This is a genomic window from Lactobacillus sp. ESL0263 (genome assembly GCF_003692845.1).
GTDB lineage: Bacteria > Bacillota > Bacilli > Lactobacillales > Lactobacillaceae > Lactobacillus > Lactobacillus apis.
This window is the reverse complement of record NZ_REHL01000005.1, coordinates 1-56,895: the sequence shown is the minus strand read 5'-3', so window position 1 is coordinate 56,895 and position 56,895 is coordinate 1. Positions and strand designations below refer to the sequence as shown.

Genomic DNA, 56,895 nt, shown 5'->3' with positions numbered 1-56,895 from the left:
AGACACTGGATGGGATAAAAATGGCCAAATTGGTGTTGTTGAGGCATGGGGAAAGCACAGCCAACTATGCTAATGTTTATACCGGTTGGAATGATGTTGAACTAACTGAAAAAGGACGCAAACAGGCTGAAAATGCTGGTCAGTTAATTAAGCAAATTCCTAATTTTAATCCAACCCACTTGCATACGTCAGTTTTATTGCGGGCAATTGTTACTGCTAATATCGTCGCAGAAGTTTGCGATTGGCTCTACTTACCAATTACCAAGACTTGGCGTTTGAACGAACGGCACTACGGGAAATTGCGTGGCATAAATAAGGATCAATCACGCGAGATTTTTGGGGATGAACAAATCAATGAATGGCGGCGTGGTTTTTATGCAGTTCCACCAGAAGGTGGTGAGGTCACTGCCGCTTGTTACGCATCGTGTGATCGGCAACGTTTGCCGAGGTCTGAAAGTCTTTATCAGACTCAAAAACGTTTAATGCCTTATTATTATGATCAAATTGCGAGTAGACTGCAGCTAGGCGAGGACCAATTGGTTGTAGCCCATGGCTCAAGTTTGCGTGCTTTAATTAAAAAACTTGAAGAAATTGACGATTATGACATTGTTAAGCTTGAAGTTCCCAATGCGGAGCCAATTATTTATACTTTGGATGATCAATTAAATATCATTAAGAAAGAAATATTACATTAAATTTTCAGCGCTTTTCAGTTAAGTGTAAGTATTCTCCTTGATATATGTTAAAATCTAATACGATACTAAATAGATTTTTTTACATTCTTAGTTTGGAGAATTGGTATGCGTAAAATATTTTTATTACGAGGCGCACCCGGCTCCGGTAAATCTTCATTTATTGCTCGTCATCACTTACAGCCTTATGCGATTAGCCGTGATCAAATAAGGCTATTATTGGCGAATTTGACTTACTATTATGAAGAAGATTCCGATTGCTTACATCAAGTAATTCCGCGATATGCAAATGAGCAAACGGAAAAAATGGTGGATTACCTCGTAGAAGAGAAGATGAAGCGTGGCGAAACCGTAATTGTCGATAGTACCCACATTGTTCAAGAAAGCATCGAGCACTATAAAAAGTGGGTTGAGTGCTATCGCTATGAGTTGTTTGTCGTTGACTTAATGCATCATAAGAACTTGCGAGGGTTGCTTAATCGCAACGAGGTTCGCAGGCAATATGACTGGGTTAAGCCAGAAGTAGTTAAAGAGATGTATTTGACCTATCAGGATAATTTACATGTCCCTGAGTGGGCACACGTTATTAGTCCAACGCAGATGCCTAAGGCCTTATCACAAAAAGAGAGTAATTTAGATCACTTCTCTCATGTGGTTGCAGTTCCTGATCAGGTCGCTGAGGAAGATTTTCCTCATGTTCACATCTCTAATTTTTATTTTTCATTTAATGATCAATTTACAAAGAAATATGGCACATATCGAAATGTGATTACCATTGGTAAAACAAGAGATGAAATTATTAATGATTTCCGCTTGCCATATTTTGTGTTTAAATTTCATCACAAGCACTTTTTAATTTCTGCTGTTCCCATTAGAAATGAAATGCTTGATCCGATTAAAAAGAATAAGGGAACCTGGACTTATTCAACTGGCCTAGTTAACTTGGCTGACTTTGTTGAAGAATATCCGGAAAGTGAACCTGAGCATGTGCACCAATTTAATTTGAGTAAATTGCGTCATGATAAGTTATTACATATTTGGTAAATGAATTAAAAATACGATTTTGCGTTATAGCAGAATCGTATTTTTTTGCTAGTAAAGAACCCTGATGGAAAGATTGCCGTCCAACTTAAAAGCAGTATAATTAACTTGTTAGAATTATTGATAGCGCTTTATTTAAAGGAAGAAAAATGAAAGTTGAAGCATTAAAACAAGCATTTTCAAAAGTTTATCATGAGAAGCCAACGGGATGTTACTTTTCACCTGGTCGGATTAATTTAATTGGCGAGCACACTGATTATAATGGTGGTCACGTTTTTCCTTGTGCCATTTCTTTGGGCATTTATGGTGCTGCGAGTCCGCGTACGGATCAAAAATTCTGTTTTTATTCGGCTAATTTTGAAAAACAAGGCATAATTGAAGCAGATTTAAAGGAGCTTAGTTTTGTTGCGGAAGATTCCTGGGCAAATTACGCTAAGGGAATGCTCCTTTTTTTACTAAAAAGTGGGGCAAAAATCACACATGGCTTAAATATCTATATAAATGGCAATATTCCTGATGGAGCAGGATTATCTTCTTCGGCGGCTTTGGAAATGCTGATTGGAGTGATTGTGCAAGATCAATTTAAATTAACAATAGATCAACTCGAATTAGTAAAAATGGGCGTAAAAACGGAAAATGATTTTATTGGCGTAAATTCAGGAATAATGGATCAGTTTGCGGTTGCAATGAGCAAGCAAAACTATGCGATTTTACTGGATACGGAAAAGATAAAATATGAATATGTACCGCTTGATTTAAAAGACAATGTAATCGTAATTATGAATACGAATAAGAAGCGCACCTTAGCTGACTCCAAATATAATGAGCGTAGGAGTGAGTGCGAGAAGGGTCTAAAAATATTACAAGAAAAACTTGCAATTAACTCACTAGGTGAATTAAATAGTTTAACCTTTGATGAATATAGTTATCTTTTTACTGATGAAAAATTGCTGAAGCGTTGCCGACACGCTGTTTGGGAAAATGAACGTACCTTGAATGCAAAAACAGCTCTTGGAAAAGGCGATTTGAATGAATTTGGCCGTTTAATGAATGCTTCTCATGTTTCGCTTGAAAATGATTATGAAGTTACTGGCAAGGAACTTGATACTTTAGTACATACCGCGTGGCAACAGCCAGGTGTTCTAGGTGCAAGGATGACTGGCGCTGGTTTTGGTGGTTGTGCAATAGCTTTGGTCGCTAAGAAGCATGTAGAAGACTTTCAAGAAAAGGTCGCAGCCGCATATGAACAAGTGATTGGGTATCAACCGTCATTTTACTTGGCAGCAACCGCTGATGGTACAAAGATTATAGAATGACAGGATTATTGAGATGAATAAAACTAATTTAGTCGATAAGTTTGTTACTCAAGTAATTGCTGAAAGTGATTTTACTGAACTTGATCGTATCTATTTATACAATCGGGTCTTAGCATTGGTTGGCGATGCCGCAATGACGGCAGAATCTCAAAGTACCAACTTATTAGATTTAAAAAATGAGTTAGTTGCACTTGCTCAACAAAATGGTAAATGTGCTCGGAATAATTCTGCCCAAGATATTTTGGGAGCAGAACTTATGAGTTTAATTTTGCCTGCACCTAGTATCGTTAATCAACGCTTTTGGCAATCCTATGAAACCTCTCCAACAGCTGCGATTAGTAGTTTTTATCATATGAGTAAAACCAGTGACTATATAAAAACTAGGGCAATTGCAAAAAATATTTATTTCATTGCCAAAAGTAATTATGGCAATTTAGAAATAACGATTAATTTGTCGAAACCGGAAAAAGACCCCAAAGAAATAGCTGCCGCTAAAGATGCAGTCGCAAGTGATTATCCGAAGTGCCAATTATGCATGGAGAACGAGGGCTATCAAGGACGTCTAAATTATCCTGCTCGTAGCAATCATCGCATCATCCGCTTTAGTTTGGGTCAAGAAGAATGGGGCTTTCAATATTCACCTTATGCTTATTTTAATGAGCATTGTATTTTTTTATCTTCCAAGCATGAGAAAATGAAAATAGATGTTCAGACGTTTTCTAATTTACTGACAATTGTTGATAAATTTCCTGGCTATTTTGTAGGAAGTAATGCGGATTTACCAATTGTTGGTGGTTCGATTTTAACCCATGAGCATTATCAAGGTGGGCGCCATCAGTTTCCGATGGAGAAGGCACCACTGATTCATAAGTTTCGCTTTGCTGGTTTTCCTGATGTGGAAGCAGGAATTGTTAAATGGCCGATGTCGGTTATTCGTTTACGTAGTTCGAATAGTGCTCATTTGGTTGGGCTGGCGGGGAAAATTCTAGCCAAATGGCAAAATTATAGTGATGAGCAAGTAAGTATTCGTGCTTTTTCAAACAATACGCAGCATCATACCATTACACCGATTGCGCGCATGTATGATAATGAATATGAACTTGACCTAGTTTTACGAGATAACCAGACTTCAGAAGAATATCCAGATGGTATTTTTCACCCTCATCCTGATGTTCAGCACATTAAAAAGGAGAATATTGGCTTGATTGAAGTTATGGGGTTGGCAATTCTGCCACCACGATTGGTAGGTGAAATGACAGAAGTTAAAAAGTTTTTGCTTAAGCAGCCAAATCAAATTTCCAAAATCCACTTAGAGTGGGCATCTGCGATAAAAGAAAAACACAACATAACCGCTGAAAATGTTAATCAGGTTTTGCAAGAGGAATTAGGGTTAGTTTTTGAGCGCGTTCTTGAAGATGCAGGAGTGTTTAAGCAAACTGCTGCTGGTAAAGCAGCTTTTATGAGATTTATTGCTGAAGTTGGATTGGCTTAAGAAATTGCCACATCTTTTGAATTAATTGAAAATACAAAAAAACGCTACTTTTGTAAGTAGCGTTTTTCATTTTTAAACTTTGTTTTTATTTAAAAGCAAGAGCTCCCATTGGATCCCATGGAAGTAACTCGATTGGGTCCTTAGCACCTTCGTCGAATTCTTTCTTCACGTCATCTGACAAGAATTTCTTGTTAATAACTGCTTGGTAAACAAATGAATCAAACCAAGCATCACTCATAATGAAGTAACCCTTAAAGCCAGGCTTATCACCCCATGAGTTTTCGATCTTCCACTTAGTTGGTTTGCCGTTTACTAGATCAACACCAGTAATAACCATAGCGTGGTCCATCATACTTTCGCCTGAATCAAGCTTTTCAGCTTTTGACATTGATAAATCAACGTCAAATAATTCATCGCGCTTGTAAATATTGGTATCAAGAAGACCAAGTTGTCTTTCAGAATCTTTGCTGACGTTAGAACCAAACCAAACAACTTCTCCTGATTCAAGTTGCTTAATGATTAAGTCTTTCATTTCGTCAATTTCTAAGTTAAGGTGCCGAACTTGACGACCGCCAACAACGTTACCAAGGTATTCAACTGAAAATACTTTGTGGTAAGGTTTGTCATCAGTAGGTGAGTTGATAATTGAAACGTGATCTTCTAAGTTCATGCCAACGTACTTGTCAAAGAATGCCTTAGGAGTAAGATCAGCATCACGGTGGTAATTACCATCATCATCTTTGTATTCGAAATCAAATTTCTTTGGTGGAACGCCAAGAGAAACAGCCAAAACGCGGAAAACATCATTTAAGAATTCGTTCTTACGTTGTTGTACTTCATCTTCTGATTTACCACTGTTGACTAATTCACGTAATTCCAAACCATCTTTACGTAGTAAAGTGTTTAAAGTGTCGTTTAAAGCACTTGAGTTAGTTGCATTAGCAGTTTCTGGGTAAACAGATTTTGGTACGATACCATACTTTTCAATTAAGCCGCAAAGCATATCCCATTGACCACCATCTTGTTGTGGTGTTGCGAATAAGAAGCTTACCTTACGGTCACCAAGTGGCTTATCTGCTGAAGCAATTACATTTTCGAAGAACCAGTTTGATTTTTCAAACTTGTCCCAGAAGTTAGTGTAATTTTGTGATAATTCAAAATCCTTAACCTTGTATTCCTTTTGCAATGGGTGACGCATGGTGTTCAATGCTGAGAACATCCAGCAGCGACCTGATTGCTTTTGATCAGCTGGCTTACCAGTATCAATTTCAACTGAAAATGTAGGGGTAAGGTCAATTTGAGATTGTAAATTTTGACTAGCCTTGAAAATGCCATTTTGTTGTGCAGCATGGCTAGCAATGTTAATACCAGGGTGCTTTGCTAGATCATCAGTATAATTGGCAATAGCATCATTTGTAATTTCTTTTGTCATTAATGTTATCCTCCTTAAGTTAATAACTACCATTTTATCCCATCTAGATTAACTAGTCTATTATAGGCTAAATGATTTTATGAATAAATTGTTAATTAATTGCTGCTGAGTGTTAAATTTTGAAAAACAAAAAGAAGCAATTATACTAATTATTTGCTTGGATAGGACGATGATACCAAATTTTATGAAACTCAGGGTGACGCTGGAAATAGTCAATTACTAGCGGATCAAGAGGCCAAATTGGTAATTTGGTATTTTTGGCAAATTCCATTACTAAGGCCATATTTTTGTCCAGAACTGCTTCTTTATTTTGGTTTGGAGCAATAAACATGTGGTTAATTACCCAAACTTTTCCGTCATTTCGCTCAATCTCGTCCATTGACCAGTGATAGATTAATTGCTCGTTATCATCGTATTCTTTTAAAAAATGGTGTGGATTATCGAAGGTAAACATTACTTTTTCTCCTGCTAAAAAATGGACTGCTTTTTACGAATTTAATTATAGAACTAGTTTTGCAATGTGAAGCTAGAGGAACATATTTCTTTTAGCCAATAATATAAATTAGCGCTACAATTTTTTCCTACTTACAAGTTATAATGTTTATGATACTTTAACTGAAACAAAAAGTCTTTACCAGCCAAAGGAGAAAAAATGAACAGAACACGCGGCTTTGAAATCGTATCTAAATACCAGGATGAAGATATTACGCTACCGAGACGACAGACAACTGCTAGCGCAGGATATGACATTGAAGCGGCTCAAGACATGGTGATTCCAAGCATTTGGCGGTTAAACTTTGTCCGTATTTTCCGCCTGATTAGAAATGGGCATCAACTCTATGAACCTGATTACGAAATGGCAGATAAAATAATTAAGCCATTTTTAATTCCTACTGGGGTCAAGGTCTATATGCCAGAAGATGAAGTGCTGATTTTGGCTAACCGGTCGTCAAATACTTTTAAAAGAAACTTGAGCTTACCCAACGGGATTGGTGTTATTGATGCAGACTACTATAATAATGATGCTAATGAGGGTGAGATTTTTGTTCAGGTACTTAATTATGGTGTTCGACCAATAAAGATTAAAAAGGGTGAGCGAATTGCTCAAGGAATTTTTATTCATTATTTGAGAACAGATGATGATGAGCCAGTCAGCCGCCAACGCGCTAATGGCTTTGGCTCAACTAACAAGGAGGAGTAAATGGCCAAAATTAAAACGAAATATAAGTGCCACTCCTGTGGCTATATTTCGGCTAGCTACTTAGGAAGGTGTCCTAATTGCGGTGCCTGGAATCAGTTTGAAAAAGAAACCGAAACTGTCCAAGCACATTCTGCAAAAGGTAGTCCAAGTAGACTAATTAAAAAAACTGGAATTAATGAACCAGTTAAAATTGAAGCCGTAAAGGCTGAAAAAGAGGAACGAATCCAAACAAGCATGGGTGAACTTAACCGTGTTCTTGGTGGTGGAATAGTTCCTGGCTCGCTTGTGTTAATCGGTGGAGACCCTGGAATTGGTAAGTCTACTTTAATGTTACAAATCATGAGTGAGCTATCCCAAAAGTTCAAAGTCCTATACGTTTCGGGAGAAGAATCGGCTAATCAAATCAAGTTGCGCGCAGATCGTCTAGGACTCGCTGCGAATGATATGTTGCTTTATCCAGAAACGGACATGGAAGACATTCGCCAGCAGATTGACACAATCAAGCCTGATTTTGTCGTAATTGACTCAATTCAAACAATGAATGAACCTAGTCTTGATTCAATGACAGGTTCCGCATCACAGGTTCGTGAAGTAACCAGCGAATTAATGAAAATTGCTAAGATGGATGCAATTACGGTTTTCGTGATCGGTCATGTTACCAAGGAAGGTGCAATTGCTGGGCCTAAGATTTTGGAACACATGGTGGATACAGTTCTTTATTTTGAAGGTGATGAACACCATGCATACCGAATTTTGCATTCCGTAAAAAATCGGTTTGGTGCTGCTAACGAAATCGGTATGTTTGAAATGGTCAACAAAGGGTTGCAGGAAGTCACCAATCCATCTGCAATTTTTCTTGATGAGCGATTACCTAACTCAACGGGGTCTGCGATTGTCGTCTCGCTTGAAGGAACAAGGCCGATTTTAGCGGAAATTCAGGCATTAGTTACACCGACCGCATTTGGCTATGCCAAAAGAACTACTGCCGGTATTGATTTCAACCGAGCAGGATTATTGTTAGCAGTTTTAGAAAAGCGTGGCAACTTGATGCTACAAAATCAAGATGTTTATTTAACTGCTACCGGTGGTATTCGCTTGAATGAACCTGCAGTTGATTTGGCGGTAGTGATGGCGATTGCTTCAAGCTATAAGAACCAAGAAATTTTACCAACTGATTGCTTCGTGGGTGAGGTTGGTTTAACTGGTGAAGTTAGACGAGTTAACCAAATTGATGCACGGATTAAAGAAGCAGCTAAAACAGGTTTTAAGCGAATTTTTATTCCTAAGCATAATATGCGTTCAAGCTTGCAAAATATGGGAATAGAAGTAATTCCTGTTTCAAGCATCCCGCAAGCGTTAAAATTGGTTTTGGCTTAAGGAAAGATTGAACTTTTCTGTTATTACGGGTAAACTAAAAATGTTTATATTTACTTTTTGAAAGAGGCATGAATTTTGGCAAAACAAAAAATTCGGGTAAGATATGCCCCAAGTCCAACAGGGCACTTACATATAGGTAATGCGCGAACTGCACTATTCAACTACTTGTTTGCGCGTCATAATAAAGGTACTTTTGTTTTAAGAATTGAAGATACTGACCAAAAACGTAATGTCGAAGGTGGTTCTAAATCACAAATGGAAAACTTACGTTGGTTAGGTATTGACTGGGATGAAGGTCCTGACAAGGGCGGCGATTTTGGTCCATATCGTCAATCTGAACGTAAAGATATCTATAATAAGTATATTCAACAACTGTTAGATGAAGGTAAAGCTTACTATTCATACAAAACAGAAGAAGAGCTTGAAGAACAACGTGAAGAGCAACGGGCAATGGGAATTGCGCCACACTATACTTACGAGTATGAAGGCCTGACTGCCGATGAAATTGCGCAAAAGCAAGAAGAGGCAAAGGCAAAGGGCTTAAAGCCAGTTGTTCGAATTCACATTCCCGAAATGGAAACATATTCTTGGGAAGATATCGTTAAGGGTCATTTAAGCTTTGAGTCTGACACAATTGGTGGCGATTTTGTTATCCAAAAACGTGATGGTATGCCAACTTACAACTTTGCAGTTGTTGTCGATGATCATTTAATGGAAATAACTCACGTTTTACGTGGGGATGATCACGTCTCTAACACTCCTAAGCAGCTAGCTGTTTATGAAGCATTAGGCTGGGAGCCACCTAAGTTTGGTCACATGACTTTAATTATCAATGCGGAAACTGGTAAGAAGTTATCTAAGCGTGAAGAAGACAAGTCAGTATTGCAGTTTATTGAGCAATACCGTGATTTAGGATACCTACCAGATGCAATGTTTAACTTCATTACACTTCTTGGTTGGTCACCTGTTGGTGAAAACGAAATCTTTACTCAACGCGAATTGATTAAGCAATTTGATCCTGCTCGTTTATCAAATTCACCTGCAGCTTTTGACAGAAGAAAGTTAGAGTGGATTAACAACCAATACATCAAGAAGGCAGATCGTGATACTTTACTAGACTTAGCACTTAACAATTTACAAGAAGCTGGTTTAGTTGAAAAAGATCCAAACCCTGAAAAGATGGAATGGGTACGTCAATTAGTTAACATTTACTCTGTGCAAATGTCATATACTAAGCAAATTGTTGATTTAGCTAAGATTTTCTTTGACGCACCAAAAGATTTGAGTGATGAAGAAATTGACGAAATCCGCAAGGATGAAGCAAGACCAGTTATTGAAGAATTCAAGAAGCAAATTGATTTAATTCCTCGGTTTACTTCACCGCAAATTATGAAGGCAGTTCAGGCAACTCGTCAGGAAACTGGCATTAAGGGTAGACGCCTATTCATGCCAATCAGAATCGCAACTACTAGATCAATGGTTGGCCCTGGAATTGGCGAAGCAATGGAACTTTTGGGTAAAGAAAAAGTTCATGAGCACCTTGACTTAACCTTGAAACAAATGAGCGAAAACGGCTTATAATTTAATGCAATAAAAGAGCACCTATTTTTGATTGATAGGCGCTCTTTTGTTTTGCCGTTTTCCGATAAATTATTTTTTAAAAGCTAGAAACTACTATTGTTTCTGTTAGAATGGAGATAAAGTTTTAGAAAGGCAAGTTAGCCGTCGTGAAAATATATAATACTCTGACGAAAACTAAAGAAAAATTTCAACCAATTATCCCTGGACAGATTACGATGTATGTCTGTGGCCCAACGGTTTACAATTACATTCACATCGGTAATGCACGAAGTGCAATCGCTTTTGACACCATTAGACGCTATTTTGAATACTGCGGGTATAAAGTTAATTATGTGTCTAACTTTACTGACGTTGACGATAAAATGATTAATGAAGCACGTGCCGAAGGCATTACTGTGCCCGAATTAGCGGATCGCTACATTGAAGCTTATGAAGAGGATACGGCCGCTTTAAATATCGAGCCCGCAACTAAGAATCCCCGTGCAACTAGTGAAATTGCCTCAATTATCAGTTTTATTGAAAAGCTAATTAAAAAAGGTTATGCTTATGAATCTGCCGGTGATGTTTATTATCGAGCAAAGAAATTTGTGCACTATGGTGAATTAAGCAGTAAGAACATTGCTGAATTAGAAGAGGGCGCTTCGGAACACGTTAACGAGGAAGAACAGAATCGTAAAGAAGATCCAATTGATTTTGCCCTTTGGAAAAAGCAAAAACAGCCTGATGAAATTGCCTGGGAGTCTCCTTGGGGCAAGGGGCGACCTGGCTGGCATATCGAATGTTCCGTCATGTCAACCAAATACTTGGGCGATACAATTGACATTCATGGTGGTGGACAAGATCTTGAATTTCCACATCATGAAAATGAAATTGCTCAGAGTGAAGCCGCTACAGGTAAAAAATTTGTTCATTATTGGATGCATAACGGTTTTGTTACTGTAGGGGCTGATCAAGAAAAAATGTCGAAGTCGTTACATAATTTTGTAACGGTCCATGAAATTTTAAAGGAAGTTGATCCACAGGTTCTTCGCTTCTTCATGGCCAGTGTTCAGTATCGGCGTCAAATCAACTATTCAGAAGAAAACCTCAAGCAAGCACAGACTATTTTGCAGCGTTTTAAGAACACATTGATCAACTTAAATTATCGTTTAAAAGATGAAACTTCTAGTGTTGAAGACGCTAATTTACGTGAAATTTTGGCTAAAACGGAAGCAGATTTTGTTACCGCAATGGATGATGACTTTAACGTTCAAAACGCGTTAACAGCAATTTATGATTTATTACCAGTGTTAAATGCCAATATTGCGGCTGAAAGTGTCGATAAAGAAGCATTAACAAAAGCGCAAGCTTTATTAACAGGATGGTTGAGTATCTTTGGTATTGATACTGCTGAGTTGATTAAGCAAAATGAGACACAAGGTGATGATGAAATTGTTGCCTTGGTTGAGCAGCGTGATGAAGCAAGAAAGAACAAGGACTGGGCTAAAAGTGATCAGTTGCGTGATCAATTAAAAGAAATGGGAGTAATCATTGAAGATACTCCACAAGGAACAAGGTGGATTCGTGAGTAATAGTAAAAAGTTGGTCGAAAACGAAATTAATCCAGATACATTAAACGGGCAGACGTTAGCCTATTTAGGGGATGCTGTTTATGAAGTTGATATTCGGCGGCATTTAGTTAAATGTGGCATTGTTAAGCCACAAGCCTTGCAGCTAAGAGCAACACATTATGTGTCAGCCAAGGCTCAAGCGGCTTTGATTACTAAAATGCAGGAAGATGGCTTATTGAGTGAGGATGAACTAGCAACTTTTCGTCGCGGTCGTAATTCTAAAACTTATAGCAAGGCCAAGAATACTAGTTTAGCCACATACCAATTGTCGACAGGATTTGAAGCAGTTTGGGGCTATTTGGAATTACTTGGTAAAAAAGAGCGGCTTCAAGAATTAACTTCTTGGTGCATTGAAACAGTGGAGAATGGTGGCATTGATGAATATGACTTCAAGTGATAGTGATTTTGTTTTCGGTAGACATGCTGGAATTGATTTTTTAAAAACGCAGGATGCTGGGAGAATCAATAAGGTTTTTTTGCAACAAGGTGTGCAGGAAAGCTTTGCAGATGAAGTGTTCGGTTTAGCAAGGGAAAAAGGAATTGTTGTCCAAACTGTTCCTAAAAATAAGCTTGATCGCCTAGTTCAAGGCGGCAATCATCAGGGACTTGTTCTGACTGTTGCCAGTTTCGAATATGCGGATTTGGATGATTTACTTGATCAATTTGATCAAGAGGAGAAACAACCATTTTTGTTAATGCTTGATTCAATTGAAGATCCACACAACCTGGGCTCGATTTTGAGAACAGCCGATGCAACTGGGGTCGATGCAATCATTATCCCGAAAAGACACGCAACGGGTTTGACGTCTGTTGTGGCTAAAACCTCAACTGGTGCGATTGATTACGTTCCGGTTGCCCGCGTTAATAACCTTGTACAAACTAGTCAAATGTTGAAAAAACGTGGTTACTGGCTTTTTGGTACAGATATGGACGGAACAGACTATCGTCAGTGGGATAGCAATGGTAAAACTGTTCTTGTAATTGGAAATGAGGGTAAAGGCATTTCTCGCTTACTAAAAGAACAAATGGATCAAATGATTACTTTGCCAATGGTTGGCCATGTGCAATCTCTCAATGCAAGTGTTGCAACCGGTGTATTGCTATATCAAATGCTGGATACTAGAAATCATCATAAATAAAAAAGTTAAATGAGTGCCCATATAAAATGTGCGCTCATTTTTTTTGCAAATTTTGTTCTGACAACCTAAAGTGAATTTTGCTGTTATTAACCGTTACATTTACCTGTTAGTGAAAAGTTTGAACATTGGTTCGTTTAAATTAAATTTTGCTTCTCAGTATTCTTTAGTTCAGATATTAACTAAAGGAGAATAGCAATATGGTTAAAATAGAAGTAGCAAGGGAAGAAACAGAGTTAATTATGCAAATCAAAAGTGGGCAGACTGATGCATTACGCAAGCTTTGCTTTTTGTATCGTCCACTAATTGCGAATATTAAGAAAAAATATCATCTTCGCTCTTACGATAATCAGGATTGGGATCAGGATGCGATGATCATTTGCTATTTAGCTGTGAAAGATTTTGATCCAAAAAAGGGTAATTTCGCTAGCTATTACAAAGTTCGGCTGGTAAATCATGCCAATACGCTTCTTAGACGTGAAATGGCATATCGCAGAAAGGCTTGGGCCAAAGCAATTTCTTTTGAAGCAGCAGCTACTAAAGGAATGAATCCTATTCGGCGGCCAGAAACTTTTTTACCAGAAGTGCCGCTGAGCATAAAACTAGCTGAATTAGTCAACAAGCTATCGATTTTAGAAGTTACGGCTTTATTAATTATTCTCGGACTTTGTCAATCAGAGCAAATAATTAAAGACTGGCAAATTTTGCCAATGACCTTAGTAAGGGCACGCTCGCGTCTGCTGCAAAAAGCACGGTTAATTTTATTAGACTCTGTTTAATAGAAAATGATGAGAATTTAGCGTATAATTAATAACTGTAGAATTATTTTATAGGAGGTAGATTAAGATGGCAGAAGATGTTATCAAGACTGCATTGTTAGATCGTCACATGAAAGAGGTTTTTGACTGGAGTGATTCAGACATGCCAGTTAGGGATGCTCTTTGGGACTATTTCATGGAAAAGAATGGTAGAGATACCATGAAGACGGAAGAAGATATGCTTCCGTTCCTTGATTATTCTGACGATAAAATCGAATCCTTCGTAAATGAAAATCTTAAGAAGTAAATCCGACTATTACAATGTTCTACGCCCGGTGGTTACGCTTTTGTTTGACCACCAAAAACAGCTGCTTAATAAGTAGCTGCTTTTTATTTAAAGAGAAAAATTGACTTGAATTTTAGGGCAATTATTAAATGAATTGCTTATACCTGTATTTTTTGCTAAAATACAATAGTTTGGAAGTGAGATTATGGCAGTGAAAAAAGCATCATTAGCTTGCAGCGTATGCGGCTCGCGTAACTACTCAATCACCGCAGGCAAGAATCGCACGAAGCGGCTTGAATTGAATAAATTTTGTAAACATTGTGGCAAAATGACATTACACAAGGAAACGAGGTAAATTGAATGATTAAGTTTTTTAAGAGCGTAGCACACGAAATGCACTTGGTAACATGGCCAACAGCTAAACAAAACCGTCATGATACTGGAACAGTCATTACTACTTCAGTTTTATTCGCCTTGTTTCTAGGAGTGTTAGACTACTTATTCAGCGTTTTAACACAAATGTTCATGTAAATAGAAATGAAATTCTATTCGTGATATAATAAATAAAGTTAAAGAAAAAACCTCTGAGTGGAGGTTTTTTTGTTTGCCAAAATAAAAGGAGAAATTTGTAATGGTTGAAACAACAAAGAAGCAATGGTACGTGCTTCATACTTATTCAGGATACGAAGATAAGGTTAGATCTGACTTATTATCGCGTGCACAAAGCATGGGGATGCAAGATTATATCTTTCGGGTAATGGTTCCTGAACAAGAAAAAATCGAGAAGGTCAACGACAAGAAAAAAGAAGTTGAAGAAAAAATCTTCCCTGGTTACGTATTAGTTGAAATGGTCATGACTGACGAAAGTTGGTTTGTTGTTCGAAATACACCTAACGTAACTGGATTTGTTGGTTCACACGGTGGTGGTTCTAAGCCATCGCCACTTCTTGAAGAAGAAGTTAATCGTCTGTTGCGTCAACAAGGGGAACCTGCAAAACGTCCTCAAGTTGATTACGAAGTTGGAGAAACTGTCACTATTATTGATGGTGCATTTAACGGCGTTGAAGGTAAGATTACTGAAATTCAACCTGATAAATACAAGTTATTTGTTTCAGTTGATATGTTTGGCCGTGCAACTACAACCGAGCTTGACTACGATCAAGTAGAAAAAATTAGCTAAACTTTTACGAGAGATTGCAAATTTAAAAAAACGATGGTACCATATTAAAGTACTTTTATTATTGTGGGAGGAAAAGTAGGTAACTTTTCCATTTTAACCACGCACGGAATCAAGGAGGTTTTGACCGTGGCAAAAAAAGTTATTAACGTTGTCAAATTACAAATACCAGCTGGTGCTGCAACACCCGCTCCTCCAGTTGGTCCTGCTTTAGGTCAAGCAGGAATTAACATTGTAGGTTTTACTAAGGACTTCAATGCTAGAACTGCTGACCAAAAAGGCATGATTATTCCTGTAGTCATCACAGTTTATGAAGACCGTTCATTCGAATTCATAACTAAGACTCCACCAGCTCCAGTTCTTTTGAAGCAAGCTGCTAAGATCGACAAGGCATCCGGTGAACCTAACACCAAGAAAGTTGGTAAGGTAACTAAGGATCAAGTTAAGGAAATCGCTGAAACAAAGATGAAGGACCTTAACGCTGCAGATGTTGAAGCTGCTATGCGAATGATCGAAGGTACTGCTAGAAGCATGGGTATCGAAGTCGAAGACTAATCCTGTTATTTATAACAATTTAGGTGGGAGAGTTTGAGGCTCGTTTGACCACATATTAAGGAGGAAATCACATGCCAAAGCATGGTAAAAAATATTTAGAAGCTGCTAAAAAAGTAGATTCAAAGAAATTATATTCAGTTGCTGAAGCAATTAAGTTAGTTAAAGAAACTTCATATGCTGGTTTCGATGCATCAGTTGAAGTTTCATACAACTTAGGCGTTGACCCTAAACAAGCTGACCAACAAATTCGTGGTTCACTTGTTTTGCCAAACGGTACTGGTAAGACCCAAAAGGTTATTGTCTTTGCTGAAGGTGCTCAAGCTGAACAAGCTAAGGCTGCAGGTGCTGACGAAGTTGGTTCTGACGACTTAGTAGAAAAAGTTCAAAACGGTTACTTAGACTTTGACGTTGTTGTTGCAACACCAACAATGATGGCTAAAGTTGGTCGTTTGGGTCGTGTACTTGGACCTAAAGGTTTAATGCCAAACCCTAAGACCGGCACTGTAACAATGGATATCGAAAAAGCCGTTAAGAACGTTAAGGCTGGTCAAGTTGAATACCGTGTTGACCGTCAAGCAGCTATTCATACTGCTATCGGTAAGGTATCATTTACTGATGAACAATTAGTTGAGAACTTTGATGCTCTCCGTGACGTTATTTTACGTGCACGTCCATCAGCTGCTAAGGGCCAATACATCAAGAGCGTTGCAGTTGCTGCAACCTTTGGTCCTGGGATCAAGCTTGATCCATTAAACTTGGATTAATTCAAAGAAAATAAGGAAGCAACTCTGCCACATGAGCGAGTTGCTTTTTTTATCGACTTTTTAACCTTTAATATTTATCAATTGCAAGATATTTGATAAACTAAGCTTAATCCTATTGTCAAATTGAGGAAAGTATAATGCGTAAAGAGAATGTGGGCAAATTGCTGGCAGTCCTTTTGATTGTGCCACTTTTTTTAGTGGGTTGCAGTCAAAGTAAGGAAAAGATCACGATTGTTGGATCCAGTGCTTTGCAGCCATTAATTGAGCAAGCTGGTAATGATTACCATTTGGCTCATCTTGATAGTAATATTGTTGTTCAAGGTGGTGGTTCTGGAACAGGACTTAGCCAGGTTCAAGCAGGTGCGGTGCAAGTAGGAACATCCGATGTTTTTGCTGAAACCCAAAAAGGAATTGATGAAAAGAAGCTGCAGGACTATCCTGTTGCAATTGTTGGAATTGTTCCAATTGCCAATAAAGGTGTCGGTGTCAAAAACTTATCCAAGAAGCAACTAGCTGCCATTTTTACGGGGAAAATAACTAATTGGCGTCAAGTTGGTGGTAAAAACTTGCCAATCATTGTGATTAACCGTTCTCGTGGTAGTGGTACAAGAACAACTTTTGAAGATCTGATTTTAAATGGTAAGGATGCTGTCAATTCGCAGGAACAGGATTCTAACGGAACGGTTAAAAAGATTGTTAATTCTACACCAGGAACAATTTCATATATTTCATTTCCGTATGCAAATGATGAGAACATTCAAAAAATCAGTATAGATCATGTTCAACCAATCAATAAGAACATACCAACTAATAAGTGGTCACTTTGGTCATATGAACACATGTACACTAAAGGTAAGCCTAACAAGGCAACTGCTAAGTTTATTAACTATGTCTTAAGTAAAAAGGTACAAAGAGATTTAGTACCTAAAATTGGCTATCTAAGTATTCATGAAATGAAAGTTTCGCGCGATAGTGAAAATAAAGTTACGAAAATAGGTAATTAGTATGTCTAAAAAAGAACAAGACTTGCAGGAAGTTGTTGAACAAGCAATTGCTCAACAAAAAGTTCCTCACGTCAAAATTAAGGGGATTGATCCGCATAGTATTGATATTGCGCGGTTAACCAAACCTTCTAAGGAAACCAGACAAGAACGCTGGGGCAAAGGTCTAACTGCTTTAGCAATTTTACTAATCGGTATTTTGATTGTCTCCATTATTGGTTTTGTTGGTAGTCATGGCTTAGCAACCTTTTTTACTGATAAAGTTAATATCTTTCATTTTCTGTTCTCAACTGACTGGAATCCAAGTGCTGGTCCTAATCACGTTGGTGCTGCGGCAATGATTGTTACTTCTTTTGCAGTTACGTTGCTTGCAGCCCTTATTGCTACTCCATTTGCAATCGCAGTAGCACTCTTTATGACTGAATACGAATCAGGCAAGAAAGCAAACCTTCTGCAATCAGTTATGGAACTACTTGTTGGTATTCCATCAGTTGTATATGGGTTCTTGGGTTTAACTGTTGTTGTTCCCGCTGTTAGAACTGTCTTTGGTGGAACAGGTTTTGGTATTTTGACGGCCACCTTAATTCTTTTTGTTATGGTGTTGCCAACAATCACTTCTTTAACAGTTGACGCCTTTAAGGCAGTTCCAAAGGAGCTACGTAAATCTTCTGCTGCGCTAGGAGCAACGCAATGGCAAACTATTTACCATGTCGTTCTAAGGGCTGCTCGAGCACGTATTATGACAGCGATTATTTTCGGAATGGCGCGTGCCTTTGGTGAAGCCTTAGCTGTTCAGATGGCGATTGGTAATGCAGTCTTGATGCCTTACAACTTGGTTAGTCCAGCAGCAACCTTAACTAGTCAATTAACTAGTCAAATGGGTAATACAGTTATGGGCACATTGCCTAACAATGCATTATGGAGTTTGGCATTACTACTATTAATAATGTCGTTAGTGTTCAACTTCTTAGTACACTTAATTGGAAAGAAGAGTTAGTAGCAAAATGAATTCAAAGAGAAATGATCGCATCGCTACTGGCGTAATCTATTTGCTAGTTGGCATCGTAATCCTACTTTTGGTTGGTATTATTGGAAACATCTTGATTTCCGGTGTACCACACTTATCATGGCACTTTTTAACCTCTGCTTCTTCTTCATTTGAAGCTGGCGGTGGAATAAGAGATCAATTGTTTAATTCACTCTATTTGTTGATTTTAACTTTATTGATCTCACTACCAATTGCTTTGGGTGCAGCAATCTACTTAGCTGAATATGCAAAGGACAATTGGGTAACCCAATTAATTAGAACTACGATAGAAATTCTTAGTTCACTTCCTTCAATCGTTGTTGGGCTTTTTGGCTATTTACTGTTTGTTGTTCAATTTGGTCTTGGCTTTTCAATTATTGCCGGTGCGTTAGCGCTAACCTTTTTTAATTTGCCAATTTTGACCAGTAACATTGAAGAGGCAATTAAAGGTGTGCCACAAACTCAGCGTGAAGCCGGTTGGGCACTTGGTTTATCTAATTGGAAAACAATCCGCGGCATCGTTTTGCCTGCGGCACTTCCAGGCATTATCACGGGTATCATCCTAAGTGCTGGGCGCGTTTTTGGTGAGGCAGCTGCTTTAATTTATACTGCAGGACAAAGTGGTTCAACTGTTGATTATTCTAATTGGAATATGTTCAGTCCAACCAGCTTTTTAAACGTGATGCGTCCGGCTGAGACTTTGGCTGTCCATATCTGGAAAGTTAATACTGAAGGAATCATTCCCGATGTTACAGTCGTTTCAGCTGCTACTTCTGCCTTATTGGTTATTGTAGTCATTATCTTTAATTTTGGCGCTCGTGCGTTGGGTAATTGGTTATACAATCGCTTGACCGCCGCTAAAATTAAATAAGGAAAATTCTATGGAAAATTGGCAAACTCAAAAGACTTACATTAAGACTTTTAAAGATGAAGATTGTGCTATTTACACTGAAGACTTAAGTGTTTTTTATGGTGGTACAATTCAAAAATTATTTGATGTAAGTCTAGGATTTAAGAAAAACACGATTACTGCTTTAATAGGTGCTTCAGGATCAGGAAAATCAACTTTTTTGCGGTCATTGAACCGTATGAATGATCGTGTAGCGCGTGTAGATGGCAAGATTATGTTTCATGATCTTGATGTAAATCAACAGAAAATCAATGTTTATGAATTGCGTAAAGCGATTGGGATGGTCTTTCAAAAGCCTAACCCGTTCCCTAAGTCAATTAGAGAAAATATAACTTATGCCTTAAAGGCTAATGGTCAACAGGACAAACAAAAGCTTGATCAAATTGTTGAGGAAAGTTTGCGAGCTGCTGCATTGTGGGATGAAGTTAAAGATAAGCTTGATAAAAGTGCCTTAGCCCTTTCTGGTGGGCAGCAGCAGCGTTTGTGTATTGCAAGGGCAATTGCACTGAAACCTGAAATTTTGCTCTTAGATGAGCCCGCAAGTGCACTAGATCCAGTTTCAACTGCTAAGTTGGAAGATACTTTAAAGCAATTACGTAAGAAGTACACGATGGTAATGGTTACGCACAATATGCAGCAAGCATCCAGAATCAGTGAGTACACTGCTTTCTTTCATTTGGGGCATGCACTTGAATATGATACGACTACAAATATTTTCACTAATCCACAAGGTGAGATTACTGAAAAGTACATTCAAGGTAGTTTTGGCTAAAGGAGCGATCATATGACAAATATTATGGAGGCCCAAAACGTCAAATTAAGTTATGGCAAATTTGAGGCGTTGCATGGCATCAGTCTTAACTTTCCAGAAAAGCAGTTAACTGCTTTGATTGGTCCGTCAGGATGCGGAAAATCAACCTTTTTAAGATGCTTGAACCGGATGAATGATGACATTGATAATATCAACATTACAGGTAAGATTTTGCTTGAAGGTGAAGATATTTATCGTGCCAAACTAGACTTAGTTGCATTACGTAAAAAAGTGGGAATGGTTTTCCAACAACCTACACCTTTTCCTTTTCCAGTCTATGACAATGTTGCATACGGCTTAAGGGTTGCAGGAGTTAAGGATAAACAATTAATTGATCAACGAGTTGAAGAAAGCTTAAAACAGGCGGCGATTTGGGATGAAACCAAGGATAACTTGCAGCGTAATGCCCAGGAGTTTTCCGGGGGACAGCAACAGCGAATCTGTATCGCACGTGCGCTAGCTGTTAGACCTGAAGTGGTTTTACTCGATGAGCCGACTTCAGCACTTGATCCAATTTCAAGTGCTGAAATTGAAGAAACTCTGATGGGCTTAAAAAAGAAGTACACATTCATTATGGTTACGCACAACTTGCAACAAGCGAGTCGTGTTTCTGATCAGGTTGCTTTTCTAATGGATGGTGAATTGATTGAGTCTGGGTCAACCGAGCAAATGTTCTTGGCCCCTAAGAAGGAAATAACTAGTAATTATCTTAATGGTCGTTTTGGCTAAATTTGGAGGTGGATCATGCACGAAATATTTTTGGATGAACTGAAAAAGTTAAATACACAATTTATGGAAATGGGAGTCCAAGTCAATGAATTAATTGACAAGGGTACTCGTTCATTTGTTGACCATAATAAAAAGATGGCTCAAGAAATGATTGAACAAGATAAGGTTGTTGCTAAAGAAGCAATTACAATCGAAAAAAAGGCACTTGACCTGATGGCATTGCAACAACCAGTTGCGACTGACTTCCGTGTGGTAATCAGTATTTTAAAAGCAACTACTGACTTAGAGCGAATTGGTGAAAATGCCAATAGTATTGCCGTTGAAACAGTTAGAGTGAAGGGTAATCCTCGTATTCCTGATGTTGAGGAAATCATTTCACGTATGACACACCAAGTACGTACGATGTTAATCAAAGTATTGACCGCATATGTTCAAGACGATGAGAAGACCGCTCGTGAAATGCTTGATGGCCATGCAGATGTTCACTATGACTACCGCAAGGCTAGAAAAATGATCATTGATGGTGTCAAAAAGGACCCTAATGTTGCCGTTGCTTCAGCAAGTTACTTTGTCATCATTCGTTTGTTAGAGCGAATCAGTGATCACATTGTTAACTTAGCAAGCTGGGTTATTTACAAGTCTTCCGGTGATTTATTTGAATTAATCAATTCAGAGAAGGAAACTTCTGAAAAGGAAACTAAGGAAGAAGCTCCAAAGAAGAGCAAAAAAACTAAAAAGAAATAAAATTTAAAAGGAACTATTCCAGTAGTTCCTTTTTATTAGCAAAATTATTGCTTGCATTTAAAAAGTAACCCTGCTATAGTTAATAAAGTGAATTCTACCTAAGACTCGGGTGGCTAACGCCTCAATATCCCGCCGAGGCCAGAAGATTATGAAGATTTCAAATGCTCCATGTCTTTGTTGGCATGGAGTTTTTTAAGGCCTTATAGAATTTATCAAAAAATTAATGGAGGTGAATTCGATTGAGTAAAGCTGCTATTGCTGAAAAAGAAAAGTTCGTTGATGCGTTTGCTGAAGATCTTAAAGCTGCAAAAGCTATCTTGGTAATTAATTACCTTGGTTTAACTGTTGAAGAAGTTACTAACATGCGTAAGGAACTTCGTGATAACGATGTTAAGATGAAGGTTGTTAAGAACACTTACCTAAGACGTGCTGCCGCTAAGGCTGGCATTGAAGGTCTTGAAGATACTTTTGTTGGACCTACAGCTGTTGTTTATACTGATAACGCTGATGACATCACTGAACCAGCTCGTATTGTTTCAAAATACGAAAATGACTTTGATGTTATTGACATTAAGGGTGGTGTGCTTGAAGGTAAGGTAACTTCTAAGGAAGATATCAAGGCTCTTGCTGCTATTCCAGGACGCGAAGGATTACTATCAATGCTTGTTTCTGTATTACAAGCCCCTGTACGTAACGTCGCTTATGCTATTAACGCTGTTGCTGATTCAAAAGACGAATCTGCTGAATAATATAATGTAATTTATATCTAATAAAAATATTTCGGAGGATATATAAATATGGCTTTAGATACTGAAAAGTTTATTGAAGACTTAAAGAGTGCTTCAATTCTTGAATTAAACGACCTTGTAAAGGCTATTGAAGATGAATTTGGCGTTTCTGCTGCTGCACCAGTTGCTGCTGCAGGTGCTGCCGGTGGTGAAGCTGCTGCTAAGTCAAGCTACGATGTTGAATTAACAGAAGCAGGTCAAGAAAAGGTTAAAGTTATTAAGGTTGTTCGTGACCTTACTGGACTTGGCCTTAAGGACTCAAAGGACCTTGTTGATGGTGCTCCTAAGAACGTTAAAGAAGGCGTTTCTGAAGATGAAGCTAACGACATCAAGGCTAAGCTTGAAGAAGTTGGTGCTTCAGTAACTTTGAAATAGTTACAGTCCAACTGGACAAGCTAAATAGAAAAAGCGTAATCCCAATATGTTTGGGGTTGCGCTTTTTTGTTTGTAAAAATATAAACTTTTATAATTAGGATTATCTACTCAGCTTAATTTTTAAAATAATTAATCATAATCATTAGTTTGTAATATAATTGGATTTATAGTAAAAGTATACAAAGCAGTTAGTGTATTTGTATTTACTAGGAGTTTTTTTATTAAAAATAATCAAGAATGGAGAAAACTAATGAGAAAAAGTAAATGTCGCCAAGCTTTAACAGCACTTGTGGCAATTACAAGTTTGGGAAGCTGCCTAGCATTAAATGCAGAGCCTTCAGAAGCTAAAAAGGTAACTGGTAGAACTGAGCTAACTGTTCCGGCCGCAAAGATAGGCCGTATTACCAAAAAGACAAGTTTGTATAATGGAAAAGGCCGCAAAATAAAAAAATCAACCTTAAAAAAGGGTGAAAAATTAGCTTTAGTTGGTAAAGTAAAGATTAATAAGAAGAAGTACTATAGGGTTGGCTACAATAAATATGTTTTAGCTAAGTATGTAACTATTATCAAGCCAACACCACAACAAGATACTACCAACCCAAGTACAAGCACACCTGTAACACCAACTACGCCAAATACCAATAAGACCCCGAAAACACCTACTACACCAAATACTAATGCGACATCAGAAACGCCAAAAACACCAAGTAAGTCTAAGGATGATGCGGTAAGCAATTTTTCAATTTCTGATTTTAGAAAAGCATTTTTGGATGGTTTAAATGCTGAAAGGGCAGATCGCGGTCTTTCACCAGTAACAGAAGATTCTCACTACGATGAAGTAGTTCAGGAACGAACAAAGCTGTTGCCAAATAATTTTTCTCACTTTGACTCAAACAATAAGTTCATTCTTGAAAAATTCTTTGAAGATGCAAATATTAAAAGTGCAAGTGTTGCAGAATGTATCGCAATGTTTCCATGGGGCTTCAGTGTTGACCATTCTACTAATGACCTAGTCCCTGCAAAGAATGCTTCAAGTGCTTTGGTTGCTCAAGGGATGCTCTACGAATATATTTATAACGATGCAGCTTCAAACTGGGGTCACCGTGATATCTTGCTAAATCCAAAAGACAAGACAATTGGTTTGGGTGCAGTTATCGGACAAAGTGATCAAATTTTTTCATCTGTAGGAGTTACTTATTAAATAAGTCAATATAGGGACAAACTAAGGTTAGTTTATCCCTTTTTGCTTAAGCAATAATGTAATATGACTTTTTATATTCGTATTCAAAGTCAATCAAGCCACAAGAAAAGGAGACTTAAGTGGGGAAAATACGAAGTAAGCAAGTTAGAATAGTGTTATTTTTTATCATATTATTATCATGTTTTTGTCTAACTTCAGTGACTACAACTACTGAGGTTCATGCGGACAAGATAGATCTTAAGGGTAATTATTTATACGATCGGGATGGTGTAAAGCATAAAATTCCAATTAGTAAAAAAGGTAATCATACTAAAGCTGCAGAGAAAGTTGCTAATTTAATTGTCAAATGTGTTGATAATCGTCCTGGAGATACTGATCTTTACCGGGTTGATATGGCTGCATATTATGTTAGTCTATTTGCTAATCGCGATAATTACACAATGCAAGGACCGTATTATAATAAGGCCTACGGTGTTTTTATTGCAAAAGAATATTCATGTGCTGGAACCGCTGATGCAATGAAAATGGTTTTAACTAAAATGGGCTTTAAAGCTAAACATGTTAATAAAAACAAATATAAGCATCAGTGGTGTACATTAACTATGGATGGACAAAAAGGATATGCAGATGGTCAGGCAGGTTATGCTGCATACGGACGATATTTCACTAAAAAGAATCAAATTATTTTAGTTCCAATGGATACGATTTTTTCGAAAAAATCAAACGGTGAGATATAGCACTATTCAGGTTGCATTTGTAGATTGTTGGTATAACTAAGCCTTTTTTAGGTATTGAAATCTAATAAAAATACCTCTAAGTAATGAAGTGGATTTTTTGTTCTTTCTAATTTGCAAAAGTGAAATGGTTCGTTAAAATTATTTACAGTAAAACTGTTTAAAAAAGAAACGAGTAAATAATGAGTGACCAAGAAAATCAAATGTATTATGCTGCTAATCCTACAGCTAAACATGATGAGCATATAATTGATTATCATATAAACAATATTGATCTAAAATTTACAACAGATGCAGGCGTTTTTTCAAAAATGCGTGTAGATTATGGCTCAGGCGTTTTAATCAAGCAAATGGCTGAAGTTGATTTTCCAAGTAGTAACATCTTAGACGTTGGTGCTGGCTATGGTCCGATTGGCCTCTTTGCGGCCAAGTTTTGGCCTGAGCAAACTGTTGATTTAGTTGATGTAAATGAACGTGGTCTTAACTTGGCAGCCCAAAATGCCGAAGTAAATGGCATTACTAATGTTAATATCTACAAATCGGACGTGTATGATGAAGTTCCGAGTGAACGGAAATTTGGTTTGATTGTTACCAATCCTCCAATTCGGGCAGGGAAAAAGGTTGTTTCAAGTATTTTAGCTGGTGCAAAGGACCATTTAGTTGAAGATGGTGTTTTACTGGTCGTTATCCAGAAAAAACAGGGAGAACCGAGCGCACGTAAGCTGCTGAAAGAAACCTTTGGCAACTGCACAATTCTAATTCGTGATAAGGGTTACTACGTTTTGCAGGCGGTGAACTCCTAATGTCTTTTTCAAGTGAAGAAAAGAAAAAATACATGCAATTAGCTTTTGAACAGGCTCGAAAAGCTGAGGCAAAAGGAGAAGTTCCGATTGGTGCAATTTTGGTTGACCCTGAAGGACAGGTAATTGGTGAAGGTTATAATCGTAGAGAACTTGATCAAGATGCAACGCAGCATGCTGAAATGATGGCAATCCGGCAAGGATGTGAAAAACTAAAAACTTGGCGTCTACTTGATTGCAGTCTTTTTATAACTTTGGAACCATGCCCAATGTGTGCAGGGGCAATCATTAATTCTAGAATAAAAAACGTCTTCTATGGTGCGCTTGATCCTAAGGCAGGTGCAGCTGGTAGCGTAGTTAACTTGTTTGAAGTGAGCAAGTTTAATCATCATCCCAACGTAATTCGAGGCTTATACCGAGATGAAGCAAGTCAGATGCTTAAATCTTTTTTTAGGGAGATCAGAAACAAGCAAAAAGAAGCTAAAAAGGGAATGGAAAATAGCAAAAATTCTGTAAATTAGTGGAAAAAAATCTCAAAGTACGTTAGTATATCTATTGGGCAATGTTTGGCTTCCAAAGCGTGTCAGGACCGGAAGGTAGCAGCACTAAGGTCGTTCAGGCATGTGCCTTTTATTAGACATTAACAAACTCTTAACTCTTTCGAAGAGTTAAGAGTTTTTTACTAGAGAAAGATAAATCAATGGCTTATCAAGCGTTATACCGCAAATGGCGACCACGCACTTTTGACAGTGTTATTGGTCAAGAAGATATTACGAATACTTTGAAAAATGCGATTAAGCGCGGCACGATTTCACATGCTTTTTTATTTGCAGGACCGCGCGGTACAGGTAAGACTTCGTGTGCCAAGATTTTTGCCAAGGCACTCAACTGTACTAACCTTCAAGACGGCGAACCATGCAATGAGTGTGAAAATTGTCTTGCTGCTGATAAGGGTGCGATGGCTGATATCATGGAAATTGATGCGGCCTCGAATAATGGAGTCGATGAAATCCGTGAGATACGTGATAAGGTTAAATATGCACCGACTCAGGGAAAATACAAAGTCTACATTATCGATGAGGTTCATATGCTTTCAATGGGGGCATTTAATGCTCTATTGAAGACTTTGGAAGAGCCACCTGAGCATGTTGTCTTTATTTTAGCGACTACTGAATTACAAAAAGTCCCAGCTACAATTATTTCTCGAACGCAGCGCTATAACTTTAAGCGAATTTCGCAAGCTGACCTTGAAAAGAGGATGAAGTATATCCTTGATCAAGAAAATATCAAATATGATGATAAAGCACTTGCTGTAATCGCGGAAGTAGCTGACGGTGGGATGAGGGATGCTCTTAGTATCCTTGATCAATTGCTCAGTTATGAAAATGATTCGGTTGATTATGATGCGGCACTTGAAATCACTGGTTTTGCTGCCAAAGAAAAAATTGAACAGATTTTATTAGCAATTTTAAATAAAGACGCAAGCCAAGCTCTTTTTTTAGCCCAGACAGAATTGCAGAATGGTGCGAGCTCAAAAAATATATTAGATGAGTTAATTGATATGGCCACGAACGCTTTGATTTTGCTAAAAGCTGGTGGTGAAAATAAAAGTAACTTTTTAAGTCATGATTTCGTTGAGCAGATTAAGGATATTCCTGAACAACGCTACTTTAATTTAATTGCATCTGCCAACACTGCGCTAAATGATTTGCGGTATACTAATCAGCAGCAAATTCCCTTAGAGGTCTTCTTGGTTGAAAGTACCAATCAGGAAGTAGCGCCAACCACTGCAGCCGCGCCAGCTACTTCTCCAGTAGTAGAAAAGCAGGCAGCTGATGGTCAAGAACTGCAAGCTGAAGTAACTGCGCTTAAAAAGCAAGTGGTTGAATTAACTGAAAAAATTGCTAAGCTTGGTAAAACGCAAAATGTAAACAGCGACCGCATTTTCCACCTTGATACTGAAATATCAAATGTAGGTAAAATGTCCCAACCTTCTGAAGAAGCTGCTAAACCTAAAAATCATAAAAAGAAGGTTCGCAACGATCAACACGCAGACGAGCAGAATCGCAAACAGGTCTATCATGTTTTGGAAAATGCTACTAAAAAAGATCTACAAGCAATCAAAGATGTATGGCCAGATTTGCAATCTGTTTTAGCTGTTTCTCAGCGAGCACTTCTTGATGTGCTTGAGCCTGTGGCGGCTAGTCCGGATCAGGTAGTGATGAAATGCAAATATGCGCTTTGGTTTGAAAAAGCTAGCTCTGATGATGATCTGCTTGATATTTTGACTGATCAGATTGCAAAATTTACTAAGCATGAGTACCAAATTGTGCTTGTTCCGGATAAGGACTGGTTCACAGTTCGGAAGGAATTTTTACAGTCGCACAGGGATGAACTACTTAAACGGCAGAAAAAATCTGGTATTGAAGAGCCGGAGGCAGAGGAACCAGTGCAAGAGAATAATGATGAAGTTGTTCAAAAAGCGAAAGACTTATTTGGTGACGTTGTTAATATTAAGGATTAAAATTTAAAGGAGAAAAATAATGAGTAAAAGACCTAATTTTGGTGGTATGGGCGGCATGAACATGCAACAAATGATGAAACAAGCTAAAAAGTTGCAAGAGCAGATGGCCCAAGAGCAACAAACTATCACTGCCCAAGAATTCGTAGGAAAGTCTGCAGATGATATGGTAGTTGCAACCTTTAGTGGTGACCGTAAATTGAAGGATATTAGCATTAATAAGGATGCAATTGATCCTGATGATCCGGATATGTTGCAGGATTTGATTATTGATGCTGTTAATAAAGGCTTATCAGAAATTGATGAAGCGACACAACAAAGTTTAGGTAAATATACGAAGGGTATGATTTAATTGCAATATCCAGCACCAATTGCACATTTGATAGATTCTTATATGAAATTACCTGGAATTGGTGAAAAAACAGCAACCAGGTTAGCTTTTTATACCTTAGATATGCCTGATGAAGATGTTCATGACTTTAGCACTGCTTTAAATGAAGTAAAAGAAAAACTTCATCGCTGTTCAATTTGTGGCAATATTACCGAGCAAGATCCATGTACAATTTGTAGTGATCCAAACCGTGAGCAATCAACAATTATGGTGGTTGAGCAACCCAAAGATGTAATGGCATTTGAAGAAATGGGTGAATATAACGGTTTGTACCATGTTCTGCATGGGATTTTGTCGCCAATGGATGGCATTGGACCTGAAGAAATCAACATCAAATCTTTGATTGTTCGTTTGCAAAAACAGGAGCAAGTTAAAGAAGTGATCTTGGCATTAAACTCAACGCCGGAAGGCGAGTCCACTGCAATGTATATTAGTAAATTAATTAAACCATCTGGTATCAAAGTCACACGCTTAGCAGCCGGCTTGGCAGTTGGTAGTGATATTGAATATGCAAATGCAATTACTCTAAAAAGAGCAGTGCAGGGGAGAACTTCAATCTAATGGCACACGATAAGATTAAAAAACTAGGCGATCAGCGGCTGATCGCTACAATTGAAACACTACAAGAAGAAATTGCGATTCAAAAAAGTCTAGATCCAACTACCCTTGACATGTCAGAAGACAATATCATTGTAGGTAAAATATTGCAGGCCAAGTATTCTTTTTTATATGATGAAGCTCGTCACCGACATACAAGATTTAGTGGTTTTACAAATGCAATTTCAGAATAAAAAAGCTCTAATTTAAGGGCTTTTTTATTTTTACTAAAATTAAAGGACCTTGGGGTGTTAATATAAGACAATCTCTTGTAAAATAGACTCATGGAGAGTTTTATGAATAGCTATTTTATCAGTTTCGAAGGGCCTGATGGGTCCGGTAAAAGCACGGTTTTAGAACAAGTGGTTGCCCAAATTGCACCGCTGCTCAAAACACAATATCTAGTAACGCGCGAACCAGGAGGTTCAGTAATCGCTGAAAAAATTCGGCAGCTTATTTTGGATCCGACTAATGAAAAAATGAGTGCAAAAACTGAAGCACTATTATATGCAGCTGCTCGTAGCCAGCATATGAGTGAAACAGTAATTCCAGCACTTAAAGCAGGTAAAGTAATTTTTTCTGATCGCTTTGTCGATAGTTCATTGGCATACCAAGGTGCAGGACGTGATCTTGGAATCGATGCAGTTAAGCAAATTAATAATTTTGCAACTAATGGCATTGAACCGAATCTAACTCTTTTCTTAGATGTTAAGCCTGAGGTTGGTCTTGCACGAATTGAACGTGCTCGCGCGGGTCAGGAAGACCGTTTGGAACAGGAAAAATTAGCCTTTCATCAAAAGGTTTATGAAGGTTATCTTGAAGTTAACCGTAAACATCCAGAGCGAATTGCCATTGTCGATGGAGATCGACCGGTTAATCGAGTAGTAGAAGACTGTGTTAATATTATTAAAAAACGGATACCAAAAGATTTGCTAAAGGACTGATTTGAATGAAATTAATAATTGCAATTGTTCAAAGAGAAGATGCTAGCCGGCTGCAACATGCTTTTGCTAAAGAAAACATTCGTGCAACTAAGTTGGCGACAACTGGTGGCTTTTTAAGTGAAGGTAATACAACTTTCTTAATCGGAATTGATGAAAAACACGTCAAGAAAGTGATGCGCTTAATTCAAGGCGAATCACAAGGACGTGAAGAGTATATGAATCCTAATTTATCAATGACTGGATTTGATGTTAGCAGTCAACCAGTAAAAATTACAGTTGGCGGTGCAACATGCTTTGTACTACCTGTAGAAGAATTTAAGCAATTTTAATGAAAATCGAACTAGCAAAAAGAGGCAAGAAACAAGCTCAGTTTTTACAACATGCTTATGAAGAAAACAAGTTGGCTCATAGCTATTTATTTGTCGATGCAAATGAAAAGCAAGCCTTAAATACGGCATATTGGCTAGCGTGTTTATTCAATTGTACAGGTGAACAAAAACCGGACGGTACTTGTCAAAATTGTCGCCAAATTATCTCTGAAAATAATCCAGATGTGTTGTTAGTTACACCTGAAAATAAACAGAGTTTAGGAATCGATCAGGTTCGAATACTAAAAGAAGAATTAGCAAAGAGCCCAGTTCAAAGTAGCACGCGTTTTTTCATCATTGATGAGGCACAAAAGCTGACTCTAGCTGCAGCTAATGCACTTCTTAACTTGTTAGAGGAACCGGTCGCTCCAGTGGTTACAATTTTGATTACTAATAATACGGATCAAATTTTACCAACAATTCGTTCGCGTACCCAGATTGTTAATTTTACTGATGGCAAGAAACCTGATAATAAAACGACACTTTTGTTGGAAAATGGTTTTAGCCAAGATGAGATTGATGAATTAGGTAATACTAGTAGTCTTGATCAGGCAATCAAGTATTTTTATCAAGAAATGCTTGAGCACAATTCATTGGCATTGGTAAGTGCGCATAAATTGGCTGAATTGGCTAAAGGCAAGTCCGAGCAAAATTACTTGCTGGTTATGCTAAAGCAAATGGCACAAAGAGATTTAAATAGTGGTAATCAACAGGCTGGTGCAAGAATGCTGAAGTACTTGGTGGAAATTGACAAAATGCAATATAGCAATGTTAGTTTTCGTAATCTTCTTGATTATCTTGCTTTGCAGTGGAAAAGGTAGGTGTTTTTATGGTTGATTCTTATTCAAAATTAGAGCAGCTCCATGAATCGATGGTTAGTATGACTAAAACCATTGAAAGCTTGGAAAATAGTATCTTGGATACACTTAGAGAAAATACAGAACTTAAAGTCGAAAATCAGTTGTTGCGTGAAAAAATGGATAAGATGAGCAATGCCCATAACAACACGATTAAGACGCAAAGTGGTCTTGAATCTTTACGCAAAATATACAATTCAGGTTATCACATCTGCAATATGTACTATGGTTCTCATCGTGACCCTAGTTCGGATTGCATGTTTTGCTTAGATATTTTAGACAATTTTGGTGAAAAGAAGAAAAAACATTAAGGACTTGAGATAGATGCAGCGGCAAAGTAGCTATGCGACAGACAAGGGTAAACTTTATTTAGTACCAACTCCGATTGGTAATTTAGAAGATATAACCATTCGGGCCAAAAAAGTTTTACAGAGCGCGGATTATATTGCAGCCGAAGACACACGAACAAGTGGGATTTTATTGGAAAAGATTGGCGTTCATAATCACATGCTGTCTTTTCATAAATATAATTCTAAACAACGTGCTCCGGAACTAATTAAACTAATGCAAGAAGGAGCTGTAATTGCTGAAATCAGTGATGCTGGTATGCCAGTTATTTCTGATCCTGGTTATGAATTGGTGCAGGAATGTATCAAAAACGATATTCCAGTTGTACCACTTCCAGGAGCTTCTGCCTTTACGACAGCCCTAATTGCTTCAGGTTTTGATGCGCAACCTTTCACTTACTACGGCTTTTTACCACGAAAAGCTGGCGAGCAGAAGCCGTTTTTTGAACAAATGAATGAGGCAAGAGCAACGTCAATTTTTTATGAAGCACCTCATCGCTTGGTTAAAACGCTTAAAAACATGGCAACAGTTTTTGATTCTGACCGACAAATTGTTGCTGCCAGAGAATTAACCAAAATTCATGAAGAATTTGTTCGCGGCACGATTACTGAATTAAATGATTATTTTGAGGAGAATGCTCCGCGAGGCGAATTTGTAATATTGGTATCACCAAATGCCAAAGAGCAAGAGCAACTTTCCTGGGATGAATTAATTGCATTAGTTGATCAGCGTGTACAGCTTGGCGATAGTAAGAAAATTGCAATCAAAGAAGTTGCTCAGGCAAATAATGTCTCGAAGAATGAGTTATATGATCGATATCATCAAAAGTAGGCAAGTAATATGAAATATAGTGAACAACATACAGTAAATTATTATGAATGTGATGAAAACCGGCATTTAAGATTACCAGCAATGATTAACTTGATGATGAGTGTTTCTGAGAATCAACTAGCCGATAGCTCTGGTAGCACCGAAGAGTTGACACGTCGCGGCCTGGGCTGGGTAGTAACACAGTACCATTTAGATGTTAATAGATGGCCTGAACCTGGTGAAGTAATTACTCTAACGACTGAACCAATTGGTTATAACCGGTTCCTGGAGTATCGTGATTACCAATTTACTGATGAAAAGGGCAATACCTTGATTACTGGTAAAAGCGAATGGGTTCTATTTGATTTAAGTAAACGTAAATTGGTTTCAACGGATAAAGAAATGATGGATGATTTAGGCATTCCTTTATTGAAAAAGTTGCCACGTTTTCCACGTTTGAAGCCACAAGATGAATATCAAGATAAGCGTCAATACCGCGTTCGCTATGACGATTTAGATACTAATCATCATATGACAAACGGACACTACTTTAATTGGTTTATTGATACTTTGGATCGTGATTTTCTTAAGACTCATGTTATTAGTGGGATTGATATCAAGTTTAACCTTGAAGTACGCTATTCGCAGACGCCGTTTGCTTGTGTGAAATTGGTTGAAAATGAAGATGAAATTAAGTCATATCACACAATTGCTGATGAAGAACGGAATGATAAAGCCGTTTGTGAACTAACTTGGCGTAAATTATAATATAATTATACGAGGTTATTAAACCAAGTTTATTATGAAAGAAGTGCTGCAAAATGACTACAAAGGAAATGTTTAAGGTTGAATTGCGCGATCTAGTCCTTTTAGGCTTTGTTGTTGCCATCAAAGTTGTTCTTAGTCGCTTTAGTCTTGGAACAACAGTTGTTCATGTTAGTCTAGGTTTTATTGGAAGCGTCATGCTTGGCTATTTATTTGGCCCAGTTTGGGGTGCGATTGGCGGTGGAATTAGTGACTTTGTGTCCTCAGCGCTATTTGGCAACCAAGGGGGCTTTTTTATTGGCTTCACATTAAGTGCAATGATTGGTCCACTTATTTATGGTTTGCTTTTTTATAAGAAACCAGTTAAAATTTGGCGCATTATTCTTGCAACGATTTTGGTCACAGTTGTAGTAAATATTGGATTAAATACCCTATGGGTTCATCTGATGTATGGAATGGATCTAAAGGCAGCTTTAATTCAACGCATCCCTAAAGAGACGATTGTGCCTTGGATCGAAATGGTTGTTACTTACTTTGTTTTACAAGCAATTTCGCGGGTAAAAATTAGAAGATAGTTTTAAAAAGGTAGAAGTAATCTGAAATGAAAATTTTAAGCATATCAACGGCAACTAATGAGTTGAGTGTGGCTTTAATTGAAGATGAACGCTTAATAGTAGAAAAGAATGAATTGGATGAGCGGAACCACAGTGAACATCTCGATCCAATTATTGATGAAATTCTAAACAAAAATAAGCTTAAGTTAAAGGATATTGACCGTTTTGCAGTCGCAATTGGTCCAGGTTCATACACAGGTCTACGTATCGGTGTCACAACAGTGAAAATGTTTGCCAGCATTTTAAATAAAGAAGTAGTTGGCGTTTCAACTTTACAAGCTTTAGCAGCCAGTTGCTCTGAAGAAGATACTTTAGTGGTGGCTGGAATTGATGCAAGAAATGACAACTTCTTTGCAGGAGCATACCTTAATGAAAATGGACAGCCAGTTAATGTCATTCCCGATGGACATTACCACATTGATGTTTTACTTACTGCAATCAACGAGTATTTAAATGATCATAAGCCGAAAAAGCTTCTCTTTATTGGATCTGGTTTTGATAAGCAGATCGAGCAACTTGATACGCTTGAACTGCCATATTCATTTGGCTCTGATGAGCAAAATGCAATTCATGCCGGCTTAATTGGCAAGCTTGCACTCAGTCAGGAACCAGTTGATCCTGACTTATTGTTACCAAACTATTTGAGACGGACACAAGCTGAAGTAGATTGGCATAAAAAGACGGGTAATCCGTTTGGGCCAGATAGTAATTATGTGGAAGAAGTTTAAGCAGCTAGTTACGTTTCCGCATTCAGCAAATGATTCAAGCGATTTTCACTTCAGGCCATTTGCCTTTAAATTGCAGCAAGAAACGCTTCAAGTAATGAAGGCAAAAACTGATGAAATCACTAATCTACTATTACTTGAAGAAAAAGTCTATAATGGTGCGACACCATGGTCAGCCGCAATTTTTCAAGTTGAACTAATTAAAGAGGATTCACTGTATTTAGTGGTTTATCACGGTTCGAGACTAGTGGCAATGATTGGGATGCGCAAGATGAATACTGAAGCCCATGTTACTAACATAATGGTTGATCCGGAGTGGCAACACCAAGGGTTAGGTACATACTTGATGAAACTGATGATTGACTACGCGCAAAAAGCTAACTGCAGTTTTATTAGTTTAGAAGTGCGAATTGACAATGAAAACGCCAAAAAGCTCTATCAGGCTTTAGGCTTTACAGTTAAGTTAGTTCGTCCAAATTATTATCAAGACGTGCATAAAGATGGATTGAATATGGTGCTGGATTTAACAACACAAAAGAAAGGGATTGACTTTGGATAGTAAAAAAGATATCCGTATTTTGGCATATGAAAGCTCATGTGATGAGACTTCAACTTCAGTTGTCAAAAATGGTCGCGAAATTGAAAGTTTAATTGTTGCTACGCAAATTAAAAGCCACCAGCGTTTTGGTGGTGTTGTGCCGGAAGTGGCAAGTCGCCACCATATTGAAGTAATTAGTCAAATTACTAAAGAAGCTTTGGCTGAAGCTAATGCTACTTGGAATGATATTGATGCCATTGCTGTAACTTATGGTCCAGGATTGGTTGGTGCGTTGCTAATTGGTGTTAGTGCTGCTAAAGCTGCTTCAATGGCAACAGGGTTACCTTTGATTGGTGTCGACCATATCATGGGTCATATTATGGCAGCCCAATTAACAGATGAAATTATTTATCCTGCATTGGCACTTCAAGTCTCTGGCGGTCATACTGAAATTGTTCTTTTGAAAGACCCAACTCATTTTAGAATTGTTGGTGACACAAGAGATGACGCTGCAGGGGAAGCATACGACAAGATTGGACGCGTTCTTGGTGTTAATTATCCGGCTGGTAAAACTATTGATGATTGGGCACATCAGGGTAAAGATACATTCAATTTTCCACGTGCAATGATGGAAGACGACGATTATGATTTTTCGTTTTCTGGATTAAAGAGTGCGTTTATTAACACCTGTCACCATGCGGATCAGATTCATCAAGAATTAAATAAATATGATTTGGCGGCTAGTTTTCAAGCTGCGGTGGTTGATGTTTTAGCTCATAAAACAATCAGGGCAATCAAGCAGTATCAACCGAAAACCTTCATTATGGGTGGGGGTGTTGCTGCTAATTTAGGTTTACGTGATCGAATGGAAGCTGAAATTGCTAATCTACCAGAGAATTTAACTCCTAAAGTTATTTTGCCAAGTCTAAAATTATGTGGTGACAATGCAGCAATGATAGGTGCTGCTGCCTATAATCTCTATAACGAAGGTAAATTTTCAGATTTAACTTTAAATGCAGATCCTTCGCTCGAATTACCTTACGCAACAGAAATGTTAAAGTAAAAACAAAAAGACTCAACTTTTAAGGTTGAGTCTTTTTTAATGGTTAATATTCGTGATAAAAAGCAACTAATTCACCTTGATCGCAAGATGTAAAGCCATTTTTTTCATAAAAGGCACGTGTCTTAGGTTCTTCCATTGTCAAAAGCACTTGTTGGCGTATGTGACGAAATTCTTTACATACTTTATTAATCAATGTTGAGCCAATTCCCTGGTTTTGATACGCAGGTAAAACCAGTAAGTCTTGAATATAAATAATAGTCAAGCCATCACCAACGACACGAATTAAGCCGATTAGTTGATCATGATTGAATGCGCCAAGCACATAAAGTGAATTATGGACAGCTTGCTGAAGTAGTTCAGGTTTTTCTGTATATGAAGTCCAGCCTACACTTTGATACAAGTTAATTAGCTGTTTTAGATTAATATTCTTATCGGTTAAAAAATTCATTTTGTCCTCCTTAATTTATTTACAAATTAAAGAGCAATACGTAATTTCTCCATTTCATAACCTCGCTTTTTAATTAATGGTATTAGGTAACCTTCATTTTATGAAAAGTAGGTCTAAAAGACAAGATGCTTGAGAACTTAATTAGCTATTCAGTATTTAAAGTTGAAATGTTAAACTAGTTATTTATAAAACTAGTGGAGGATGTATTTATGCAACACAATTATGTGGCTTTTAGCCAGGCAGATGTTTTTACCCAAATACCTTATCAGGGTAATCCGGTCGCAGTAATTATTGATGGTGACAAGTTTAGCGATGATGAAATGCAAAAAATAGCGAATTGGACCAACCTTTCGGAAACCACATTTTTATGTTCGCCAACGAATCCTGCTGCTGATTATCGTTTACGTATTTTTACCCCTAAAGAAGAGCTATCCTTTGCAGGTCACCCAACGATTGGCTCAGCAAAAGTGGCATTGAATAATGGACTAAAGCCTCAGCATCCTGAATACTTAGTGCAAGAATGTGCTAAAGGATTGGTGCCAGTTTATATGAAGCAAGACAAACTATTCTTTGCCTTACCTGAACCTGAAGTAAAACCAATTCCATCAGATTTATTAGAAGCAATTGCTCAGGCTCTAGGGCTCCCAAATATTCATTCAATTAAGTTAGCTAAGGTAGTTGACGTTGGAGCCGTTTGGTACACTTTATATCTTGATACGGTTGAAACTGTTCTCAGTCTAAATCCAGACGATCGCCAACTAGTGTCATTATTGCCAAAAGGCACCTCAGGTGTAACTGTTTTTGCCTTGACAGATGGAAAAACGGAAGTTGAAGTTCGGTCGTTTGCACCAGCACAGGGTGTGCATGAAGATCCTGTTTGTGGGAGTGGGAATGGTGCAGTAGCAGTTTTGGTTAAAGAAGAGCAGCTATTAGCAAAATCTCACTATCTTGCTAGTCAAGGCCAAAAATGTGGGCGCTCCGGGTTAATTGAAGTTGACTTAGATAATCAGGGTCAAATTCTAATTGGCGGACAAGCTGTTGAGTGTATTAAAGGTCAAATTGCGCTGCCAGAACGGTAAAAAAAGACATTGCAGGTTTATGCAATGTCTTTTAGTTTATTCAAAATCATCTAATGCAGTGAGAGCTGTTTCCCAGTCATCATTTGCCTTGTCTAATTCGGTTTGAATGTCTGTTAATTTTTCTTGAAGTGGTCCAAGCTTATCAAAATTAGTAGCAATTTCAGGGTCAGCCATTTCAGTTTGAATTTCTTCTTGCTGTTTTTCAAGTTGATCGATTTTTGCTTCAGCAGCTTCTACTTCACGTTGCAACTTCCGTTTTTGTGAATCGCGCTGCTTTTGTTCTTGATAAGAAAGCTTATTGGTTGATTCATCAGAAGGATTTTCCATTTCTGTTTCATTTTGCTTAACAGGAGCCGCAACCGCAGTATCTGCCGTTTTAGCTTTTTCGTTAAGGTAATATGTGTAATCACCTTCATAAACTTTGGCATGCTGGTCTTTAACTTCAACGATTTTGTTGGATAATTGATTAATAAAGTAACGGTCATGTGAAACGAACAGTAAGGTGCCATCAAACTTTTGTAAGGCTTGTTCAAGCACTTCCTTAGCTTCTAAGTCTAAGTGGTTAGTAGGCTCATCCATTAGCAGAAAGTTGTTGTGTTCCAGAGACAAGACTGTCAGAGTCAGTCTAGCTTTCTGTCCACCTGAAAGTTGCCCGACTGTCTTATCAATGTCTTTAGCCGTAAAAAGAAAACTTGCTAGAATTGAACGTACATCCCGTTCGGGCATTGTTTTATGGCGATCCCAAATTGTATCAAGCACCGTCTTGGTCGGATCAAGCAGTTGTAATTCTTGATCATAATAACCGATGTCAAGAGAGGCACCATACTTGATCGAACCACCCTTTGGCTTTAATTCCTTCATGACAGTTTTAAGTAGGGTAGATTTACCAACTCCGTTAGGGCCAATTACTGCAACACGATCGCCCTTGTTAACTTGCAAGGAAATATCTTCGACCATGGTTTTTGTTGGATAGCCAATGGTTAAGTCACGTAAAATTAATACTTCTTTTCCGGAAGGGCGTTCACTTCTAAAGTTAATTTGAACCTTGTTTTTATGTTTAGGTGGAGTGATCCGTTCCATTTTTTCTAGTTGCTTACGTCGACTTTGGGCACGCCTAGTGGTTTTAGCTCTGGCAATATTCTTTTGAATGAATTCCTCATCCTTTTTGATTTTTTCTTGTTGTCGCTCGTAAGCCTCTTCTTGCTGCATGTTGCGTAACTCACGCTCAGCAACATAGTTAGAGTAGTTTCCCTTAAAAACAGTTAGTTTACCAAATTGTAATTCAAAAATTTGGTTAGCCAAATGATCTAAAAAGTACTGGTCGTGGGAAACAACCAAGATAGCACCAGAATAGCTCTTTAGATAGGTTTCTAACCAGTCCAAAGTATCTAAATCAAGATAGTTGGTAGGCTCATCGAGCAAAAGTAGGGGTGGCTTACGTAACAACAGTTTAACGAAAGCTAATCTAGTTTTTTCACCACCCGAAAGACTACCAATTGTTTTTGTCCATGTTGATTCAGGAAAATTAAAACCATTTAGAATACTCTTAATATCAGACTGATAAGTGTAACCGCCTTGTTGTTCAAAGTTAAATTGAAGCTGATCATACTGTTTAAGCAGCTGCTTATCTTCGGGATGAGCGGCAATTTTTTCCTGCAGAGTATGAATATTCTGGCTCATTTGAATTAGCGTAGCAAAAACAGTCAACATTTCATCCCAAATGTTGTTTTCTTCGTTTAAGCCATTTTCCTGTGCAATATAGCCAACGTCGATGTCTTTATTAATCGTGAATTCGCCATGTGTAGCTTCTTCTTCACCGGTCATAATTTTTAATAGGGTAGTTTTACCAACCCCATTTGGTCCCACTAGACCAATTCGTGCATTTGAATCAATTGAAAAATTGACGTTCTTAAATAGTGTAGTAGCGCCAAATTGTTTCTCTAAGTTGTGTCCTTGTGCAATTATCATAATTTTTCACCTAAAAACTATTTTAGCATACACTGCAGTGCGATAGTGGACGGATTATTGAAGGGAGGCAAAAACGAAGTTAGTGAAGATCTGGTAATTATCAATTTGTTAAGGAATGTGCAAATGAATTTTTACTAGGTCAAGATTTTTTAAGAGAAAAACTGAAATTAGCCCCTTTTTTATTAATTCAAGATTGTGAAAAAAACATTTGCAAATGCTATCAATTTATAGGTAAAATAATACTAATTGATGAGCTAATTCACAAATAACTCTTAGGCAAAATAAGTTGGAGGCTTTTAAAATGGAAAAAATCAAAATACCGACTGCGACTGCGAAAAGATTACCGTTATATTATCGCTATTTAATTATTTTAAATGAGGCAGGTAAGGAAAAAGTTTCGTCGACTGAATTATCAGAAGCTGTTCAAGTAGATAGTGCTTCAATTAGACGTGACTTTTCATATTTTGGTGCTTTGGGTAAGCGTGGCTATGGATATGATGTAAAGAGTCTGCTTACTTTTTTCAAAAAGATTCTTAATCAAGATACTCTAACTAATGTTGCCTTAGTCGGTGTTGGTAATTTAGGACATGCGCTTCTTAACTATAATTTTAAGCGGAGTAACAATATCCGTATTTCCTGTGCCTTTGATATTGACCCTAAGATTACTGGTAAAATTTTGAGCGGTGTGCCAGTTTACGAGATGAGCGAGTTGAAGAAACAATTAAGTGACCAGCAAATTACTATTGCCATTTTGACTGTTCCATCTGATTCTGCCCAAAGAACTGCTGATGATATGGTAGAGGCTGGCATTAAGGGGATCATGAACTTTACCCCTATTCGCTTATCTGCTCCAACTGGTGTAAGAATTCAGAATGTGGACTTAGCAACTGAACTACAAACATTGATTTACTTCCTTGACTCAGATAAGGGTAAGGATAATCAGTAACAAACCCAATAATATCAACGTTTTAAGCAAATTAGCACTTTGATGAAAAAAGTGCTAATTTTTTCTTGCTTTTTTTTGGAAAAGGGGTTATTATCATATTTGTAAGTTAGCACTTGGGTAATAGGAGTGCTAACCGACAAGTAAATAAAAATGAAATTAAACAATAGGAGGGACAAACGTGTTACAACCAATTGGTGATCGCGTGATCGTAAAAGTTAAAGAAGAAGAAGAAAAAACTGTAGGCGGAATCGTCCTTGCTTCAAATGCAAAAGAAAAGCCAACAGAAGGTGAAGTTGTTGCAGTTGGTGAAGGCAGTTATGCTGACAACGGCGACAAGATTCCAATGTCTGTCAATAAGGGCGACGTTGTTCTTTACGACAAGTATTCTGGCACTAATGTTGAATACGAAGGCGAAAAATTCTTAGTCCTTCATGAAAAAGATATTTTAGCAATTGTTAAGTAATCTAAGGAGCGGATATTATGGCAAAAGACATTAAATTTTCAGAAAAAGCAAGACGTTCCCTATTAAAGGGTGTTGATAAATTAGCTGATACTGTTAAAGCAACTATCGGTCCTAAGGGTAGAAATGTTGTTTTGGAACAATCATACGGCAACCCAGAGATTACTAACGATGGTGTGACAATTGCTAAGTCAATTGAATTAAAAGATCACTACGAAAACATGGGTGCTAAGTTAGTAGCTGAAGCAGCACAAAAGACTAACGATATTGCCGGTGATGGTACTACTACTGCAGTTGTTTTAACTCAAGCAATTATCCGTGAAGGAATGAAGAACGTTACTGCTGGTGCTAACCCTGTAGGTGTTCGTCGTGGTATTGAAAAAGCAACTAACGCAGTTGTTGATGAATTACACAAGATTAGCCACACAGTTTCTTCAAAAGATCAAATTGCTCAAGTTGCTTCAGTTTCTTCAGCTTCAAAAGAAGTTGGTGATTTAATTGCTGACGCAATGGAAAAAGTTGGTAATGACGGTGTTATTACCATTGAAGATTCACGTGGTATCGAAACTGAATTATCTGTTGTTGAAGGTATGCAATTTGACCGTGGTTACTTATCACAATATATGGTAACTGACAACGACAAGATGGAAGCTGACTTAGACAACCCTTACGTTTTGATTACTGACAAGAAGATTTCTAACATTCAAGATATCCTACCTTTGTTGCAAGAAATCGTTCAACAAGGTAAATCATTATTGATTATTGCTGATGACGTTTCTGGTGAAGCTCTTCCAACTTTAGTATTGAACAAGATTCGTGGTACTTTCAATGTTGTAGCTGTTAAGGCTCCTGGTTTTGGTGACCGTCGTAAGGAACAATTACAAGATATTGCTGCTCTTACTGGTGGTACAGTAATTACCGAAGACCTTGGTCTTGAATTAAAGGACACTACAATTGCTCAATTAGGTCAAGCACGTCGTATCACTGTAACTAAGGACTCAACTACTATTGTTGATGGTGCTGGTTCAGAAGATGCTATCAAAGAACGTGAAGATTCAATCAGAAAGCAAATTGCTGATACTACTTCAGACTTTGACAAGAAGAAGTTACAAGAGCGTCTTGCTAAGTTAACTGGTGGTGTAGCTGTTATTCATGTCGGTGCTGCAACTGAAACCGAATTGAAAGAACGTAGATACCGTATTGAAGATGCATTGAACTCAACTCGTGCTGCTGTTGACGAAGGTTACGTAGCAGGTGGTGGTACTGCTTTAGTTGATGTTGAAGATGCAGTTAAGGGCCTTAAGGGTGACAATGCAGATGAACAAACAGGTATCAACATTGTTTTACGTGCTTTAAGTGCTCCAGTTCGCCAAATTGCTGAAAACGCTGGTGAAGATGGTTCAGTTATCTTGAACAAACTTGAGAGTCAAGATCCTGAAGTTGGTTACAACGCAGCTACTGACAAGTGGGAAAACATGGTTGAATCTGGTATTATCGATCCAACTAAGGTTACTCGTACTGCATTACAAAATGCTGCTTCAATTGCTGCTTTATTATTAACTACTGAAGCAGTTGTTGCAGAAATCCCAGAAGACAAGCCTGCAGCTGATCCTAACGCTGCTGGTGCCGGCGCTCCTGGTATGATGTAATAATTATTTTGCTGATTCAAAAGAGTCGTTCAATTGAGCGACTCTTTTTTTATTGCTGAGTTTTAGCTTTTCCTCTTAGCTTTCTCAAAAAGCGTTTATGAGAAAGTTAAAAAAGATAATAATATTAATATGTCTGCTTGTATTATATTTTGTCACAAGAAAGGAAAGCTGATGGGATATTTATGCTTACTTGGCGTTCTAGTGATCGTTGTAGGTTTTATTCTAGGAGTAGACACAGTTGCTGTTGTTGTGATTTCTGCTTTGGTATCAGTCTTAGTATCAAGAATTGATTTTGTTTTTACGAATTTAATGGTGCGTTCGGTTGGATCTGCCGGAATTCTGCCACAATTATTAGCAACATTGGGAACTGTTTTCACTGTCTCTGGTGTTGGTCAAGCAACTTCAAAAGCAATTTCTGGACTATTGGTAACCATCTATTAGGTGTTATTCTATACTGTGTAGCAATAGCAGCAAACTTTAACACTTTGCCGGTTGCATTAATGGAAATGAAAGATCCACTAGGTGTAATCAAACAGCAATATCCAATTGCGTTAATTATGTTGCTTGTTCACATTATCTTGATGTACTTCTTAGCTTTTTAATAGTTAGAAAAGAGAATGAAAATGAAAATTTTAGTAACAGGTTTTGATCCATTTGGTGATGATAAAATAAATCCTGCAATCGAAGCTGTTAAACGGTTAGACGATGAGATTGCTGGTGCAAAAATTATTAAAGTTGAAATACCAACGGTTTTTGGTGATTGTGCTGATGTTGTGCATGATGCGATTGAACAACATCAACCGGATTATGTTTTAAACATTGGTCAAGCTGGCGGCCGTTATGCGCTAACTCCAGAACGAGTTGCGATTAACTTTGATGATGGCAGGATTGCTGACAACAAAGGTTATCAACCGATTGCGACACCAATTCATGAAGATGGTCAGAATGCGTACTTTACCCAATTGCCTGTTAAGGCAATGGTTAAAGCAATCCGTGAAGCTGGAATTCCTGCATTGGTTTCAACAACAGCGGGTACTTTTGTCTGCAACCACATTATGTATCAAGTTCAGTACATGATTGATAAGGAATTTCATGACCTTAAAGCTGGTTTCATGCATATTCCATTTTTACCTGAACAAGTCGTTGCAAGACCTGATACACCAAGCTTAAGTTTGGCTGATGATGTAAGAGGTATTACTGCAGCAATTACTGCTATCGTTGAAATGGACGGCAAAAAAGACCTTCATAGTGTTGAAGGTCACATTGCTTAAGACTTATTAACTAAGTTAGTAAATTGGTTTACAAAATCAAATATTTGTAAAAAAAGAGATCGTTTGTTGCGGTCTTTTTTCTTTTGACAGATAGTTTAGCGTATAATGATAACAGTAACGCAAAAGAAGAAGAGGAACAAATGGCTAAAGCAAATTTAACTCCGATGATGGAGCAATATCACGAAATTAAAAAGCAATATCCCGATGCTTTTCTTTTTTATCGCGTCGGGGATTTTTATGAATTGTTTGAAGACGATGCCGTCAAGGGTGCACAGATTCTTGAGTTAACTTTAACGCACCGATCAAATAAATCAGAAAATCCGATTCCAATGGCGGGTGTTCCTCATGTTGCAGTTGATTCCTACGTGGATACTTTGGTTGAAAAGGGTTATAAAGTAGCGCTATGTGAGCAGCTTGAAGATCCTAAAGAAGCTAAAGGGATGGTCAAACGAGGTATTATTCAACTAGTTACACCAGGAACACTAATGAACGACAAGCCAAGTGAGGCTAAGGAGTCCAACTATTTAACTTCCGTTGTTACTACTAAAAACAGCTTCGGTTTGGCCTATAGTGACTTGTCGACTGGTGAAATTTATACGACACATTTAAAAACTTTTGCGGCCGTTTCAAATGAACTACTATCATTGCGAACTAGAGAAGTTGTTTATAATGGACACTTAAGCGACCGCGACAGTGAATTTTTGCATAAAGCTAATATTACAGTTTCAGAGCCGGCTGAATTAACTGGTAATCACGCTGAAGTTTCATATGCCCAACAGAATTTAACTAATGAGGCTGAAAAAGAAGCAGTTAAGCAATTAGTTGGTTACTTGTTGCAGACACAGCGTCGCAGCTTAGCGCACTTACAGATTGCTCAAAGTTATGAAGTCAGCCAATATTTGCAAATGTCACATACTGTTCGTGACAACTTAGAATTAACTGCTTCGGCTAAAACAGGCAAAAAAATGGGCTCACTTTTTTGGGTGCTCGATAAAACTCACACTGCAATGGGTGGCCGTCTTTTAAAACAGTGGCTTGCTCGTCCACTTTTGTCGGTTAATGAACTGAATAACAGACAGGAAATGGTCCAAGCTCTCCTTGATGGTTATTTCACACGCGAAAACGTTATTGATTCGCTAAAGGGCGTCTATGATTTGGAAAGACTAACGGGACGAATTGCTTTTGGTAATGTTAACGCTCGTGAACTTTTGCAACTAGCACATTCACTTCAAGCTGTTCCCGACATTTTGACCTCTTTGGCGAATTCTGATAACCCCGTGTTACAGAACTTTGCGCAAAAGATTGATCCACTAAAAGGAGTTGCCGAGTTAATTAGTTCAACCATTGTCGAGCAACCACCAATTCTGACTACAGAGGGTGGCTTGATTCGTGAAGGCGTTGACAGTCAGCTAGACCGTTATCGAGATGCAATGAATAATGGTAAAAAATGGCTAACTGAGATGGAACAGACCGAGCGTCAGAAAACTGGAATTGATAATCTGAAAGTTGGTTATAATAAGGTTTTTGGCTATTATATTCAAGTCACCAATTCAAATAAGAGTAAGGTGCCATTAGATCGTTATACACGTAAGCAAACCTTAACTAATGCTGAAAGATATATCACACCAGAACTAAAAGAACACGAAAATTTGATTTTGGAAGCTCAAACCAAGTCGACAGAACTTGAATATCAATTATTCGTCAAATTACGTGAAGAAGTTAAAAAAGATATTTCTGCTTTACAAAAATTAGGTGCGCAGGTGGCTGAGCTTGACGTCTTTTGTTCGTTTGCGCAAGTGGCCGAAGAAAATAATTACTGTCGTCCAAGTTTCCATACAGATAATCAGGATGTGAAAGTTGTTCTTGGCCGTCATCCTGTTGTTGAAAAGGTTATGAAGTCAGGAAGCTATATTCCAAATGACATCAAGTTGGCAAATGACACCGATATTTATCTCATTACCGGACCAAATATGTCTGGTAAGAGTACGTACATGAGACAAATGGCTTTAATTGCAGTTATGGCTCAGGTCGGCTCATTTGTTCCAGCAGATAGCGCAGATTTGCCGATTTTTGACCAAATTTTCACAAGAATTGGTGCAGCAGACGACCTGATTTCGGGTCAAAGTACTTTTATGGTTGAGATGACAGAAGCAAATGAAGCTTTGCAAAACGCAACCAAAAGAAGTTTGGTTTTATTTGATGAAATTGGCCGTGGAACTGCGACTTATGATGGTATGGCTTTAGCTGGAGCAATCGTGCAGTACTTACATGATGAAGTCGGTGCCAAGGTTCTGTTTGCAACGCATTTCCATGAATTAACTGCACTTGAGCAGACCTTACCTCGTTTGAAGAATATTCACGTTGGCGCGACTGAAGAAAATGGTAAGTTAATCTTTTTACATAAGATTTTGCCAGGTCCAGCAGATCAAAGTTATGGTATTCACGTTGCTCAATTAGCAGGATTGCCACGTAAAGTTCTTCGTCAGGCAACAAAATTACTCAATCGTTTGGAAGCACAAGGTAATGATTTGGGGCCATCTTCGGCTCAACTTGACTTATTCTCAAGTGCTACTAGTGATGAAGGCGAAAATCCAGTTGAGACGGCTGATTCTGAAAACAAGTTAACAGATAAAGAAAAAGACGTTTTAGATGAAATTTCGAATCTCTATCTGGCTGACCAAACACCACTTCAAATAATGCAGCTAGTTGAAAACTGGCAAGAAGACTTAAAGGATGAGGACTAATCATGGGTCAAATTCACGAATTATCAGTCAATTTATCCAACCAAATAGCTGCTGGAGAAGTAATTGAGCGACCAGCAAGTGTAGTTAAAGAATTAGTTGAAAATGCAATTGATGCCGGTAGTTCTCGCATTCGAATTGACTTTATTGATGCTGGCTTGAAGCAAATTGTTGTTCAAGACAATGGCTCAGGTATTCCAAGTGATCAGATTGATCTTGCCTTTACCAGACATGCGACTAGTAAAATTAATAATGAACACGACTTATTTAACGTGGCAACGCTTGGATTTCGGGGAGAAGCATTGGCCTCAATTGCTGCTGTCAGTCATGTGGAAATTTTAACTAATTCGACGGGGACCATTGGAACTAAAGCGGAATTTTCTGCTGGCGTAAAGAAAAGTCAAGAAGATGCTGCGGCTACTAAGGGAACCCAAATAACCGTTAAAGATTTATTTTTTAACACACCTGCTAGATTAAAATACCTTCGTAGTCCGCGAACAGAAATTATGAAAATCGTTGATATTGTTAATCGAATTGCTCTTGGCTATCCAGAGATTTCGATTACTTTGATGAATGAAGGACGTTTATTGCTCAGAACAGCTGGCAATGATAACTTGAAGCAAACTGTTTCAAGTGTTTATGGCCGTTCAATTGCTGAAAAAATGATGCCTTTTCAGAGCAGTGATAATGATTTTGAGATTGAAGGATTAATTTCTAAACCGGGTCTGACTAGATCAACACGTAATTTTATTTCAATCCTACTTAACGGTCGCTATATTAATAATTTTCAGTTGGCTACAGCAGTTATGGATGGCTATGGAACAAATTTGAGTGCAAAGCACTATCCAATAGCAGTGGTCAAAATAAAAGTTGATCCGTTACTTGTTGATGTCAATGTGCACCCGACGAAGCGCGAGGTTCGACTTTCAAAGGAAACTGAACTAAGTCGCTTAATTACCAATGCAATCAGCAGTGCATTATTAGCTGATGATGTTCAGGCTGATGCGATTGAAAACTTAAATTCTTCGACTGAAGAAACCAGAATTGATCAGTTAAAGTTTAATCTTAATAAGAACGTCGTTGAAACTAAAAGACCTGAAGTAACGAGTGACGAAGTTCATGAAACCCCTGCTACTGAAATTCACCAGGATCACAATCAGCAATATGTTGATTTGAATGAGCCACGTGAGGATGATCGCTACATTATTACAAAAACTTGGAAGGAAAATGTTGCTAAGCAAGTACAACTTAGACCTTTTTCAAAATCAAAACTGACTGAAGAAGTGATTTCAGCTGGCGATGAGGTTTTAGCAAATAGCCTGCCAGAACTAAAACTGGTTGGACAAACTAGTGTATACTTAATTGCTACTAGTGGGGATGATCTCTATTTGGTTGATCAAGTTGCAGCTAGACGATTGATTTCTTTTGAAAAAATTAGGGCAGAAATGTCTGCACAACAAATCAATCAACAAGGATTACTAACACCACAAATTTTAGAGTTTGGCAGTCTGGATTTTATTCAAATAAAAGACAAGTTACCGGAAATTGAAAAAATCGGTATTTTTCTGGAAGAATTTGGGCAAGATACATTTATTTTAAGGTCGTATCCAACCTGGATTGAAGGTGACCTTGAGCAGTCAATTAGATTGATTTTGGATAGCTATTTGAATGTTGACCAAAATAATTATGCAAATTTAGTTAAGCGAATAGCTGCTGATCAAGCTCAAAGAGCAGTTCCTGGACGTAAAAAATTATCAGCTGCCGATTGCAACAATATTTTGACGACCTTGCGTCAAATAGGTGATCCTTATCATGATGCAAAGGGAAATGTTGTGATTGTGCGTTTACGTGAAAATGACTTGCGGAAAATGTTTAAAAAGGGTGAATAGTTAATGTATGAATATCTTTCTGGTGTAATCACTGTGGTGAAACCAGACTACATTGTAATTGACGTTGGTGGCGTGGGCTATAAAGTTTTTAGTCCCACTCCATTTGCGTATCAAGAGGGGCAGAAAGCGAGAGTTTTTATTGAACAAATCGTTCGGGATACTGGAATAACTCTTTTTGGCTTTCAAACTGAAGATGATAAGGGACTATTTTTGAAGCTACTCAGTGTAAGTGGGATAGGGCCAAAGTCGGCCTTGGCAATAATGGCCGCTGAAGACAGTAACTCACTGGCTGAAGCAATTGAACAGGGAGAAGTGAAATATCTTACTCGGTTCCCTGGTGTTGGCAAAAAGACTGCTTCGCAAATTGTCCTCGATTTAAAAGGAAAACTTGGCGATTATGTTCAGAAAATTGACAAATTTGCTGATCAAGAAGTTTCTCCTGAATTAAACGATGCTCTCCTAGCATTGTTAGCACTTGGTTACACTAAGAAAGAAGTTGACCGGATCACGCCTACTTTGGCAGCTGAAAAGGAAACATCGGCTGATCAATATATTAAAAAGGGACTTGCTTTATTGTTAAAGAAGTAGTTTCTGTGATAAGTTAAACAAAAAGGAAGTGAAAATGGTAATGAATGAAGATGATTCAATTGTTTCAAGAGAAGTTCAAGGAAAAAATGAAGAGCAGACAGAGTTTTCATTGCGCCCGCAAAACCTTAAAGAATATTTAGGCCAAACAAGGGTTAAAAAGGAAATGTCTGTTTACATTGAAGCAGCAAAAAAGAGGGATGAGGCACTAGATCACGTTTTGCTATACGGCCCTCCCGGCCTTGGTAAAACCACTTTAGCTTTTGTCATAGCAAATGAACTTGGCGTAAATTTAAAAAGTACCAGTGGTCCTGCAATTGAAAAGGCAGGTGATTTAGTTGCATTGCTAACTGATCTTGATCCAGGAGATATTCTATTTATTGATGAAATTCATCGCTTGCCCAAGCCAATTGAGGAAGTACTTTATTCTGCCATGGAAGACTTTTATGTCGACATTGTAATTGGAGAAGGGCAAACAACTCACGCTGTTCATGTGCCATTGCCACCTTTTACTTTAGTAGGTGCAACAACTCTGGCTGGACAGTTATCTGCCCCTTTGCGAGATCGTTTTGGAATTGTTGAACATTTACAATATTATGATGTTGATGAACTTCAGAAAATCATTCAACGTTCAAGTGAAGTTTTTAATATTAAAATAGGAGATCAAGCTGCTCATGAGCTTGCTAGAAGATCGCGTGGTACGCCTCGAGTAGCCAACCGTTTATTACGACGTGTTCGTGATTTTGCGCAAGTAAAGGGTGAAAAAGTTATATCCTATGAGACGACTAGAGACTCACTTAAGCAACTACAAGTTGATGATGAAGGACTTGACCAGACCGACCGCAAGATTTTGCGAGTGATAATTGAGAGTTACCATGGTGGACCAGTTGGTGTTCGAACAATTGCCGCAAATACTGGTGAAGATGTTGAAACAATTGAGTCTTTATATGAGCCATATTTATTACAACACGGGTTTTTATTGATGACTCCGCGCGGGCGCATGGTAACTGAAAAAGCATATTTGCAGCTTGGATTGCCAGTTCCGAACGAATAGTGCAAATGTTGCTTATGTTTTGTATAATATATTTTTAGATAATTAGAAATTTTAATTTGAGGAGTGTAAACGTGAATACTTTATTTTTAGCTAATGCTAATAACGGCATGAGCAGCATGTGGACAATTGTTATCTTTATTGTTTTGATAGCCTTAATGTACTTTACAATGATTAAGCCACAGAAGAAGCAACAACAAAAGAAAATGGAAATGATGAATGAACTTAAAAAGGGCGACAACGTTATCATGATTGATGGCTTGCACGGTAAAGTTGATTCTGTTGATACTAAAGATAAAACTGTTGTGATTGATGCAGATGGTATTTATTTAACTTTCAGTCGCATGGCTGTTCAACAAATTTTGCCAGATAAAACTGCATCTGCTGAAGCTCCAGCAACTGAAGAAAAAGCTGAAAAGCCAGATTCTGAAAAACAAGTTGAAGAACCAGCATCTAAGCCAGAAGAAGACAAACCTTCTAAGTCAAATGAAGAATCTTCAACTAAAGAATAGATATAATAAAAAGTGCCCAGTAAGGCACTTTTTTTATTTATGATTATCAAAAACTGTGTTTAACTGAAAAGTAATATAAAATAAAAGTAAAGATCAATAATACTTTGAAAGGACCCTCTCATGAAAAATATTCCAGTTGTAATGATTATTTTTGGTGGTAGTGGCGACTTAGCCCACCGAAAGCTCTACCCCGCTTTGTTTAATTTATATGAGCAAGGCTTAATTCACGATAACTTTGCTGTAATTGGTACCGCTCGTCGTCCATGGTCTCATGAATATTTGCGTGAACAAGTTAGTGATGCTGTTCATGAAACCCATAGAGAAGTAAATGAAAATGACCTAGCCACTTTTGCAAGTCATTTTTACTATCAATCACATGATGTTACTAACGTTGAGCATTATGAAACTTTGAAAAATCTAGCTCAAGAACTTGATGATCGCTATAGTGCACAAGGAAATCGTATTTTTTATATGGCAATGGCACCACGCTTTTTTGGTCAAATTGCTCAACATATCAATGATCAACATTTGACCAGTACAGGTTTTAATCGAATTGTGGTTGAAAAACCTTTTGGACGCGATTTGACTAGTGCAGAGGAATTAAATAAGCAAATCACTGCTTCATTTGATGAAGACGATATTTTCCGCATTGATCATTACCTTGGTAAGGAAATGATTCAGAACATCTTGCCACTACGGTTAACCAATCCTTTGATTAAAAATGTTTGGAACAATTCTACAATCAAAAATATACAAGTAACATTAGCAGAACATTTAGGTGTCGAAGCGCGTGGCGGCTACTATGAAACCTCTGGTGCATTGCGTGATATGGTACAAAATCATATTTTTCAAATTATTACACTACTAGCAATGCCAGAGCCAAAAGATTTATCCTCAAAAAGCATCCATGCAGCTAAACAGGAATTGCTAGATAGTTTAATTATTCCTAATGAAGCAGAAATTGCTAAACACTTTGTACGAGGACAATATTTAGGAAGTGATGTGACTTTTGGTTATCGCCAAGAACCTAATGTTGCCGAAGACTCAAACACGGAAACTTTTGTCGCAGGTGAAGTAAAGTTTGGTAAAGGTCCGTTAGCAGGAATGCCAATTTACTTCAGAACTGGTAAAGAAATGCGTGAGAAAAAGAATCGTATTGATATCGTGCTGAAGCACATGTCTAACCAATACGGTCAGGCGCACTCAAATAATATAACGATTATCATTGATCCTGACATGCAAATTTATATTACGATTAACGGTAAGAAAATCAATACACCTGGGATTAGACGTGAAAATTTGGCTTATCAATTTACCAAAGAAGAGCAAGACAAGGTGCCAGATGGTTATGAACGTTTGCTCCATGATGTTTTTGTTAATGATTCAACCAATTTTACGCATTGGAGTGAATTGAAAAATTACTGGAAATTCATTGATGTAATTGAAGAAGCTTGGCAAAAAGATAACGAAAATGGTCAAGAGCCAGAACAATACTTGCCTTATCGAATGGGACCAAAAGCTGCAAACGATATCTTTGATTCGCCAACTGAACGCTGGATTTATGACTGATTATAGCGATGGCCTGCTGCCTAAAAACGATACTTCTCGTAAAATTATTCATATTGACATGGACGCTTTTTATGCATCAGTGGAGATGCGCGATAAGCCTGAATTGAAAAATAAGGCAGTCGTAATTGGACATGATCCACGTAAAAGTAATGGTCATGGTGTCGTTTCAACTGCTAACTATGTTGCAAGAAGCTATGGCGTTCATTCTGCTATGCCTTCGATTAAGGCATTTCGCCTGGTTCCGGCCGAAAAATTGGTTTTTTTGGAACCGGATTATAAAAAATATTATTCTGTTTCTGCTGAAGTTCATAAAATGATGCACGAAATGACCGACCGTGTTCAGTCAATTGCTTTAGATGAAGCGTATTTAGATGTAACTCAAAATAAATTAGGCATCAAATCAGCTGTACAACTCGCCATTGATTTACAGACTCGTGTACGGAGAGAATTAAAATTAAATTGTTCTTTTGGGGTTTCCTACAATCGTTTTCTAGCTAAAATGGGCTCAGAATATTCAAAGCCATTTGGACGAACAGTAATTTTGCCCAGTGAAGCAAAAGAATTTTTAGCTGCACAAAAAATTGGACATTTTCATGGTATTGGACCAAAAACAGAGGAAAAATTAGCTGAAATGGGTATAACAACCGGTAAAGGTTTGCAGCAGACGCATGTTCGAGATTTGATTAAAGAATTTAATCGAATGGGTTATTTGATGGCAGAACATGCAAATGGAATTGATTTATCGCGAGTTATCCCAGACGATGAATACAATCGCAAGTCAATTGGAATTGAGCGTAGTTATGAACCATGCGTTTACGATAAGCAAGTAGCCCTGACTAATCTTAGAAATTACGCTAGTGAGTTGGCAGAAAAACTTAGCTATGGAAATTTTTTTGCTAGGACAGTTGTTTTAAAAATTCGTAATACTGAATTTGAAACAATTACTAGAAGAAGCAAATTAGAACATGCTACCAATCAGGCAATTGAATTTTACGAAGCAGCCAAAGAACTTTTTGAACCACTTGCAGACAGTTTCTTAAGCGATGGAATACGACTATTAGGCATTACGGCGACTGATTTTACTGAAGCAGAATTTGAAAACGTTGACTTGAATTTATTTTCAAGTTAGGGTGTTATTTCTGTTAAACTAGTTAAAGTACTTAAAAGATCAAGAAGGAGAAGAAATGAACACTTTCCCAAAAATATATGAAAAAATCGAACAATATTCGACAATTATTTTGCACCGTCATACTAGCCCAGACCCTGATGCTCTAGGTTCTCAGGCAGGGCTTGCACGGTCATTAAGACTTAAATTCCCAGACAAAAGAGTTTTATGTGCAGGTGAAAACGATGAAGGTGATTTGGCATGGATTAACACCATGGACGAAGTTACTGAAGCAGATTACAAAGGTGCATTAGTTATTACAACTGATACAGGTAATACTGCGAGAATATCTAATAAGCTATACAGTAAGGGTGACTTTCTAATTAAAATCGATCATCACCCAGATGTTGAACCATATGCGGATTTGAGCTTTGTTGATGACGAAGCACCAGCAGCTTCCCAAATTGTTGCGGACTTTTTATTTGAAGAAAATCTGCCTGTAACTGCAGAAGTAGCATATCCACTTTATGCAGGTATTGTTGGTGATACTGGTCGCTTTATGTATCCAGAAACATCAGAACATACCTTCAATGTTGTTGCAAAATTGACAGCAACAGGCATTAACATTAACGAAATTGCTCGTAATATTAGCGATGTAACTTTTGCGCAGGCCAAATTACAAGCAGAAGTGCTTGAATATATGAAGGTTGATCCTAGTGGTGCGGCATATGCGATTTTGACAAGGGATGCACTAGAAAAACTAGGTGTAGATTCTGATCAAGCATCATGTACTGTATCAACTCCCGGAAGAATTAAAGACATTATTGCTTGGAATGTTTTTGTTGAAAAGCCAGATGGAACTTTTAGAGTGCATTATCGTTCAAAAGGTCCAATTATTAACGAACTTGCTGCCCAGCATGATGGTGGCGGACACGCCTTAGCCAGTGGAGCTAATGCTAAAGACATGGACGAAGTTAAGCAAATTTTTGCTGAACTAGTTCAGGTGACTAAGGAATATCGCGAAAAAAATGAATAATATTTTTACTAATGAAAAAATTAGACCAGAGTTGCGTGCTGGTTTAAAGAAAATACACTTTAGTCAGCCAACTAAAGTACAGGAAGAAGTTATTCCTGTTTTATTGGAGCGCAAAAATGTCGTTGTTCAAGCCGTAACTGGCTCAGGAAAAACGCATGCCTTTTTGGTACCAATTTTAAATGAAATTGATGAAAACCTTGAATATCCGCAAGCAATTTTGACTGCTCCTAGTCGAGAGTTATCTGAACAGCTTTATCAGGTAGCCCGTCAATTGAGGGATGCGGCTGGTCTGGATATTTCCATCGCTCATTTCGCTGGTGGTAGTGATCGTGAGCGTCAAATGAAAAAAATCAATAACCGCAATCCGCAAGTTATAATTGCCACACCAGGTCGATTACATGATTTTGTTGAAAAGAAAATTTTATTTTTGGATCACGTGCAAAATTTTGTCATTGATGAAGCAGACATGACTTTGGATATGGGATTTTTAACTGATATTGATTTTATTGCTCAAAGGTTACCTAAGACAGCGACTTTTGCTGCTTTTTCAGCAACCATTCCAGTGAAGTTATCTAACTTTTTGCGGAAATATATGTCACAACCTGAGCAAATTGTCATCGATAATCCTGCTGTAATTTCACCTACAATCAAAAATGATTTGATTGATATTGGCGGAAAAAACCGCAAACGTATACTGTACCAATTATTAACCATGGGACAGCCTTATTTAGCATTAGTTTTTGCAAATACTAAGCAAACTGTAGATGAGTTGACTAAATTTTTGCAGGAGCAGGGTTTACGTGTAGCTAAAATTCACGGCGGTATTACTGAACGCGAGCGGAAAAGAACTGTTCGCGAAATAAATGACGGTCAATACCAATACGTTGTTGCGACAGATTTAGCAGCACGTGGATTGGATATAGATGGTGTGAGTCTTGTAGTTAATTATGAGATACCACGTGATTTAGAATTTGTGGTCCACCGTGTTGGTCGAACAGGCAGAAACGGACTTTCGGGTCATGCAGTGACTCTTATTCGCGCTGAAGAAATGAACCGAATTGCTGGACTAGAAAAAATGGGAATTCATTTTGATTTTGTTGAAATTAAAAATGATGAGCTAGTACCGCGAAAACATTATCACAGCAGAAATGAACGCAGTTCAGACTCATACACTGTTGATAATAAGGTCAATGGCTATGTTAAAAAAGCCAAAAAGAAGCGTAAACCTGGTTATAAAAAGAAAATTAAGCGTGTGATTCAACAAGATAAAGCGCAGAAAAATAAAATTGAGCAGCGTCATAAGATTCGTAAAGCAAAACAACAGCGTAAACGAAAACGTGATAATAACTCATAGATTTTAAGCAGAAGCCGTTCTTACGGCTTTTGCTTTTTTTTTCACTAATTAAGCATAAGAAGAATATTATCTAAATAAAGAATAATTATTAACAATTCCTTATAAATGTTTTGTATGATAGCGGTTTAACTGCTATATTTGTTTATTGTATTATAAGAAAAAAGTGTGGTGAAGCAATTAAGTAGAACTAAAAATGATAGTTGATTAAAAGATAGTTTGGAGGAAATAAGAATGGCTACAATAAAGTTTGAAGAGGTTTTAAAGGGAGATCTTTCAAAGAGTATTGTCAGAAAATACACCGTAATTGATTTTTGCAAAAAGGCTGGAATTGAACGAGGTTCTTTTTACCAGCGCTATGGAAATATTTGTGATTTGTTTGCATCTGTAATGGTTTTACAAGTACGAAGAACTCTTCGCGGCTTGGAAAAAGAGTCAATCGAAGCAATGATTTTCAGAATGCTTGAAAAGGTTAGAGCTAATAAATATTATTTCTTAAACATAATCCTAATCTCAAAAGACTCACGAGTCTTTTATGATGTTCTGCGAAAAGAAATTGCTCTTGCAATAGAAAATTATATGCGGCCACGAGGAGCTTTTTCGGTTAGACAGGTAGAGCTAGTTGCAAATGGAATTTATGCAATTACGTACTACTGGATTCTAAGTGAATGCAAACATGATATTCGAGACGTTTATCAATGTATCTGTCTCCTGCTTAAAAATATAAATAAAACCAAAAAAGTGTCTCTAAGTAGCCACATAAATTAGAATGTTAGAAATAACATTCTTTTTTTATAAAAAAAGACTTGCCAAAAAGAGAAATAGTTGCTAGTATTAATAACTGTCGTCAGGACATAGGGCACAACAGCTCGAGCGATTGAACGACAAAAAAATCGAGCAAAACCAGTTGACAAAAGTTAGCAGGTTTAGTAAGATAACAAACGCTGCTAAGGCAAGCGGGTGATAAAGGTCAGAAAAAAGTTCTTGACAAAGAGAACAAGATCTGATTAAATATCTAAGGCGCTGCAATAAGCAGCAGGTAGTACCTTGAAAACTGAACAATGTTTTCGCAAAAATGTGCGGGTTTAAAGAACCCAAAACAAAAGAGCGAAGTCAATTTCGCAAGCAAATAAATCCGAGATGCAAATCTTGGAAC

Annotated in this window: 65 protein-coding genes, 1 other RNA gene and 1 other annotated feature (1 of these 67 only partly in view); of the genes, 62 read left to right on the top strand and 4 right to left on the bottom strand. The window is 37.7% G+C overall.

The window, feature by feature from the left end; genetic code table 11:
* The 5 genes from F5ESL0263_RS06305 to galT form a co-directional block, all read left to right on the top strand.
* Nucleotides 1–18, top strand: partial view of a DUF308 domain-containing protein gene (locus F5ESL0263_RS06305; RefSeq protein ID WP_074426305.1) — the 3' portion only. It extends 165 nt beyond the left edge of the window; the window shows 18 of its 183 coding nt (coding positions 166–183); its start codon lies off the left edge, out of view; the stop codon is at nucleotides 16–18.
* A 2-nt stretch (nucleotides 19–20) separates the two neighbouring features.
* Nucleotides 21–695, top strand: coding sequence for a 2,3-diphosphoglycerate-dependent phosphoglycerate mutase (locus F5ESL0263_RS06300; protein WP_122035706.1), 675 nt, complete (start codon nucleotides 21–23; stop codon nucleotides 693–695).
* Nucleotides 696–800: 105 nt separating this feature from the next.
* Nucleotides 801–1,736 (top strand): AAA family ATPase, encoded by a 936-nt coding sequence (locus F5ESL0263_RS06295; RefSeq protein ID WP_074426303.1) that lies wholly within the window; start codon nucleotides 801–803, stop codon nucleotides 1,734–1,736.
* Nucleotides 1,737–1,882: 146 nt separating this feature from the next.
* Entirely contained in the window at nucleotides 1,883–3,049 is a 1,167-nt protein-coding gene (locus F5ESL0263_RS06290; RefSeq protein ID WP_122035704.1) for a galactokinase, read from the top strand.
* Between the two features lie 13 nt (nucleotides 3,050–3,062).
* Entirely contained in the window at nucleotides 3,063–4,541 is a 1,479-nt protein-coding gene (gene galT, locus F5ESL0263_RS06285) for a UDP-glucose--hexose-1-phosphate uridylyltransferase (protein ID WP_122035702.1), read from the top strand.
* Nucleotides 4,542–4,626: 85 nt separating this feature from the next.
* Here galT and pepC read toward each other — a convergent pair whose 3' ends face one another.
* Nucleotides 4,627–5,973 (bottom strand): aminopeptidase C, encoded by a 1,347-nt coding sequence (gene pepC / locus F5ESL0263_RS06280; RefSeq protein WP_046307458.1) that lies wholly within the window; start codon nucleotides 5,971–5,973, stop codon nucleotides 4,627–4,629.
* 145 nt (nucleotides 5,974–6,118) lie between these two features.
* Nucleotides 6,119–6,427, bottom strand: a complete 309-nt coding sequence (locus F5ESL0263_RS06275) for a hypothetical protein (protein WP_122035700.1) — start codon at nucleotides 6,425–6,427, stop codon at nucleotides 6,119–6,121.
* Between the two features lie 198 nt (nucleotides 6,428–6,625).
* Between F5ESL0263_RS06275 and F5ESL0263_RS06270 the strand changes: the two genes are divergently transcribed.
* The 40 genes from F5ESL0263_RS06270 (at nucleotide 6,626) to tsaD (ending at nucleotide 36,079) form a co-directional block, all read left to right on the top strand.
* Nucleotides 6,626–7,174 carry a dUTP diphosphatase gene (locus tag F5ESL0263_RS06270; protein WP_122035698.1) on the top strand — a complete coding sequence of 183 codons (549 nt, stop codon included), beginning with the start codon at nucleotides 6,626–6,628 and terminating at the stop codon, nucleotides 7,172–7,174.
* Entirely contained in the window at nucleotides 7,175–8,551 is a 1,377-nt protein-coding gene (radA, locus tag F5ESL0263_RS06265; RefSeq protein WP_046307452.1) for a DNA repair protein RadA, read from the top strand.
* Between the two features lie 75 nt (nucleotides 8,552–8,626).
* Entirely contained in the window at nucleotides 8,627–10,132 is a 1,506-nt protein-coding gene (gene gltX, locus F5ESL0263_RS06260; RefSeq protein ID WP_074426298.1) for a glutamate--tRNA ligase, read from the top strand.
* Nucleotides 10,133–10,278: 146 nt separating this feature from the next.
* Nucleotides 10,279–11,703: a cysteine--tRNA ligase gene (cysS, locus tag F5ESL0263_RS06255; RefSeq protein WP_122035696.1), complete on the top strand. Its 1,425-nt coding sequence runs from the start codon at nucleotides 10,279–10,281 to the stop codon at nucleotides 11,701–11,703.
* A complete protein-coding gene (locus F5ESL0263_RS06250; RefSeq protein ID WP_122035694.1) occupies nucleotides 11,696–12,139 on the top strand; it encodes a Mini-ribonuclease 3 in 444 nt (147 codons plus the stop codon). The genes cysS and F5ESL0263_RS06250 overlap by 8 nt, the downstream gene beginning before the upstream one ends.
* Nucleotides 12,126–12,881 (top strand): 23S rRNA (guanosine(2251)-2'-O)-methyltransferase RlmB, encoded by a 756-nt coding sequence (rlmB, locus tag F5ESL0263_RS06245; RefSeq protein ID WP_109716047.1) that lies wholly within the window; start codon nucleotides 12,126–12,128, stop codon nucleotides 12,879–12,881. The genes F5ESL0263_RS06250 and rlmB overlap by 14 nt, the downstream gene beginning before the upstream one ends.
* Nucleotides 12,882–13,078: 197 nt before the next feature.
* Nucleotides 13,079–13,657, top strand: a complete 579-nt coding sequence (locus tag F5ESL0263_RS06240; protein WP_122035692.1) for a sigma factor — start codon at nucleotides 13,079–13,081, stop codon at nucleotides 13,655–13,657.
* Nucleotides 13,658–13,724: 67 nt separating this feature from the next.
* Nucleotides 13,725–13,943, top strand: coding sequence for a hypothetical protein (locus tag F5ESL0263_RS06235; RefSeq protein ID WP_046307443.1), 219 nt, complete (start codon nucleotides 13,725–13,727; stop codon nucleotides 13,941–13,943).
* Between the two features lie 184 nt (nucleotides 13,944–14,127).
* The gene (rpmG, locus tag F5ESL0263_RS06230; protein ID WP_074426294.1) at nucleotides 14,128–14,277 is read left to right on the top strand and encodes a 50S ribosomal protein L33; all 150 of its coding nucleotides are present in this window, start codon (nucleotides 14,128–14,130) and stop codon (nucleotides 14,275–14,277) included.
* Between the two features lie 5 nt (nucleotides 14,278–14,282).
* Complete coding sequence (secE, locus tag F5ESL0263_RS06225; RefSeq protein ID WP_046307442.1) at nucleotides 14,283–14,453, top strand: preprotein translocase subunit SecE; 171 nt, start codon at nucleotides 14,283–14,285, stop codon at nucleotides 14,451–14,453.
* A gap of 100 nt (nucleotides 14,454–14,553) precedes the next feature.
* The gene (gene nusG, locus F5ESL0263_RS06220; protein ID WP_046307441.1) at nucleotides 14,554–15,102 is read left to right on the top strand and encodes a transcription termination/antitermination protein NusG; all 549 of its coding nucleotides are present in this window, start codon (nucleotides 14,554–14,556) and stop codon (nucleotides 15,100–15,102) included.
* A 126-nt stretch (nucleotides 15,103–15,228) separates the two neighbouring features.
* Nucleotides 15,229–15,654: a 50S ribosomal protein L11 gene (rplK, locus tag F5ESL0263_RS06215; protein WP_046307440.1), complete on the top strand. Its 426-nt coding sequence runs from the start codon at nucleotides 15,229–15,231 to the stop codon at nucleotides 15,652–15,654.
* A 71-nt stretch (nucleotides 15,655–15,725) separates the two neighbouring features.
* A complete protein-coding gene (gene rplA / locus F5ESL0263_RS06210; protein WP_122035690.1) occupies nucleotides 15,726–16,418 on the top strand; it encodes a 50S ribosomal protein L1 in 693 nt (230 codons plus the stop codon).
* Nucleotides 16,419–16,555: 137 nt separating this feature from the next.
* Nucleotides 16,556–17,422: a phosphate ABC transporter substrate-binding protein gene (locus F5ESL0263_RS06205; protein ID WP_122035688.1), complete on the top strand. Its 867-nt coding sequence runs from the start codon at nucleotides 16,556–16,558 to the stop codon at nucleotides 17,420–17,422.
* A gap of 1 nt (nucleotide 17,423) precedes the next feature.
* Nucleotides 17,424–18,416 (top strand): phosphate ABC transporter permease subunit PstC, encoded by a 993-nt coding sequence (gene pstC, locus F5ESL0263_RS06200; protein ID WP_074426292.1) that lies wholly within the window; start codon nucleotides 17,424–17,426, stop codon nucleotides 18,414–18,416.
* A 7-nt stretch (nucleotides 18,417–18,423) separates the two neighbouring features.
* The gene (pstA, locus tag F5ESL0263_RS06195; RefSeq protein ID WP_046307436.1) at nucleotides 18,424–19,317 is read left to right on the top strand and encodes a phosphate ABC transporter permease PstA; all 894 of its coding nucleotides are present in this window, start codon (nucleotides 18,424–18,426) and stop codon (nucleotides 19,315–19,317) included.
* Nucleotides 19,318–19,327: 10 nt separating this feature from the next.
* Nucleotides 19,328–20,128, top strand: coding sequence for a phosphate ABC transporter ATP-binding protein PstB (gene pstB, locus F5ESL0263_RS06190; RefSeq protein ID WP_074426291.1), 801 nt, complete (start codon nucleotides 19,328–19,330; stop codon nucleotides 20,126–20,128).
* Between the two features lie 12 nt (nucleotides 20,129–20,140).
* Nucleotides 20,141–20,896: a phosphate ABC transporter ATP-binding protein PstB gene (gene pstB, locus F5ESL0263_RS06185; RefSeq protein WP_046307434.1), complete on the top strand. Its 756-nt coding sequence runs from the start codon at nucleotides 20,141–20,143 to the stop codon at nucleotides 20,894–20,896.
* A 15-nt stretch (nucleotides 20,897–20,911) separates the two neighbouring features.
* Entirely contained in the window at nucleotides 20,912–21,640 is a 729-nt protein-coding gene (phoU, locus tag F5ESL0263_RS06180) for a phosphate signaling complex protein PhoU (protein WP_122035686.1), read from the top strand.
* Nucleotides 21,641–21,719: 79 nt separating this feature from the next.
* Nucleotides 21,720–21,844, top strand: a sequence feature (ribosomal protein L10 leader region).
* A 35-nt stretch (nucleotides 21,845–21,879) separates the two neighbouring features.
* Entirely contained in the window at nucleotides 21,880–22,389 is a 510-nt protein-coding gene (gene rplJ / locus F5ESL0263_RS06175) for a 50S ribosomal protein L10 (protein ID WP_122035684.1), read from the top strand.
* A gap of 48 nt (nucleotides 22,390–22,437) precedes the next feature.
* Entirely contained in the window at nucleotides 22,438–22,803 is a 366-nt protein-coding gene (gene rplL, locus F5ESL0263_RS06170; RefSeq protein ID WP_122035682.1) for a 50S ribosomal protein L7/L12, read from the top strand.
* Nucleotides 22,804–23,053: 250 nt separating this feature from the next.
* A complete protein-coding gene (locus F5ESL0263_RS06165; RefSeq protein ID WP_122035680.1) occupies nucleotides 23,054–24,004 on the top strand; it encodes an SLAP domain-containing protein in 951 nt (316 codons plus the stop codon).
* A 119-nt stretch (nucleotides 24,005–24,123) separates the two neighbouring features.
* Entirely contained in the window at nucleotides 24,124–24,741 is a 618-nt protein-coding gene (locus F5ESL0263_RS06160) for a hypothetical protein (protein WP_122035678.1), read from the top strand.
* 179 nt (nucleotides 24,742–24,920) lie between these two features.
* The gene (locus F5ESL0263_RS06155; RefSeq protein ID WP_122035676.1) at nucleotides 24,921–25,541 is read left to right on the top strand and encodes a class I SAM-dependent methyltransferase; all 621 of its coding nucleotides are present in this window, start codon (nucleotides 24,921–24,923) and stop codon (nucleotides 25,539–25,541) included.
* Entirely contained in the window at nucleotides 25,541–26,059 is a 519-nt protein-coding gene (gene tadA / locus F5ESL0263_RS06150) for a tRNA adenosine(34) deaminase TadA (RefSeq protein ID WP_122035674.1), read from the top strand. Before F5ESL0263_RS06155 ends, tadA begins: the two co-directional genes overlap by 1 nt.
* A gap of 25 nt (nucleotides 26,060–26,084) precedes the next feature.
* An RNA gene (gene ffs, locus F5ESL0263_RS06145) (signal recognition particle sRNA small type) lies at nucleotides 26,085–26,184 on the top strand.
* Nucleotides 26,185–26,238: 54 nt separating this feature from the next.
* Complete coding sequence (dnaX, locus tag F5ESL0263_RS06140; RefSeq protein WP_122035672.1) at nucleotides 26,239–28,062, top strand: DNA polymerase III subunit gamma/tau; 1,824 nt, start codon at nucleotides 26,239–26,241, stop codon at nucleotides 28,060–28,062.
* Between the two features lie 19 nt (nucleotides 28,063–28,081).
* Nucleotides 28,082–28,411: a YbaB/EbfC family nucleoid-associated protein gene (locus tag F5ESL0263_RS06135; RefSeq protein WP_074426283.1), complete on the top strand. Its 330-nt coding sequence runs from the start codon at nucleotides 28,082–28,084 to the stop codon at nucleotides 28,409–28,411.
* Complete coding sequence (gene recR / locus F5ESL0263_RS06130; protein WP_074426282.1) at nucleotides 28,412–29,011, top strand: recombination mediator RecR; 600 nt, start codon at nucleotides 28,412–28,414, stop codon at nucleotides 29,009–29,011. It abuts the gene before it with no gap.
* On the top strand, nucleotides 29,011–29,241 hold the full coding sequence (locus F5ESL0263_RS06125; protein WP_109715716.1) for a YaaL family protein: 231 nt from the start codon (nucleotides 29,011–29,013) through the stop codon (nucleotides 29,239–29,241). The genes recR and F5ESL0263_RS06125 overlap by 1 nt, the downstream gene beginning before the upstream one ends.
* A 102-nt stretch (nucleotides 29,242–29,343) precedes the next feature.
* A complete protein-coding gene (gene tmk, locus F5ESL0263_RS06120; protein ID WP_122035670.1) occupies nucleotides 29,344–29,991 on the top strand; it encodes a dTMP kinase in 648 nt (215 codons plus the stop codon).
* A gap of 5 nt (nucleotides 29,992–29,996) precedes the next feature.
* The gene (locus tag F5ESL0263_RS06115; protein ID WP_046307408.1) at nucleotides 29,997–30,320 is read left to right on the top strand and encodes a cyclic-di-AMP receptor; all 324 of its coding nucleotides are present in this window, start codon (nucleotides 29,997–29,999) and stop codon (nucleotides 30,318–30,320) included.
* Nucleotides 30,320–31,180, top strand: a complete 861-nt coding sequence (locus tag F5ESL0263_RS06110) for a DNA polymerase III subunit delta' (protein WP_122035668.1) — start codon at nucleotides 30,320–30,322, stop codon at nucleotides 31,178–31,180. Before F5ESL0263_RS06115 ends, F5ESL0263_RS06110 begins: the two co-directional genes overlap by 1 nt.
* A gap of 8 nt (nucleotides 31,181–31,188) precedes the next feature.
* Complete coding sequence (yabA, locus tag F5ESL0263_RS06105; RefSeq protein WP_046307404.1) at nucleotides 31,189–31,527, top strand: DNA replication initiation control protein YabA; 339 nt, start codon at nucleotides 31,189–31,191, stop codon at nucleotides 31,525–31,527.
* 13 nt (nucleotides 31,528–31,540) lie between these two features.
* Nucleotides 31,541–32,395 (top strand): 16S rRNA (cytidine(1402)-2'-O)-methyltransferase, encoded by an 855-nt coding sequence (gene rsmI / locus F5ESL0263_RS06100; RefSeq protein WP_122035666.1) that lies wholly within the window; start codon nucleotides 31,541–31,543, stop codon nucleotides 32,393–32,395.
* 9 nt (nucleotides 32,396–32,404) lie between these two features.
* The gene (locus F5ESL0263_RS06095; RefSeq protein ID WP_046307402.1) at nucleotides 32,405–33,142 is read left to right on the top strand and encodes an acyl-[acyl-carrier-protein] thioesterase; all 738 of its coding nucleotides are present in this window, start codon (nucleotides 32,405–32,407) and stop codon (nucleotides 33,140–33,142) included.
* A 53-nt stretch (nucleotides 33,143–33,195) separates the two neighbouring features.
* Complete coding sequence (locus F5ESL0263_RS06090; protein ID WP_122035664.1) at nucleotides 33,196–33,714, top strand: folate family ECF transporter S component; 519 nt, start codon at nucleotides 33,196–33,198, stop codon at nucleotides 33,712–33,714.
* A 26-nt stretch (nucleotides 33,715–33,740) separates the two neighbouring features.
* Complete coding sequence (tsaB, locus tag F5ESL0263_RS06085; RefSeq protein ID WP_122035662.1) at nucleotides 33,741–34,481, top strand: tRNA (adenosine(37)-N6)-threonylcarbamoyltransferase complex dimerization subunit type 1 TsaB; 741 nt, start codon at nucleotides 33,741–33,743, stop codon at nucleotides 34,479–34,481.
* Complete coding sequence (gene rimI / locus F5ESL0263_RS06080) at nucleotides 34,465–35,037, top strand: ribosomal protein S18-alanine N-acetyltransferase (protein WP_233558463.1); 573 nt, start codon at nucleotides 34,465–34,467, stop codon at nucleotides 35,035–35,037. The genes tsaB and rimI overlap by 17 nt, the downstream gene beginning before the upstream one ends.
* Entirely contained in the window at nucleotides 35,030–36,079 is a 1,050-nt protein-coding gene (tsaD, locus tag F5ESL0263_RS06075; protein ID WP_122035659.1) for a tRNA (adenosine(37)-N6)-threonylcarbamoyltransferase complex transferase subunit TsaD, read from the top strand. The genes rimI and tsaD overlap by 8 nt, the downstream gene beginning before the upstream one ends.
* A 43-nt stretch (nucleotides 36,080–36,122) precedes the next feature.
* Here tsaD and F5ESL0263_RS06070 read toward each other — a convergent pair whose 3' ends face one another.
* Nucleotides 36,123–36,527, bottom strand: a complete 405-nt coding sequence (locus tag F5ESL0263_RS06070; protein WP_122035657.1) for a GNAT family N-acetyltransferase — start codon at nucleotides 36,525–36,527, stop codon at nucleotides 36,123–36,125.
* A gap of 209 nt (nucleotides 36,528–36,736) precedes the next feature.
* Here F5ESL0263_RS06070 and F5ESL0263_RS06065 point away from each other — a divergent pair, with 209 nt between their 5' ends.
* A complete protein-coding gene (locus tag F5ESL0263_RS06065) occupies nucleotides 36,737–37,606 on the top strand; it encodes a PhzF family phenazine biosynthesis protein (RefSeq protein ID WP_122035655.1) in 870 nt (289 codons plus the stop codon).
* 36 nt (nucleotides 37,607–37,642) lie between these two features.
* Here F5ESL0263_RS06065 and F5ESL0263_RS06060 read toward each other — a convergent pair whose 3' ends face one another.
* Complete coding sequence (locus F5ESL0263_RS06060) at nucleotides 37,643–39,574, bottom strand: ABC-F family ATP-binding cassette domain-containing protein (RefSeq protein ID WP_122035653.1); 1,932 nt, start codon at nucleotides 39,572–39,574, stop codon at nucleotides 37,643–37,645.
* A gap of 301 nt (nucleotides 39,575–39,875) precedes the next feature.
* On the opposite strand from F5ESL0263_RS06060, the gene F5ESL0263_RS06055 reads away from it, so the two are divergent.
* The 16 genes from F5ESL0263_RS06055 to F5ESL0263_RS05985 all read left to right on the top strand — a co-directional run bounded on the left by F5ESL0263_RS06055 (nucleotide 39,876) and on the right by F5ESL0263_RS05985 (nucleotide 56,507).
* Nucleotides 39,876–40,520, top strand: coding sequence for a redox-sensing transcriptional repressor Rex (locus F5ESL0263_RS06055; protein ID WP_074426268.1), 645 nt, complete (start codon nucleotides 39,876–39,878; stop codon nucleotides 40,518–40,520).
* A gap of 178 nt (nucleotides 40,521–40,698) precedes the next feature.
* Nucleotides 40,699–40,983, top strand: a complete 285-nt coding sequence (groES, locus tag F5ESL0263_RS06050; protein ID WP_046307385.1) for a co-chaperone GroES — start codon at nucleotides 40,699–40,701, stop codon at nucleotides 40,981–40,983.
* A 17-nt stretch (nucleotides 40,984–41,000) separates the two neighbouring features.
* A complete protein-coding gene (gene groL, locus F5ESL0263_RS06045) occupies nucleotides 41,001–42,629 on the top strand; it encodes a chaperonin GroEL (protein ID WP_109715704.1) in 1,629 nt (542 codons plus the stop codon).
* 171 nt (nucleotides 42,630–42,800) lie between these two features.
* Nucleotides 42,801–43,070 (top strand): 5-oxoproline transporter, DUF979 family subunit, encoded by a 270-nt coding sequence (locus tag F5ESL0263_RS08775; protein WP_370448854.1) that lies wholly within the window; start codon nucleotides 42,801–42,803, stop codon nucleotides 43,068–43,070.
* A gap of 59 nt (nucleotides 43,071–43,129) precedes the next feature.
* Complete coding sequence (locus tag F5ESL0263_RS08770; RefSeq protein ID WP_370448853.1) at nucleotides 43,130–43,231, top strand: 5-oxoproline transporter, DUF979 family subunit; 102 nt, start codon at nucleotides 43,130–43,132, stop codon at nucleotides 43,229–43,231.
* A gap of 21 nt (nucleotides 43,232–43,252) precedes the next feature.
* Entirely contained in the window at nucleotides 43,253–43,900 is a 648-nt protein-coding gene (gene pcp / locus F5ESL0263_RS06035) for a pyroglutamyl-peptidase I (RefSeq protein WP_122035651.1), read from the top strand.
* A gap of 164 nt (nucleotides 43,901–44,064) precedes the next feature.
* Complete coding sequence (gene mutS, locus F5ESL0263_RS06030) at nucleotides 44,065–46,644, top strand: DNA mismatch repair protein MutS (protein WP_122035728.1); 2,580 nt, start codon at nucleotides 44,065–44,067, stop codon at nucleotides 46,642–46,644.
* Between the two features lie 2 nt (nucleotides 46,645–46,646).
* Nucleotides 46,647–48,530, top strand: coding sequence for a DNA mismatch repair endonuclease MutL (mutL, locus tag F5ESL0263_RS06025; protein WP_122035649.1), 1,884 nt, complete (start codon nucleotides 46,647–46,649; stop codon nucleotides 48,528–48,530).
* Nucleotides 48,531–48,533: 3 nt separating this feature from the next.
* A complete protein-coding gene (ruvA, locus tag F5ESL0263_RS06020; RefSeq protein ID WP_074426260.1) occupies nucleotides 48,534–49,118 on the top strand; it encodes a Holliday junction branch migration protein RuvA in 585 nt (194 codons plus the stop codon).
* 34 nt (nucleotides 49,119–49,152) lie between these two features.
* Nucleotides 49,153–50,169 carry a Holliday junction branch migration DNA helicase RuvB gene (ruvB, locus tag F5ESL0263_RS06015; protein WP_046307375.1) on the top strand — a complete coding sequence of 339 codons (1,017 nt, stop codon included), beginning with the start codon at nucleotides 49,153–49,155 and terminating at the stop codon, nucleotides 50,167–50,169.
* Nucleotides 50,170–50,240: 71 nt separating this feature from the next.
* A complete protein-coding gene (yajC, locus tag F5ESL0263_RS06010) occupies nucleotides 50,241–50,678 on the top strand; it encodes a preprotein translocase subunit YajC (protein ID WP_122035647.1) in 438 nt (145 codons plus the stop codon).
* 120 nt (nucleotides 50,679–50,798) lie between these two features.
* A complete protein-coding gene (zwf, locus tag F5ESL0263_RS06005; protein WP_122035646.1) occupies nucleotides 50,799–52,247 on the top strand; it encodes a glucose-6-phosphate dehydrogenase in 1,449 nt (482 codons plus the stop codon).
* Nucleotides 52,240–53,376, top strand: coding sequence for a DNA polymerase IV (dinB, locus tag F5ESL0263_RS06000; protein WP_232354587.1), 1,137 nt, complete (start codon nucleotides 52,240–52,242; stop codon nucleotides 53,374–53,376). The genes zwf and dinB overlap by 8 nt, the downstream gene beginning before the upstream one ends.
* A 55-nt stretch (nucleotides 53,377–53,431) precedes the next feature.
* Nucleotides 53,432–54,388 carry a bifunctional oligoribonuclease/PAP phosphatase NrnA gene (locus F5ESL0263_RS05995; protein ID WP_122035642.1) on the top strand — a complete coding sequence of 319 codons (957 nt, stop codon included), beginning with the start codon at nucleotides 53,432–53,434 and terminating at the stop codon, nucleotides 54,386–54,388.
* Complete coding sequence (locus tag F5ESL0263_RS05990) at nucleotides 54,381–55,742, top strand: DEAD/DEAH box helicase (RefSeq protein WP_122035640.1); 1,362 nt, start codon at nucleotides 54,381–54,383, stop codon at nucleotides 55,740–55,742. Before F5ESL0263_RS05995 ends, F5ESL0263_RS05990 begins: the two co-directional genes overlap by 8 nt.
* A 231-nt stretch (nucleotides 55,743–55,973) precedes the next feature.
* Nucleotides 55,974–56,507: a TetR/AcrR family transcriptional regulator gene (locus F5ESL0263_RS05985; RefSeq protein WP_122035638.1), complete on the top strand. Its 534-nt coding sequence runs from the start codon at nucleotides 55,974–55,976 to the stop codon at nucleotides 56,505–56,507.
* The last annotated feature ends 388 nt before the right edge of the window (nucleotides 56,508–56,895 follow it).

Bases quoted from the DNA above. Each gene is read 5' to 3' on its own strand.
- tmk (WP_122035670.1), top strand. From the start codon at position 29,344: ATGAATAGCTATTTTATCAGTTTCGAAGGGCCTGATGGGTCCGGTAAA.
- pcp (WP_122035651.1), top strand. From the start codon at position 43,253: ATGAAAATTTTAGTAACAGGTTTTGATCCATTTGGTGATGATAAAATA.
- rplL (WP_122035682.1), top strand. From the start codon at position 22,438: ATGGCTTTAGATACTGAAAAGTTTATTGAAGACTTAAAGAGTGCTTCA.
- F5ESL0263_RS06275 (WP_122035700.1), bottom strand. From the start codon at position 6,427: ATGTTTACCTTCGATAATCCACACCATTTTTTAAAAGAATACGATGAT.
- nusG (WP_046307441.1), top strand. From the start codon at position 14,554: ATGGTTGAAACAACAAAGAAGCAATGGTACGTGCTTCATACTTATTCA.
- F5ESL0263_RS08770 (WP_370448853.1), top strand. From the start codon at position 43,130: ATGGAAATGAAAGATCCACTAGGTGTAATCAAACAGCAATATCCAATT.
- F5ESL0263_RS06295 (WP_074426303.1), top strand. From the start codon at position 801: ATGCGTAAAATATTTTTATTACGAGGCGCACCCGGCTCCGGTAAATCT.
- F5ESL0263_RS06205 (WP_122035688.1), top strand. From the start codon at position 16,556: ATGCGTAAAGAGAATGTGGGCAAATTGCTGGCAGTCCTTTTGATTGTG.
- F5ESL0263_RS06065 (WP_122035655.1), top strand. From the start codon at position 36,737: ATGCAACACAATTATGTGGCTTTTAGCCAGGCAGATGTTTTTACCCAA.
- F5ESL0263_RS06165 (WP_122035680.1), top strand. From the start codon at position 23,054: ATGAGAAAAAGTAAATGTCGCCAAGCTTTAACAGCACTTGTGGCAATT.
- phoU (WP_122035686.1), top strand. From the start codon at position 20,912: ATGCACGAAATATTTTTGGATGAACTGAAAAAGTTAAATACACAATTT.
- F5ESL0263_RS06240 (WP_122035692.1), top strand. From the start codon at position 13,079: ATGGTTAAAATAGAAGTAGCAAGGGAAGAAACAGAGTTAATTATGCAA.
- tadA (WP_122035674.1), top strand. From the start codon at position 25,541: ATGTCTTTTTCAAGTGAAGAAAAGAAAAAATACATGCAATTAGCTTTT.
- F5ESL0263_RS06070 (WP_122035657.1), bottom strand. From the start codon at position 36,527: ATGAATTTTTTAACCGATAAGAATATTAATCTAAAACAGCTAATTAAC.
- rlmB (WP_109716047.1), top strand. From the start codon at position 12,126: ATGACTTCAAGTGATAGTGATTTTGTTTTCGGTAGACATGCTGGAATT.
- F5ESL0263_RS05990 (WP_122035640.1), top strand. From the start codon at position 54,381: ATGAATAATATTTTTACTAATGAAAAAATTAGACCAGAGTTGCGTGCT.
- yabA (WP_046307404.1), top strand. From the start codon at position 31,189: ATGGTTGATTCTTATTCAAAATTAGAGCAGCTCCATGAATCGATGGTT.
- F5ESL0263_RS06115 (WP_046307408.1), top strand. From the start codon at position 29,997: ATGAAATTAATAATTGCAATTGTTCAAAGAGAAGATGCTAGCCGGCTG.
- ruvA (WP_074426260.1), top strand. From the start codon at position 48,534: ATGTATGAATATCTTTCTGGTGTAATCACTGTGGTGAAACCAGACTAC.
- pstC (WP_074426292.1), top strand. From the start codon at position 17,424: ATGTCTAAAAAAGAACAAGACTTGCAGGAAGTTGTTGAACAAGCAATT.
- F5ESL0263_RS06055 (WP_074426268.1), top strand. From the start codon at position 39,876: ATGGAAAAAATCAAAATACCGACTGCGACTGCGAAAAGATTACCGTTA.
- dnaX (WP_122035672.1), top strand. From the start codon at position 26,239: ATGGCTTATCAAGCGTTATACCGCAAATGGCGACCACGCACTTTTGAC.
- F5ESL0263_RS06060 (WP_122035653.1), bottom strand. From the start codon at position 39,574: ATGATAATTGCACAAGGACACAACTTAGAGAAACAATTTGGCGCTACT.
- secE (WP_046307442.1), top strand. From the start codon at position 14,283: ATGATTAAGTTTTTTAAGAGCGTAGCACACGAAATGCACTTGGTAACA.
- F5ESL0263_RS06095 (WP_046307402.1), top strand. From the start codon at position 32,405: ATGAAATATAGTGAACAACATACAGTAAATTATTATGAATGTGATGAA.
- F5ESL0263_RS06235 (WP_046307443.1), top strand. From the start codon at position 13,725: ATGGCAGAAGATGTTATCAAGACTGCATTGTTAGATCGTCACATGAAA.
- F5ESL0263_RS05985 (WP_122035638.1), top strand. From the start codon at position 55,974: ATGGCTACAATAAAGTTTGAAGAGGTTTTAAAGGGAGATCTTTCAAAG.
- rpmG (WP_074426294.1), top strand. From the start codon at position 14,128: ATGGCAGTGAAAAAAGCATCATTAGCTTGCAGCGTATGCGGCTCGCGT.
- mutL (WP_122035649.1), top strand. From the start codon at position 46,647: ATGGGTCAAATTCACGAATTATCAGTCAATTTATCCAACCAAATAGCT.
- F5ESL0263_RS06090 (WP_122035664.1), top strand. From the start codon at position 33,196: ATGACTACAAAGGAAATGTTTAAGGTTGAATTGCGCGATCTAGTCCTT.
- mutS (WP_122035728.1), top strand. From the start codon at position 44,065: ATGATGGAGCAATATCACGAAATTAAAAAGCAATATCCCGATGCTTTT.
- rimI (WP_233558463.1), top strand. From the start codon at position 34,465: ATGTGGAAGAAGTTTAAGCAGCTAGTTACGTTTCCGCATTCAGCAAAT.
- tsaB (WP_122035662.1), top strand. From the start codon at position 33,741: ATGAAAATTTTAAGCATATCAACGGCAACTAATGAGTTGAGTGTGGCT.
- groL (WP_109715704.1), top strand. From the start codon at position 41,001: ATGGCAAAAGACATTAAATTTTCAGAAAAAGCAAGACGTTCCCTATTA.
- rsmI (WP_122035666.1), top strand. From the start codon at position 31,541: ATGCAGCGGCAAAGTAGCTATGCGACAGACAAGGGTAAACTTTATTTA.
- F5ESL0263_RS06300 (WP_122035706.1), top strand. From the start codon at position 21: ATGGCCAAATTGGTGTTGTTGAGGCATGGGGAAAGCACAGCCAACTAT.
- galT (WP_122035702.1), top strand. From the start codon at position 3,063: ATGAATAAAACTAATTTAGTCGATAAGTTTGTTACTCAAGTAATTGCT.
- F5ESL0263_RS08775 (WP_370448854.1), top strand. From the start codon at position 42,801: ATGGGATATTTATGCTTACTTGGCGTTCTAGTGATCGTTGTAGGTTTT.
- F5ESL0263_RS06155 (WP_122035676.1), top strand. From the start codon at position 24,921: ATGAGTGACCAAGAAAATCAAATGTATTATGCTGCTAATCCTACAGCT.
- pstA (WP_046307436.1), top strand. From the start codon at position 18,424: ATGAATTCAAAGAGAAATGATCGCATCGCTACTGGCGTAATCTATTTG.
- radA (WP_046307452.1), top strand. From the start codon at position 7,175: ATGGCCAAAATTAAAACGAAATATAAGTGCCACTCCTGTGGCTATATT.
- pstB (WP_046307434.1), top strand. From the start codon at position 20,141: ATGACAAATATTATGGAGGCCCAAAACGTCAAATTAAGTTATGGCAAA.
- rplA (WP_122035690.1), top strand. From the start codon at position 15,726: ATGCCAAAGCATGGTAAAAAATATTTAGAAGCTGCTAAAAAAGTAGAT.
- F5ESL0263_RS06270 (WP_122035698.1), top strand. From the start codon at position 6,626: ATGAACAGAACACGCGGCTTTGAAATCGTATCTAAATACCAGGATGAA.
- pepC (WP_046307458.1), bottom strand. From the start codon at position 5,973: ATGACAAAAGAAATTACAAATGATGCTATTGCCAATTATACTGATGAT.
- F5ESL0263_RS06135 (WP_074426283.1), top strand. From the start codon at position 28,082: ATGAGTAAAAGACCTAATTTTGGTGGTATGGGCGGCATGAACATGCAA.
- zwf (WP_122035646.1), top strand. From the start codon at position 50,799: ATGAAAAATATTCCAGTTGTAATGATTATTTTTGGTGGTAGTGGCGAC.
- pstB (WP_074426291.1), top strand. From the start codon at position 19,328: ATGGAAAATTGGCAAACTCAAAAGACTTACATTAAGACTTTTAAAGAT.
- dinB (WP_232354587.1), top strand. From the start codon at position 52,240: ATGACTGATTATAGCGATGGCCTGCTGCCTAAAAACGATACTTCTCGT.
- F5ESL0263_RS06110 (WP_122035668.1), top strand. From the start codon at position 30,320: ATGAAAATCGAACTAGCAAAAAGAGGCAAGAAACAAGCTCAGTTTTTA.
- F5ESL0263_RS05995 (WP_122035642.1), top strand. From the start codon at position 53,432: ATGAACACTTTCCCAAAAATATATGAAAAAATCGAACAATATTCGACA.
- F5ESL0263_RS06125 (WP_109715716.1), top strand. From the start codon at position 29,011: ATGGCACACGATAAGATTAAAAAACTAGGCGATCAGCGGCTGATCGCT.
- ruvB (WP_046307375.1), top strand. From the start codon at position 49,153: ATGGTAATGAATGAAGATGATTCAATTGTTTCAAGAGAAGTTCAAGGA.
- F5ESL0263_RS06290 (WP_122035704.1), top strand. From the start codon at position 1,883: ATGAAAGTTGAAGCATTAAAACAAGCATTTTCAAAAGTTTATCATGAG.